The following is a 45816-nucleotide window of genomic DNA, read 5'->3' as shown; positions in this document are numbered from 1 at the left end:
CTCATCCATCGTTGTGGCTTGCGAGATCGCTATTTGCGCAATTTCGATCGTCTCATCATCCCCGGTAACTGGACGTGCCATGACTTTCTCCATCAAGTATGATGGAGGATATTATTGCACTAATGTTGTGGAAATGGAATTACAACGCGAATGCGCAGCTTTACCGCTTCGCTGCGGCCGAACTTGCGCTACCCGCATTTCGCGAAAAGGCGATTTCATTGGTGATGGCCGGCGGCCTGCTGGGCGCAGTGGCCGGGCCGAACCTCGCCGCCGGCACCCGCAGCCTGACCGAGGTGCCGTTTGCCGGCGCTTACCTGGCCCTGACCGGCGTCGCGCTGCTGGCGATGGCGCTGCTGGCCTTCATTCAGTTTCCGCCGGCGCTGACCCAGCAGTCGGGCTCCGGCGGCCGGCCCTTGCGGGAAATCATGCGCCAGCCGGTCTTCATTGTGGCCGCCGCCGCTGGCGCCCTCGGTTACGGCGTGATGAACCTGCTGATGGCCGCCACGCCGATTGCGATGCAGGTCTGCGGACTGCCTTTTTCCGACGCCGCGACCGTGCTGGAGTGGCATGTCATCGGCATGTTTGCGCCCGGCTTTTTCACCGGCCACCTGATCAAGCGGTTTGGCACCCTGCCCATCATGGCAACCGGGCTGGCACTGAACGTGGTGTGTGTGCTGATTGCGCTGTCAGGGGTTGAATTTCAGCAGTTTCTGATTGCACTGTTTCTGCTCGGCATAGGCTGGAATTTCCTTTTCACCGCCAGCACCACCCTGGCCTTGAGCGCTTACCGGCCGGAAGAAAAAGACAAGGCGCAGGGCGCACTCAATTTCTGCGTGTTTGCGGTGCTGGCGTTGTCGTCGCTGGCGTCGGGCGTGCTGGTCACGACTCAGGGCTGGACCCTGCTGAACCTCGGTTCGCTGCTGCCGCTGGGCCTGACGGGCGCGGCGCTGGCCTGGCTGGCGCTGCAGGGACGGCGCCGCCCGGCAATCTGATTTGCTATTAATTTTATAGCTGTTTGCGCTTGCCAGATATGGGGTACAGGCCTTATTTGCTTAAAATCGGGCGTCCAGCCAGGCTTTGAGCGTGGCAAACACTGGCGCCGCATCCAGCTCGTTAAAAAGCTCGTGGTACAGATCGTCAAAGCACCGGGCGGTGACAACGCCTGCGGTACCGTTGCTCGCAGCCGCGTCGGCAAAGGCGAGGCTGCCAGCCGGGTTAACCAGCTTGTCCGCGCCAGCGTACATCAGCAGGGTCGGCGTGCTCCAGGTGCTGGCGGCCGCCACGGTCGCAGGGCCTGCCGTTGCAATAAATTTAGCCAGCCGCGCGGAAATCTTGGCATGCACCAGCGGATCGGCCAGGTATTTCTTCACGACCCGCGTGTCGTGAGAGATGTATTCAGGCTTCAAGCCGTTGTTGATGCGCAGATTGGGCGCAATCACCGGCAGCGTGGCCAGCAAAAATTTTTGGACAACATTGAGCCCCGGGTCGAGCGCAGGCGAGGACAGCACCACGCCATCGACCGGCCGCACCTTGAGCGATACAAAACGGCCCACCACCAATCCGCCCAGGCTGTGGCCCAGCAAGATCAGCGGCAGCGGTTTTGCGGCCCCGGTTCCGCCTGTCGCGCGCTGCAGGCCCAGTGAGCGCAGCCGGGTGTCGTCCACCACCTCGGCCAGGTCTTCCAGCAGCAGGGCTTCGCTGGACAGGCCGCCACGCGCGCCGCCCGATTCACCGTGGCCACGCTGGTCGTAGGCACGCACCGCAAAACCCCAGTCCAACAGTTGCCGCGCCACATGGCCGTAGCGGCTGGCGTGTTCGCCAAGCCCGTGAACAATCAGCACCACAGCCCGTGGGGGCAAGTCGCGGTCATGTTGCCATGCCTGTAGCGGCCACTCGTACAAAGCCAGGTTTTCACCGTCTCTGGCGGTGAAAGGGGCCAACAGGGGGCTGTCCATCGCAGCGCGCCGCTCAGGGCATCTGTGCCATCACATGGGCCACCGCCGCCGTGATTTTTTTGGCGTAAGGCACATGCAAAAATTCATTCGGCCCGTGCGCATTGCTCTTGGGGCCCAGCACACCGCAGACCATCATCTGGGCCTTCGGGAAGCCCTGGCTCAGCATGTTCATCAGCGGGATGGTGCCGCCCTGGCCGATGGTGCCGCAGGGTGCGCCGTAATACGCCTGCGAAGCGTCGTTGAGTGCTTTGTCAAACCAGGGTGCGGTGCCGGGCGCGTTCCAGCCGGTCGCGCCGCCGGCGCTTTCAAACGTGACCTTGGCCTGATACGGCGCGTTGTCTTCGAGCAAGGCTTTGAGCTCCTGTACAGCGCTGGCAGCATTCACCAGCGGCGGCAGGCGCAGCGACAGTTTGAAGGCGGTGTAAGGCCGCAGCACATTGCCGGCGTTGCCCAATTCCGGAAAGCCGTCGGCGCCGGTCACGCTCAGGGTCGGCTTCCAGGTGCGATTCAGCAAGGCCTCGACCGGGTCGGTGGTGGTGGGCAGCGCAAAGGTGGTGGCGCCGCCGCAGTCGTAATGGGCCCAGGGGAAACGCTTGTAAATCTGGTCACCCAGAATCTGCGCAGTGGCTTTGGCCTGCGCCAACCGCTCGGCGGGAATCTCGCAGTGAAAGCTTTGCGGCAGCAGGGTGCCGGTCCTGCTGTCTTCCAGCCGGTCCAGCACCTGGCGCAAGATGCGAAAACTCGACGGCACCAGGCCGCTGGCGTCGCCCGAATGCACGCCTTCGGTCAATATCTGTACTTTCAGCACACCACTGGCCATACCGCGCAGCGAGGTCGTCAACCAGAGCTGGTCGTAGTTGCCAGCGCCCGAGTCCAGGCAGATCACCAGCCCGACGTCGCCGAGCCGGGTGCGCAGCGCATCGACATACGGCAGCAGGTCGTAAGAGCCGCTTTCTTCGCAGGTTTCGACCAGGCCGACGATGCGCGGGTGCGGCACGTTTTGCGCCTTCAGGGCCTGAATGGCGGCGATGCTGGCGTACACCGCATAACCGTCGTCGGCACCGCCCCGGCCAAACAGCTTGCCGTCTTCATATTTGGGCGTCCAGGGACCGAGGTCGTTGCGCCAGCCGGTGAACTCGGGCTGCTTGTCGAGGTGGCCGTACATCAACACCGTCTGGGTGGAATCCGCTTTGGTGGCCGGCAGCTCAAAAACCAGCACGGGGGTACGGCCTTGCATGCGGACAATCTCAAGCTTGAGGCCGTCGACCTTTTGCGCCTCTACCCAGGCTGCCGCATTGCGCATCACGGTGTCGATGTGGCCGTGGCCGGCCCAGTCGGCATCGAAGGACGGCGACTTGGCAGGAATGGTGATGTAGTCGGTGATCTGTTTGACGATGTCGCCGTCCCATTGGGCGCTGACATCAGACAGGGCCTGCGCATCGTCGAGCAGACCGGCAGGGATTTCGCAGTGCAGGGGGGCGTTCATGGCAACTCCGGAAAGTGGTGCGTAAGACCTACTGTACCCGCGCCTGCCCGGACGTGCCAGCCCGGTTTTGCGGGGATGCTTGGCGCGCTGGGGCATTTTCTGCAACCATGCGGCAAGTCATGTCATCAATGAAGGGCCGCCATGAAAAAATCGTCGTCTCCCACCGGCATCCGCGTCGGCATCGGCGGCTGGACTTACGCACCCTGGCGCGACAACTTCTATCCCGCCGGCTTGCCGCAGAGCCAGGAGCTGGGCTACGCCAGCCGCCAGCTCAGCGCGATTGAAGTCAACGGCACCTACTACAGCAGCTTCAAGCCCGCCACCTTTGCAAAATGGCGCGACGAGACGCCCGATGACTTTGTGTTGTCGCTCAAGGCCAGCCGTTTCACCACGAATCGCCGCGTGCTCGCCGAGGCCGGCGAGTCGATCAAGCGCTTTGTGGACAGTGGTATCAGCGAACTTGGCAACAAGCTCGGTCCCATCGTCTGGCAATTCATGCCGACCAAGGTGTTTGATACGGAAGATTTCGAGGCTTTCCTGGCGCTGCTGCCCAGGGCCGTGGACGGCCGCAAGCTGCGCCATGTGCTCGATGTGCGCCACCCCAGCTTCATGTCGCCGGACTACCTGAAGCTGGCGCGGAAGTACACCTGCGCAACGGTTTTCACAGACTCGCCGGACTTTCCTTGCTTTGCCGATCTCACCTCAGATTTTGTCTACGCACGGCTGATGCGCAGCGATGCAAAGCTCAAGAACGGCTATGCGCCCAAGGCCCTGGACGCCTGGGCGATGGCGGCCCAAAGCTGGGCCCAGGGCGGCGAGCTGGAAGCCCTGCCGCGGCTGGAGCCTGCAAAAGCCAAGGCCCCACCCCGAGACGTGTTTGTGTTTTTCATCAACGGCGCCAAGGAGAAGGCGCCGACGACCGCCATGGGCCTGCTGCAGCGGCTGGGCTTCAAGGCGCCGATGTAGAGACCGCTGCGGCGTCCACGACATCAGGCCCCGGAACGCTGCGGCATTCCTCGAAAATGCGCGCCGTGCATTGCCTGCATATCTGCGGGTCCAGCCGCGTGAAAATCGTCGCGATCGCGCTGCGTTTGTCGGGGAACTGGTGCTCGGATCCGAGCAGGCGGGTGAAGCCGGTGGTCTGCCACATCTGGATCACTTCCGGGCGCGGCCGGTGAAAGTACAGGTTGCCGCCCATAGCGCGGCGCGCATTGAGCTCGGCCTCCCAGAGCTGCGCGCCTGACAGGTCGATGAAATTCATGCTTTTGCCCATCACCAGCAGATGTTTTTGCGGCTGCGGTGCGTGGCGCAAGGCGTGCAGGGTATCGGCCACATGCGGGGTGGCGCCGAAATAGACCTCGCCCTCCATGCGCAGCAGCTTGAGTTGTGGGCACTCCGGTAACGGGCTTGCAGCGTCCGCCAGCACCACAAACTGCCGGTCCCGCGCGCGGCTGTCGAAACCCATGGTGCGCATCGCTGGCTTCGACGTGCGGTACAGAAAGGTCATCAGCGACAGCAACGTGCCCAGCAAAATCGCAATCTCCAGCCGGATGCTGACCGTCGCCACCAACGTGGCCAGCGCAACGCCAAATTCGGTGCGGCTCAACACATACAACTGCTTCCAGCGTTTGATGTCGAGCAGCGACACCGCCACCAGCAGCAGCAGCGCGGCCAGCGCGGCCATCGGAATCTGCGCCAGCAAGCTGGCGCTGAGCGCCACCAGCAGCAGCAGCAGTACCGCCGAAAACACCGCCGCCAGCGGCGTGCGCGCGCCGGCCTCCAGGTTCGGCATGGAACGGTTCAGCGACCCGCAGGACACATAAGACGAAAAGAAACCCCCGACGATGTTGGACAGGCCCTGGCCGCAGAATTCACGGTTGGCGTCGATGCGCTGACCCGAGCGCGCAGCGACCGCCTTGGCAATCGAGATCGACTGACCCAGTGCCACGATGGTCAGCGCAAACGCCAGCCCCAGCAACTCGGACAAGGCCGACCAGCTAACTGTGGGCACCGCAAACTTGGGCCACGGCGTTTGAATCTGGCCGACGGTACGCAGCGGCAGCGGCGATGCGCTGACATAGCTAGACCAGGCCCAGCTCAGCAGTGTCGCCGTCACCAGCCCGGCCAGCATGGACGGCCAACTCGGACGCCAGCGCCGCACCAGCAACGCCACGGCCAGCGTCACACCGGCCACCGCCAGCGCCGCTGGCTGCACGGCACGCAGTTGAGCGACCACATGCAGCAACACTGCCGCCGCGCCGTGTTCTGCGGCCGCCGCCAGACCCAGCAGGTCCGGCAGCGCGTACACGCCGATCAGCAGCGCCGCACCGGAGGTGAAGCCGAACAACGCGGCCGGCGAGATGAAGTTGGCCAGGGTGCCCAGCCGCAGCGTACCGATCAGCCACTGCATGACGCCGACCAGCACCGTAACGGCCAGCACCATCTGGATGTAGGCCGGGCTGAAGGCCATGGCCAGGGGCGACAACATCGCAAACAGCGCGAGCGAATTGGCATTGGTCGGCCCCGACATCACATGCCAGCTAGAGCCAAACAACGCGGCGATGATGCAGGGCACGATGGCGGTGTACAGGCCGTACTCGGGCGGCAGGCCGGCCAGTGTGGCAAAGGCAATGCCCTGCGGCAACACCAGCACCGCGCCCAGCAGGGCAGCCATCAGGTCGTGGCGCAGCGTAGCCGGTGTGACCGCGTGGACCCAACTGCCGAACAGGCGTTCAAGCAGCGTGTGCGCTGGCGCAGAGGCCATGTTTTTCGGAGAGCCGTGCATGGTCATGAGCATAACGCGGCCTGCCGTGCCCCTGGCGGCGGCTGGCGCTGGTGGTCATGCCAGGCCGGACAGGCGCAACAGAAAGCCGAGCAGTGCGCAGGTGGCGATGACAGGAATCACGCCGACCTTGAAGCGCAGCAGCGCCAGGCCGGCCGCCCCCATGATGGCCACGGCGGGCCATTCCACGCTCGAAGAAAGACCGGCTGTCACGCCCGCCGGAAAAGCAACATGCGCTATAAAAAACAGAGCAAGGCTGGCTATCACCCCGACCACTGCCGCCGTGATGGCGGCCAGCGGCGCGGTGAAATGGAGCTTGCCATGGGTGGACTCCACCAGCGGGCCGCCTGCCAGGATAAACATGAAAGAGGGTAAAAAAGTAAACCAGGTCACCAGCAGCGCCGCCAGCGCCGCCCCCTGAAACAGGGCATCCGGTCCCAGCACCTCTTTGGTCCAGCCGCCGACAAAGGCCACAAAAGCCACCACCATGATCAGCGGCCCCGGCGTGGTTTCACCCAGTGCCAGGCCGTCAATCATCTGCGGGCCGGTGAGCCAGCCAAACTGCTCGACCGCCCCCTGGTACACATAGGGCAACACGGCATACGCACCACCGAAAGTCAGCAGCGCTGCCTTGGTAAAAAACCAGCTCATCTGGGTCAGGGCGCCATGCCAGCCCTGCCAGGCCAGCAGCGCGCCCATGGGCAGCAGCCAGAGCAAGGCGCCGACGGCCAGCACGGTCGCCAGCCGCGATTTTTTGAAGCGCGCATGCGGCGGCGTAGGTGTGTCGTCGTCGATCAGCGCGGGGCCATACGCCGCTTGCGCCGACCCGTGCCCCCCGCCCAGCACAAACTGGCCGGGCGCAAACCGCGCGCACAACCAGCCGGTCAGCGCAGCGCCCAGCACCACCCACGGAAAAGGCACTTGCAACACCGCAATTGCTATGAAACTGATAGCTGCAATCGCCCACGGGACGGGGGCCAGCAGCGGGTTTCTCAATGATTTGCTGCCGATGCGGTAAACCGCCTGCAGCACAATCGCGGCCACCGCTGGCTTGATGCCGTAAAAAATCCCGGCCACCAGCGGCATATCGCCAAATGCAACATAGACCCAGCTCAGCCCGATCAGGATAAACAGCGAAGGCAGTACAAACAATGCGCCGGCCGCCACCCCGCCCCAAGTGCGGTGCATCAACCAGCCGATGTAGGTCGCGAGCTGCTGCGCCTCCGGTCCGGGCAGCAGCATGCAGTAGTTGAGCGCGTGCAAAAAGCGTTTTTCCGAGATCCAGCGTTTTTGCTCGACCAGCTCGCGGTGCATGATCGCGATCTGCCCGGCCGGCCCGCCGAAGCCGATGAAGCCAAGTTTGATCCAGAATTTCAGCGCGTCAGCAAAGCTGACCGGTGTCATTGCGCCGCTCCGGTCAGGGTGTGCACTTTCCCGTTGGGGGTATCGTCGCGCGCGCTGCGGCACCATTCATACAAGGCGTCATACACCGGCAGGGCCGCAGCCAGCAGGGCCTGGTCGTCAGCATGCAGCCGCCACAGGCCCAGCGACACGGCAAGCAGCCCTGCCGATTGCGGCGCCAGCTCGGGGCGCGACGTATCGGCGCCGCGCACGATGGTTGCCAGCACATCCAGTGCCGGCGCATGCAGGTCGAAAGCGCGTAACAGTGCGTCGAAGCTGCAGCGCTCCCACTCGTGCGTGATGGGCGCATCGGGTGTGTCGTAGGCAATCGCCCCCAGCCTGTCCGCCTCCTCGAAAACCTGCAGGGTCGGCACATAGAAAAATTCAGCGCGCGCGTCGATGAAGCGGCGTATCAGCCAGGGGCAGGCAATCCGGTCGATCTTGGGCCGCTCACGGGTGACCCAGCGCGAGGGCTTCTCACCGGTGACGCCCCAGTCGGGACGCTTGAGCACAGTGAGCGGCTGGTGGGCGCGCCATTGCGCAATGTCCTGGGGGGCCTCCACACCAGCTTCACCCCCTTCGAAGCCGCCGGCCAGCCGCCGGGCGTCCCAGCCAGCAGCACGCAGCGCAGCAACGGCATCGGCGCTGACCTGGTGACCGTACACGCAATAAGCCACCACTTCGCGTGCCGTCTCGGACGCCGCCAGCGCAGCGACATCGTCCGGTGCGCAGCGCCGGGCGCCCGCGAGCATGCGCGGGCTCTCCAGGAATTTGGCTTCAGGACGTACGTCCAGCAACAGGGGCGCATCTGCGCGGCCCATGCGGACGGCGAGTTCTTGGGGAAAAACAAAAGGAACGGAAAGGGCAGAGGTGTCCACGGAATACTCCAATGAGTTGCCAGCGCTTGGACGGGACACCGTCTATTCTCGTGAAAAGATCGGAAGGCTGAAATCCCGATGTGTAAATAATAGCATTGGCGCCGCTCAAGCGCCAACGCGCCACTACCCGTGCTGGAACTTGAACACCGCGCGGCTGGCGCGCGCGTTTGGCCAGAAGCGGATTTCCTGCCCCTCCTGCAAGCCAAACGAATCAAGGATCTTCAAGTGGTTCTTCTGCGCCAGCGCGGCAAAATCCTGCAGCGTGCCGACGCGAATGTTCGGCGTGTCGTACCACTGGTAAGGCAGCACCCTGGTCACCGGCATGCGACCGCGCAGCACGGCCAGGCGGTTCGGCCAGTGGCCGAAATTGGGGAAGGCAACGATGCCGGTACGGCCCACGCGCGCGGTCTCGCGCAGCATGACCTCGGCGTTGCGCAGGTGCTGCAGCGTATCGATCTGCAGCACCACGTCGAAGCTGGCGTCGCCGAACATCGCCAGGCCTTCGTCGAGATTGAGCTGGATCACGTTGACGCCGCGCGCCACGCAGGCCTGGATGTTGCTGTCAGCTATTTCCACGCCGTAGCCGGTGCAGCCACGTTCGCGCACCAAGTGGTCCAGCATGGCGCCGTCGCCGCAGCCCAGGTCTAACACGCGCGCGCCCTGCGGCACGAGACGGGCGATCAGCAGCTGGTCGGCGGAAAGTTTGGCGTCGGTACTCAGCATGGCGCCACCTTGCTCTCGAAATAGGAGCGGACCACGCCCAAATAGCGTGGGTCATCGAGCAAAAAGGCATCATGCCCATGGGGTGCGTCGATCTCGGCGTAACTCACGTCGCGCTGGTTGTCGAGCAGGGCCTTGGCGATCTCGCGGCTGCGTGCCGGTGAAAAGCGCCAGTCGGTCGTGAAGCTCACCAGCAGAAATTTGGCGCTGGCCTGCGCCAGCGCCTGCGTCAGGTTGCCGCCATGGGCGGCGGCGGGGTCAAAATAATCCAGTGCCCGCGTGATCAGCAAATAGGTGTTGGCATCAAAGTACTCGCTGAACTTGTCGCCCTGGTAACGCAGATAACTTTCGATCTGGAACTCGACCTCTTGTGTGGAATATTTGAAAGGCGAAGCGGTAAACGAAGCGTCAAGCGCGGGGGCCTGTAATTGACGCCCGAATTTTTCATTCATGACATCGTCGCTGAGGTAGGTGATGTGCCCGATCATGCGGGCGATGCGCAGGCCGCGCTGCGGCAGGACGCCATGGCGGCCATAGTGCCCGCCATGAAAGTCCGGGTCGGTCACGATGGCGCGGCGCGCCACCTCGTTGAAGGCGATGTTTTCTGCCGTCAGGTTGGGCGCGCTGGCGACCACCACCGCGTGGCGCACGCGATCCGGGTATTGCAAGGTCCAGCTCAGGGCCTGCATGCCGCCCAGGCTGCCGCCCATCACCGCCGCGAGTGTCTGGATACCGAATGCGTCGAGCAGCCGGGCCTGCGCATCGACCCAGTCCTGCACCGTCACGACCGGAAAGTCGGCACCGTAGATCTCGCCGCTGTCGGGGTGGCGCTGCATCGGACCGGTCGAGCCGAAACACGATCCCAGGTTGTTCACACCGATCACGAAAAACGTATTGGTATCCACCGGCTTGCCGGGGCCGATCATGGTGTCCCACCAGCCCTCTGATTTCGGCACCTCGGCGCCCTGCGCGTCGAGGTAAACACCGGCCACATGGTGCGATGCATTGAGCGCGTGGCAGATCAGCACGGCGTTGGATTTATCGGCGTTGAGCGTGCCGTAGGTCTCGTAGCTCAGGTCGTAGGCACGGAGGGACGCGCCGCTTTGCAGCGGCAAGGCGTCGGCGAAATGCATGGACTGCGGCGTGGCAACAAGCGTCAAGGAAAGCCCCACAAAACAAAAACCCGGCATCGCTAAAAGCGAGTCCGGGTCGTGGATATCGTCTTTAGCTGAACTTTTTAAGCGCCCGCAAGCTGGCAAATCGGCGCTAAACCAAGTATACCCCGGTGGATATGGCCCCCACGGTCGCTCGCTTCGCGTAGCTCCCTGCCCCCCGAGGGGGCCGCTGCGCCTGCGGGCCGGCAAAGCCGGTCCCGCGGCCCCTGCTGAAAAAGAGGTGCTCTTCGCGGGCTTCGGGCCGGAGGAATGCGCTGTCTCACGCCCCGATCAACAAAGCGGCCAGCCCCAGTCCGGCAAAAATCAGGGCTGACACGATGTGCACCGCGCGCAGCGGCACCAAGCGCGTGACACGTTCGCCAAACCAGACCACGGGCGCGTTGGCCAGCATCATGCCCAAGGTGGTCCCGGCCACCACGGCGGCCATGGCCTCGTAACGCGCGGCCAGCATCACCGTGGCGATTTGCGTCTTGTCGCCCATCTCGGCCAGGAAGAACACCAGCACGGTGGTCGCAAATACACCGAAGCGCGGCGCCTTTGCGTCCTCGTTGCTTTCAAGCTTGTCGGGAATCAGCATCCACAGCGCCATGGCCAGAAAGGACGCGCCGAGAATGTAGCGCAGCATCTGCGGGCCGACCAGGGTCGTGAGCCAGGCACCCAGCGCGCCGGCCAGCGCATGGTTGGCTAGGGTGGCCACAAAAATGCCGGCGACGATGGGCCAGGGCTTGCGAAAACGGGCGGCGAGGACGAGGGCAAGAAGTTGCGTCTTGTCGCCCATTTCGGCGAGGGCGACGATGCCCGTGGAGACGAGGAAAGCTTCCATGAAAACAGACTCCGGCCGAAAACCATTTGACTGCACGGCATCCCCGGCCTTGAGCAGGAGCTGTGCAGTCAAAGGTCTCGCCGGGTGCTAAGACTGCTGGCGCCATGTCCGTGACCGGACAAGTCTGTTGACGCAAGCCCCCTTCAGGATTGAAAGGGTGGCTACTCCCCAATGACAGGCCCCGATTGTAGACCTGCGCTTTCCTCCCTCTATTCCCTGCTTGCGCCCAACTTGGTGCGCACTCATCTGGCGCAGTTATTGCTTGATTTTGGTGCTTTTCGTTTTTCCAACTCTTTTTTGCACTGAAAACGCACAAACCATTCACGAAGGCCTTATGGACGCACTAAAACAGGGCTCAGATGCCTTGTTCATTTTGTTGGGGGGCATCATGGTTTTGGCCATGCATGCTGGTTTCGCATTTCTTGAGCTGGGCACGGTTCGCAAAAAGAACCAGGTCAATGCGCTGGTCAAGATTCTGGTGGACTTTTCGATGTCCACCGTCGTGTATTTTGTCGTCGGTTATGGGGTGGCTTATGGCACCAGTTTTTTTGTAGGCGCTGAGGAGCTGGCTGCAAAAAACGGCTACGAACTCGTCAAATTTTTCTTTCTGCTGACTTTTGCCGCGGCCATTCCGGCCATCATCTCGGGCGGCATTGCCGAGCGGGCGCGTTTTTACCCGCAGTTGCTGGCCACAGCGGTGATTGTGGGTCTGGTTTACCCCTTGTTTGAGGGCGTGGTCTGGAACCAGCGTTTTGGCGTGCAGGCCTGGATCAAGGACTTCACGGGTGCCGAGTTTCACGACTTTGCCGGCTCCATCGTGGTCCACGCGGTCGGCGGCTGGCTGGCGCTACCGGCGGTGATTTTGCTGGGTGCGCGCAGCAACCGCTACCGCAAGGACGGCGGTATCTCGGCGCACCCGCCATCGAGCATACCGTTCCTGGCGCTGGGCGCCTGGATTTTGGCGGTAGGCTGGTTTGGCTTCAATGTCATGAGTGCGCAGACCATCGACAAAATCTCCGGCCTGGTGGCCGTCAACTCCTTGATGGCCATGGTGGGCGGCACGCTGGTGGCCCTGGTGCTGGGCAAAAACGACCCTGGTTTTGTGCACAACGGCCCGCTGGCCGGGCTGGTGGCGGTGTGCGCGGGCTCTGACCTGATGCACCCGCTGGGCGCGCTGGTGACCGGTGGGGTGGCTGGCGGGGTGTTTGTGCTGATGTTCACCTTGACACAAAACCGCTGGAAAATCGACGACGTGTTGGGTGTCTGGCCGCTGCATGGCCTGTGCGGGGCTTGGGGCGGCATCGCCTGCGGCATCTTCGGCAGCAAGGCGCTGGGCGGACTGGGCGGGGTCAGCCTGGGTGCGCAGTTGATTGGCACGGCGATGGGGGTGGCGTGGGCGTTGCTGGCGGGTTTTGCAGTTTACGGCCTGATCAAGGCGACCATGGGCCTGCGCATGAGCCAGGAAGAAGAATACGAAGGCGCCGACCTGTCGATTCACCGCATCGGCTCCACGCCGGACCGTGAGGTCAACTGGTAAGCCGCTCCTGAATTAATAGCTTCCGGCCCTTGTCCGGCAAGGGCTGGTGGCCGATTGGCTTGAATGCGGATCAGCCGCGCATGATGCGCGGCGCCAGCCAGCGGTCCAGTGACCAGGCACCCGGCCCGTAGATCGCCAGGCCGGCCAGCAGGGCGCCCCAGAAGATGTGCTGCTGCAGCGCCGCCGGCGCGATCTCGCTGAGCGAGATCACCGCCACCGCGTTCACCACAAACAGCCCCAACGCCGAAAAGCGCCCGGCCAGTCCCAGCACCAGCAGCACCGGCAGCACCAGTTCACCGGCCGTTCCCATGAAGGCGGCCAGCGCCGGCGACAGCAGCGGCACTCGGTATTCCTCGGTGAACAGGGCCACCGTGATGTCCCAGTCGCGCAGCTTGGTCAGGCCCGACAGGAAAAACACCTGGCCGACATGGATACGTGCGGCCAGTGCGGCGGCCGGTTGCAGCAGGTCGAGCGCTTCACTGAAGCGGCGCCAGCGGCCCAGCACTTTTTGCAGGGGCGAGGGGGAGGTCGTCATGGCATGTCCTTCTCTTGAAAAATTACAGGGCGCGTGCCCCCAGCAGCAGACCGGTGTGCACCGCTGGCGCCAACCAAGGGGTGAGGTCGAATCCGGGCGCGGCGGACAGGGCGCCGGCCAGCGAGCGGCCCTGCAGCAGCGCGTCGATGAACGCAGCTTCGCCGGACTGCGCCTGCCGCAGCGCGGGCTTCAGGCCCTGGCGCCAGACCAAGGCAGTTTCTGCGACCCGCTCGCGCAGGCGTTCACCCGCGTGCTGCAGCGACAGCGTTTCACCCGCATGCGCCAGCACAATGCTGACCACCGGAAATACGCTGGGCACGGCCCTGGCGCCGGGGCACAGCGCCAGCGTCAACGCGGCCGGATCAGCGCTTTGAAGCAGCCCGAGGGAGCCGCGATCGCCCCTGCCATCAGCCTCGGTGGCGGCCACATGCAGCGCCCATTCGACACGCGCCACGTCGCCAAGGTAAGGCTCCTCGCACGCCAGATCGACCAGCGATTCGATGAAGCCCGCAAACGCTTCGCCCCACTGCGCCATGTCGCCGCGGGCCGGCGGCACGCTTTGCCAGAAGTGGCGCGACAGGCCATCGAAACTCTCCGCGCCGATCAGCGCCGCCACCACCGGGTAGGCGGCGGCCAGCACCCGCTGCGCCAGCGCATGGCCGTTGCTGCGGTAGGCCTGCAGTCCGCGGTCAATACGTTTTTGGCTGTCAGCCCCTGTCAGATGGACGTGAGCAGCTATTGTTTTCATAGCGTCTGCGTGACGAGGCCGGACCAGCGCCTGCAGCAAGGCCTGCTGCTGCGCCGCCAGGCCGGTCGCGGCGCTCATGCCGACATCTCCGCTGGCTGGTTCAGTCTGCGCGCCCGTTCGGCCTCGCCCAGCAGCACCGCCAGCGGCGGGAGGGCAGTGTCCCATTCGATCAGCGTCGGCACTGCACCGAAACGCGTTATGGCATGGGCGTATAGCTGCCACACCTCGTCTGCCACGCGGCTGCCGTGATCATCAATCACGATGTCCTCCATCACGCAGTAACCGCCCAGGTGGATTTCGCCCACCGCGCCGGCAGGCAGCTGCGCCAGCCATTGCTCGCAGGCGCGCAGCGGATCGGGGGCGTCCGGTCCCCCGGCGAGACGGGCATTGAGTGCATTGACGTAGATATTGTTCACGTCGACCAGCAAGCCACAGCCGGTGCGTTGCACCAGTTCGCCGAGGAAGTCGGTTTCGCTGCGGTCACTGCCCGCCAGCGTGAGATAGGCCGACAGGTTCTCGACCAGCAAGGGCCGCTTGAGCCGCTCCTGCACTTGGTGCACATTGCGGCAGAACACGGTAAGCGACTCCTGGTTGAAGGGGATGGGCAGGAGGTCGCCGGCATGCACATCCTGGCCGTTGATGACGCCCCGCGCAAAACTCGCATGGTCGCTGATGCGAGCCGGCGCGATGCGTTCTGCCAGGCGCGCGAGCTGGTCAAGGTGCCAGGGGTCCACGCCGGCGGCCGATCCCAGCGCCAGGCCGACGCCATGCAGGCTCACCGGATAACTCGCGCGGGCCTGCAGCAGCACCTCAAGCGCAGCGCCGCCCTCAGCGAAAAAATTTTCGGAATGCACCTCGAGAAAGCCCAGCGCCGGGCGCGTTTCCAGCAGCTCCCCGTAATGCGGATGCCGCCAGCCGATGCCAACGCCGGGCTCAGGCTCCTGGGCATGGGCGAAGCGGTTCATGGTGGGCATCAGCCGCTTCGCCTCATGGGATCAAAAAGATGCTCAGCTCTTTTTGTCCATCATCGGCTTGGCCTTCATTTTGGCCTGGTCGGCGGTCATGCCTTTCATGCCGGCGCAGGTGCCCTTGGCCACATATTTCCATTCACCGGCATCGTCGCTGACCTTGGACTGTCCGGCGCAGGAATGTGTGCCTGCCAGGTTGGCGCAATCGTTCTGGCCGGCCTTGGCGATGCCGTAGCATTTTTCCTTTTCCTGGGCGACGGCGGGCGTGGCGACCAACAAGGTGGACAGCAGGGAGGCTGCCGCAGCAGCGATCAGGGCGCGTTGGTTCATTTGAAAATCTCCGGTGGGTTTGCAGAAGTTGAAAACGTAACCAGCAGAGGAAATTTCTGACTGGTTAAAGCTTAGTCCGGCCTGCGCAGGCTTTCTTACAAAAGATTTTCAATGCATCCACACCGGCTGGCGACTTCAAAGCAAGTCGGCAATCCGGTCCCAGGCTTCCGGCGGAATGCGGCCTACGTAGCGCTCCACAATCTTGCCGGATTTGTCAATCAGATAGCCGGCCGGCAACTGCGCATGCGCGCCCAGGTTGTCGCGGTAGCTGCTGTCGCCCACCCAGAGCTGCACAAACTGCTGTTTGGTCGGCACCGTGCGGGAGATGATGCGCTCATAGTCCACCACATCCTGCATGCGCTTGTCGGTAGCGACCGCCACCAGCTCAAACGGTTTGCCGGCCCAGCCCTCGTAGTTGGTGCGCAGTTCGGGCATTTTGTCGCGGCATACCGCGCAGCCGGTGGACCAGTACAGCACCAGCACCACCTTGCCCTTGAGCGAGGCCAGCCTGAAGGGTTTGCCCTCCACCGTCCTGCCTTCGATGTGCGGTGCTGCGAGCACCGGCCCGGCCACAGCCCCTCCCCCCTTCGGGACAGACGGCGGGGCTTGAGCCAGCAAAGGAGCGGCCATCCCGAGAGCGACGAGGGCGAGTGCCCCAACGCCCGCGAAGGTCCGGACCGAACGGGAACCGCTTTGGCGGGCGGTGGTTGATGAAGCATGACCGGCAAAGCCCATGGTGGTGTCCCTGATAGGTGGTGGCAGCAGACTTGGACTGCAAAAGCTTGGTCGTCGGCTGTCTGGAATCCTTACGGGTATTTCTGCAATTTTTTTGACGCGCCCGCGTTGTCGTGAGGCTAGACTCACCATCCATGGTCACCTTTGAAGAGCAACTGGTTGAACACCGCATCTACCTCATGCGCTTTGCGCGGCTGCAGCTGCGCAATGACGCATGGGCTGAAGACGTTGTCTCTGAAACCCTGCTGGCGGCACTGGCAAAACCTCACGCCTTTGGCAACCGGTCACAGCTCAAGACCTGGCTGGTCGGTATTCTCAAGCACAAGGTCATCGACCAGATCCGCAGCAACGCGCGTGAAGTGGCGGCGCCGGACCATGGCACTGATGACGAGGGCGATGAGCTGGACCGGCTGGTCTTCAAGGCCGACGGCCACTTTGCCAGCCCGCCGGGCGATTGGGGTGATCCGCAGCAAACCTTGCAGCAAAGCCAGTTTTTTAAAGTGCTGGACGCCTGTGTGGAGCGGCTTCCGCCCGCACTGGGACGTTTGTTTCTGATGCGGGAGTGGCTGGAGCTTTCCTGCGAAGAAGTCTGTAAGGAACTGTCGCTCACGCCGACCCATCTGTATGTTCAACTTCACCGTGCCCGCCTGCGACTGCGGGAATGCCTCAACATCCACTGGTTCGGCCAGCAGGCCAGCTGAGCTTTGCACATGAAAGCCAGTGCCATACCCCTGCGGCGGACCTGTCGGCAAGCTGCCGCCCTGCTGATCGCGCGTGAAGACCGCACGCTGGGCCTGTCCGATGCACTTGCCCTGCGCCTGCACATGCTGGCCTGCAAAACATGCCCGCAGTTCGAGAACCAGATCCTGACCATGCGCCTGGCCATGAACCGCTGGCGCCACTATGGGGGGGACGCCGGAACGCCGCCTCCGGCGCAGAGCGACACGCCGTGAATAAGCTGCGGCTTCCTGGTTGAAGCCGACGAGGCGCCCGCGCCGGCTGTAAAACACCCCTTGGCTGGCTCCATAAAACGTAAAAATCTGTTAGCCCCGGACGGCAGCCCGCTACAGCAACTTGGCCGACCGTCCAGGAAAAAGCGAGCGCAAGCTTACTTTGCGAAGCCCATGAACACGGTATTTGATAAAAGCTTTTCCTGCCCGTTGTTCATCGGTGTGGCAGGTCAGAAGCCCGTTTGGCAAGGCGCGCAAGGGCAAAACAGCCCGCCAGGCCAGTGCTGGCGCGGGTTTGACCGCGCCAAGTGTAACCGATGCTTGCTTGTCTTATCCGTATCTGACGCATAATATGCAGGTGTGCATTTACATCCACACAGGTTAGGTGATCGGTCGGTTTCGCGCGCTACAGCGGTACGTTCTAAGATTTGTTGTGCTTTCGGGACTCCATCGCTTTTGTCATTGTGTTTTAGAGGAGTCCCTTCATGGGCAATAAACTTTACGTCGGCAATCTGCCGTACTCGGTTCGCGACGAAGACCTGCAACAATCTTTTGGCCAGTTTGGCGCCGTCACCAGCGCCAAAGTCATGATGGAACGTGACACGGGTCGCTCCAAAGGCTTTGGCTTTGTCGAAATGGGCAGCGATGCCGAAGCTCAGGCAGCCATTGCTGGCATGAACGGCCAGCCTCTGGGCGGTCGCAGTGTTGTTGTCAACGAAGCCCGTCCGATGGAAGCGCGTCCTCCGCGCAGCGGTGGCGGGTTTGGCGGTGGTGGCGGTGGTGGCGGTTACGGTGGCGGTGGCGGAGGAGGAGGTGGATACGGCGGTGGTGGTGGTGGCGGTCGTTCTGGCGGCGGCGGCAGTGATGGCGGTTTCCGCAGTCCTTACGGTGGCGGCGGTAGCGGCGGTGGCCGTTCCGGCGGCTCCGGCGGTGGACGCGGCGGCTACTAAGCCCTGTCTACAGCCCCTTCAGTTACGGCTGAAGACGGCTTTAAAAGGCTTCCAAACTTCGGGTTTGAAGCCTTTTTGCTTTCTGGTTCCATTCAAACCGATGCCAGTGGATACAACCCTGCCTGTCTGCCCTTGGTTCAGTGGCACGAAGCAGTTTTCCCACAAGAACTGCTCGCGCTTGTTTTTCTCAATGCGCAGTGCACCGCTGGCTCAAGACGTGAAGACTTTATCCGCTGCCCGCTCCAAGGTCTGGCGCAGCCAGATGTGCGCGCTGCGCTGTTGCGAGCGCCGGTGCCAGACCGCATCCACATGCACTGGTGACACGTCAAAAGGCAGCGGCCGCAGCACTAGCTGGTCGGCAATGCCGGTCACGCCAACAAAGTGGCGCGGCAACACGGTCAGCAGGTTGGAGTTGGCTACCACCCGGCCCGCCGTGAAAAACTGGTTGACCGTCAGCACCACCTGCCGCTCGCGGCCCAGCGAAGCCAGCGACTCGTCAATGAAGCCGTAAGGCCGGCCCGAAAAACTCACCAGCATGTGGCGCGCCGCGCAAAATCGGTTCAGCGTGAAGGGCCCGCTGGCCAGCGGGTGTTCCCTGCGCATCACACACACATACTCCCCGTCGTACAGGCGCTTGTGCATGAAGGGCGTCGGCTCGCCGCTTTGTGCCCGTGCCGTCAGGTCGGCCAGCACCGAGGGGAAGTGACCCACCGCCAGGTCGCAACTTTCCTCGTCCAGCAGGCGCCGCGGGTCGCGCGTGGTCAGGGGCACCACCCGCACCGACACCCCCGGGGCTTCCTGTTCGAGCGTATCGACCAGCCCCGGGATCAGTTCAGCGGCAGTGGCGTCGGCCATGGTCACCACAAAGGTGGTGTTCGCCGTGGCGGGGACAAACTCATTCGGCGCCAGAGATTCCTGTAGCTGTTGCAAGGAGTCGCGCACCGCCGGCCAGATCGCGAGCGCGCGCGGCGTGGGCGCCATGCCGTGGCCGCTGCGCTGCATCAGCTCGTCGCCCAATGCCTCGCGCAGGCGGCGCAAGGCATTGCTGACGGCCGGCTGGGTCAGCGACAGGTTGCGCGCGGCGCGCGTCAGGCTGCGCTCTGCCATGACCTCGTCAAACACGCGCAACAGGTTCAGGTCCAGTGTACGGAAGTTGGGCTGAGACATAGTTGATTGATCGGCCGATTTAGCTATCACTGTCGTGAATGGTAATCATCATAAAGATAAAGTTGAATAACGTCAGTGATAACCCTAATATGCCTCTGTACCCAAACCAATATCGGTGGGGGCACTCATCAAGGGAAACCATCATGACCAGCTTCGTCAACACCAAGTACGCCACAGAGCACACCGGCGCCGCCCGGGTTGAGTCGGCACTGCACGCTGCCAACCAGCTACGTCAGGGATTCTCCGGTACGCGCGGCCTGGCTACGCTGCTGCTCTCCGCCATCGTGGCTTCCATCATGGTCGTCGCCTACCAGGTGACGGACAGCGTCGCTGAAGGCCATCTGCTGGTGATCTGGATGGCACTGTGGGCGGTGGCTTTTGCCGGTCTCGCGTTGTTTGCCGGCACGGCGCGCAATCTGGCGGCCCGCACGGTCGCCGCGCTGGATGCGTGGTCGCAGGCCGTGGCCCAGGCCCGCGCCGACATCCGGATGTGGGAAGCCGCCAAAACCGATCCTCGCGTGATGTCCGATCTGCGCGTTGCGATGGCCCGCCAGGAAATAGCCGACGATGTAGCTGTTGCTGCGCCGCTTGCCGCCGATGTTGCCTCTGCCCCCGCCGGCCTGACACGCCGCGCCATGCGCCTCGGCGCTAGCGAACTGCGCGCTTACCAGCGCAATTACATCTAATTTGCTTGCTACCGGCTGCCATCGGACAGCCCTAAAAAAAGCCACCGGATCGGTGGCTTTTTTGCGTCCCGGCGATGGGCCGGGGACACCAGGAAAAACAGGCAGGTCTTGCTGGTTTTCTCCTTGCAACGGAGCGCCGGTGCCCGTCAGGCCGCCAGGCGCTGCTCAATCGCAGCTTTGGTCTCCTCCAGCTCTTTTGGCAGGTGATGTTCGAGTTGCTTAAACAGTTCCGCGTGCAATTCCAGCTCCTTGAGCCAGGCTGACTTGTCCATGCTGGTGACGGACTTGAACTGCTCGGCGCTGAAGTCCAGGCCTTTCCAGTTCATGTCTTCATAACGCGGGCTAACGCCGATAAAATGGTCCACGCCCTGGCCCTCGCCCTCAATGCGGTCAATCATCCACTTGAGCACGCGCATGTTCTCGCCGTAGCCGGGCCAAACGAACTTGCCGTCCTCGCCCTTGCGGAACCAGTTGGCGGTGAAAATTTTCGGCGGTGTGGCGCCCGAGGCTTCGAGCGTCTTTCCGACATTGAGCCAGTGCTGGAAGTAGTCCGCCATGTTGTAGCCGGCAAAGGCCAGCATGGCGAACGGGTCGCGTCGCACCACGCCGACCTGGCCGGTGATGGCGGCGGTGGTTTCCGAACCCATGGTCGCCGCTGCGTAAACCCCCTCGACCCAGTTGCGACCTTCGGTCACCAGCGGCACGGTGTTGGAACGGCGCCCGCCGAAGATGAAAGCGTCGATCGGAACGCCGGCCGGATCATCCCAGGCCGGATCGAGTGCCGGGTTGTTGGTGGCGGCGACTGTGAAGCGCGAGTTCGGGTGCGCGGCCTTGGCGCCGGTTTCCTTGGCGATCTGCGGTGTCCAGTCCTTGCCCTGCCAGTCGATCAAATGAGCCGGCAAGGCCTTGCCCGGTGCATCCTGCTCCATGCCTTCCCACCAGACGTCGCCGTCGTCGGTCAGGCCGACATTGGTGAAGATCACGTCGTGGTCCAGGCTGCGCAGGCAGTTCGGGTTGGTCAGCATATTGGTGCCCGGCGCGACGCCGAAGTAGCCGGCTTCCGGATTGATGGCGTAAAGGCGGCCGTCCTTGCCGGGCTTGATCCAGGCAATGTCGTCGCCAATGGTGGTGACTTTCCAGCCCTCAAAACCCGCCGGCGGCACCAGCATCGAGAAGTTGGTCTTGCCGCAAGCCGACGGGAAGGCCGCCGCCACGTGGTACTTCTTGCCTTCGGGCGAGGTGACGCCCAGGATCAGCATATGCTCGGCGAGCCAGCCTTCGTCCCTGCCCATGTTCGACGCAATGCGCAGCGCGAAACACTTCTTGCCCAGCAATGCATTGCCGCCGTAGCCGGAACCGTAGGACCAGATTTCGCGCGTCTCGGGATAGTGCACGATGTACTTGGTCTTGTTGCAGGGCCAGCTCACGTCCTTCTGGCCTTCGGCCAGTGGCGCGCCGACGGTGTGCACACAGGGGACAAACTCGCCGTCGCCACCCAGCACGTCGAACACGGCCCTGCCCATGCGCGTCATGATTTTCATGTTGACACCGACATAGGGGCTGTCGGACAGCTCGATGCCGATGTGTGCAATCGGCGAGCCCAGCGGGCCCATGGAAAACGGCACCACATACATGGTGCGACCCTTCATACAGCCATCAAACAAAGGCTGCAGCGTGGCGCGCATCTCGGCCGGGGCCATCCAGTTGTTGGTCGGGCCGGCGTCTTCCTTGTTCGCAGAGCAGATGAAGGTGCGGTCTTCCACGCGGGCCACGTCGCTCGGGTCGGAGTTGGCCAGGAAGCTGTTCGGGCGCTTCGCCTCGTTGAGCTTTTTGAAGGTGCCGGCGTCAACCAGTTGCTGGCACAGGCGCTGGTATTCGGCGTCGCTGCCGTCGCACCAGTAGATGTTGTCGGGTTTGCACAGGGCCGCCATGTCGGCAACCCAGGCAATCAGCCGGGCGTGTTTGACGTAGCTGGGCGTATTCAGGTTCAGCCCTTGCATCGCGGGGTGGTTCATCGGGAGCTCCAAAGTTAGTAAGCGTGATTTCGACAGGCGCCGGATGCCGGACAGCCGCAACGGCGGGTCGGAACGCCTGTCGGAATGGCGCTTGCTACTGCTTCGAAAACGGAGCTCCGCAGGATGGTCGAAAAATTCATTTTAAGAACATCGGCGGAAGTTACCTCGCGGGTACAAGCAAAACTTATGCAAAACCTGCATGAGGTTATGCATTGCGAATACGCCGGTTCCGGCAGTCCTGACCACAGTGGGCGCAATCTCCGGTGGCCTCGTTCCATGCGCCTGTAGGTGGATGCTGCAGTCACCTAGAATCCACGCATCTGCAGCCGTTCCGGGTTTCCTTCTTTTTCCAAGCACCCATGCCCCTCGCCCCTTCCTCCAACCCCGCGCCCCGTCAGGCCCTGCCTGCGGGGCTGGACGCGATTTTTGTGATTCACGCAACCCGTTTTATCGAGCGGCGGCGCTTCATCGAAGCGCAAATGGCGGGCCTGGGCCTGCCTTTCGAGTGGGTGCTCGATTTCGACATACCGGCCATTTCCGAAGGCTTGCGCCAGCAACTTTTTCGCGGCGACAAACTGTCGCCCGCGCAGCAGTCCTGCGCGCTCAAGCACTGGCAAGCGCACAGGCTGATCGCGCAGAGGCAATTGTCCCGTGCCCTGATCCTGGAAGATGACGTGATTTTTTCTACGCAGTTCTGGCCGGCCCTGAACGGCTTGATGAAGGAAGAGCTGGCCCTGGGCGACCCGCATGTCACCTTTTTGGGCTGCGGCGGCCACTACTACGTACCGCATGAGCAGATCCGCGCCGGGCAATGGCTGTACCCGCGCAACCAGGGCAAATTTGCGGACTCCTACATCGTCTCGCTGGCCACCGCGCAGCGGCGGCTGGACTGGATAGAGGCCAACGGCATCACGCTGCCGATCGACCACACCTTCGAGCACATTGACCGGACGCTGGCCACCCCCATGTTCTGGCTGGAGCCGCCGGTCGTCGAGCAGGGCAGCCACAACGGGAAGTTTTCATCCGCGCTGGACAAGTCGCATCCGCTGTGGTTTCAGACCCTGCAGTTTCGCTGGAAAAAGCTGTGGCGCCGCCGACGGCACGAATAAGCGACTTGACATTTAACCTGGAACCATTCACCGATGACTGCCTTGTCCCATCTGCATCACCCATCGCCGCACCCCCTGATTACCTGGACCCAAAACACGGCGATATTTGCCGTTTGCGTCAACCTGTTTTCCACCGCCCTGGCAAATTTGGGGTTTGCACTTTTCCTGCTTTTGTTTCTTGCGGTCTGCCTGAGCGGACAGCGCCGACACCTGGACGTGCAGAACTTCCCCGCAGGCTTTGCTGTGGCACTGGCTGTGTACTTTGGCTGGCAGGTGATAGGACTAAGCTATACGGCGGCACCCTTGTCGTATGGGATGGAAACCATTTATTCCGACAGGAAAATTCTCTATATTCTTCCGCTGGTCCTGCTCTTTTCAGGCGCGGAACCAAAGCGGCGATTTTTGGTGGCGTTTTTTGGTTTGGCGGCTGTCGGCATGTTGCTGTCCTTCGCATTGGCTGCACCATTTGTGCAGCAACTCATGACCCACTCGCCGCTCAAGTTCACAAGGTCGTCCATGCCCTTGGGCCCCGAGAATCTGTTTCGGTCTTATGCCACCCAGAGCATGGTGTTCGCACTGTGCGCCTTTTTGTCGCAATGGTTTGCATCCCAACAAAAAAAACCCGCAAGAAAATGGCTGTTTCATGCGTTGTCGCTGGGATTCCTGGTCAATATCGCGACGGTTACCGACGGGCGCAGCGGGTATGTGGTTTTTCTGGTGCTGGTGGTCTGGTGTTTCGTCCTGTGGCGCGGGCTGAAGGGGGTGGTCCTGGGGACATTTGCGGCATTGTTGGTCGGTGCTGTGGCATTTACCTTTTCCTCTTCGGTGCATGACCGAATCATGAAGGGCGTCACAGAGATTCAAGGCTTTACGACCACACCCACGGAGACCTCGCTTGGACGCAGGATGGTGATGTATCAGACAACGCTGGGCATCATCCGCGACAACCCCTTGTTCGGTCTCGGAACGGGTGGATTCAAGCAGGAGTTCAGTGCGATTGCAGCAGAGAAATACAGTGGCTGGCGCGCCAATCCTGCTGGCGATCCTCATAACCAGTACCTGTTTATTCTGGCTGAAAACGGCCTTGTCGGACTCGCAGCTTTTCTGTCCGTTCTCGCAATGATCTTGAAATATGCCCTGAAAAGCGGCACTATTTACGGAAAGATGGCGGCGGGGTGTCTGCTGGCCTGGGGCGCGACCAGTCTGTTCAGCGGCCACTTCCGGACCTTTCCCGAAGGCCACCTGATTGCCTTCATCGTCGGAATACTGATGATCAGCCGCGCGCCCGATGGGCGGCAGACCAACGGCGCGGCTTAAGCAGGCGTGCGGCCTAAAGCGGCGCTGCCGACGGGTTTCAGGCCATGTAGATGGCGATAAAAGCCAGCAAGAACATCAATACAGCGCCGGCGGCCGGCAGGACCAGAGGCATCAGCGGCACAATCGCTTCGACGGCATCCTGTTCCTGGGCGTGGGTCGGGCTGCTGTGGGCTGCGTTAGTGGTTTGTTCTGGACTGGACATGATGAGGGGTTCCTGAAAACGGGACAACGCCTCTATTTTACCTTTTCATACGCGGACCGGACCGGCTGGCCGCAACCATGCTGATTTGTCCGTACCCTGCCGGCGAGCCACAGCCATCCTTTGATCAGGAGTTTGATATGCATTCCTTCGCCAAACCAGGCTTTGCCTGTGTTGCCGCCTTGCTGCTGAGCGGCCTGGCCGGTTGTGCCAGCACCGGCGCCCACAGCCCCTCGGCCCGGCCTGTTCTCTACCCCAACGCCACCCTGAACCGTGTCGGTGACGCCCAAGGCCGCGCGGAGGTCGACACCTGCATGGCCCGGGCGGTGTCAGCCGGCCTGACACCCGACGAAAAAAACAATGCGGTCGCCCGCGGTGCGGGCGTCGGTGCGGCCACCGGTGCGGTGGCTTCGGCGGTCGGCGCGCTGATCACCGGCCGCGGCGGCGAGGGTGTGGTTCGCGCCGGCGCAGCGGGTGCAGCCGTGGGCGGGTCGGCGGGTGCGGTGCAGGGTGCTTTTCGCAACGACCGTCCCAGCAGCACCTACCGCAATTTCGTGCAGCGCTGCCTGGCGGAACGGGGCTTTGAAGTGATTGGATGGAATTAGCGGGTCCTGGACTGGTGGGCGGGCAGGCAAGCGTGGCGCGCAGCCTGGTGTCGGTGCAGGTCGGCTTGGCTCGGCGTATGCCCATGGGCGGGCGAAATGTCTTGACCGGCATGGTCAAGCGGGCGGTCAGTGATGCGGTGCCGGTGCTGCCGCTGGGACTGCTCGGTGACGAGCAAGCCGACCTGTCCCTCCACGGTGGGCTGGAAAAAGCCGTGTATGCCTATCCCGCCGAACACTACCCGTTCTGGCAGGCCGCGCGGCGCGAACACGGTCCGGGCCTAATCGACGACAACCTGCCGCACGGCAGCCTCGGTGAAAACCTGACCTTGCAGGGCCTGCTGGAAAGCGAGGTGTGGGCTGGCGACGTCCTGAGGTTTCCGCGCTGTGAGTTGCAGGTGAGGATTCCGCGCGAACCCTGCTACAAGTTCAATGCTGCCATGGGTTTTGCACGGGCCTCACGCCTAATGGCGCACAGCGGCTTTTGCGGTTTTTACCTGTCGGTGCTGACGCCGGGCAGTATCCGCGCCCGCGACGGGTTTGAGCTGCTGCCGGGGCGCCGCAGCGTCAGCATCCCGCAACTGTTTGTCGCCAAAATGAGCAAACACCTCCGGTAGCGGTCAAAGCAGCGCGTAAGTGGTGGTGGTACGGCTCACGCTTTTGCCGTCGTCGGCGCCGCGGATGTCGATCTCGCCGAAGGCCAGCGATTTGCCGGCGCGTAGCACGCGCGCTTCGATCAGGGCGTCCTGTTTCGACAGCGGCTTGAGGAAACTGCTGTTCATCTGCACCGTGGTGCACGGCCGGAATTCGCCGAAATGGTTGATCAGCGCCAGCACCATGGCCGTGTCAGCGGCGGCCATCATGGCCTGGCCGCAGAGCATGCCGCCGACGCGTGACAGCGCCGGATTTTGCGGCAGTCGCAATGTCACGCCCAGGCTGTCGAAAGCCTCAACCTTCAGGCCCAGGGCCTGCACCCAGGGTGCAAAATAGTTCGGCAGGACGGCCTGCAAGGTATCCGTGTTCATGACTGTTCTGCGGCTTCGAAACCGGCTGTTTTTAATACGGCCAGCACCTGTGCAATGTGCTCGCGGCCGCGTGTCTGGATCACCAGTTCGATGTCGACGTTCTGCGCCGACAGCATGGTGAAAGCGCGCTGGTGGTGCACCTCGTCGATGTTGGCGCCCGCGCCAGCCACCGTAGCGGTGATTTTGGCCAGAGAGCCAGGCACGTCGCGCGCGCTGACCCGGATGCGGGCCAACCGTCCGGCACGGACCATGCCGCGCTCGATGATGGCTGCCAGCAGCAGTGGATCGATGTTGCCGCCGCACAGCACCAGGCCGACTTTCTTTCCCTGAAAGCGCTCGGGGTACTTGAGCAGTGCGGCCAGGCCGGTGGCGCCCGCGCCCTCGACCAGGGTTTTTTCAATCTCGAGCAGCATCACCATGGCCTGCTCGATGTCGCCCTCGTCCACCAGCACCAGATCGTCCACCAGCCGCGCGATGATGGCCTGCGCAATGACGCCCGGAGTACCGACAGCAATACCTTCGGCGATGGTGCTGCTGCCCTGCGGGTGTTGCGTGCCCTTGATGGCGTTGACCATGGCTGGAAAACGCGAGGTCTGCACGCCGATGATGCCGATGCTGGGCTTGATCGCTCTCGCCGCCGTTGCCATGCCGGCGATCAGGCCGCCGCCGCCCACTGCCACCACCAGGATATCGAGCTCCGGCACGGCGCGCAGCATTTCCAGGGCGACCGTTCCCTGGCCGGCCACGATGGCTTCATCGTCATAGGGATGGACAAACACCAGGCTTTCACGCTGCGCCAGTTCCAGCGCGTGGTTGCGGGACTCTTCCAGCGTGTCGCCGTGCAGCACCACCTCCGCGCCAAAGCTGCGGGTGCGGTCTATCTTGACACCGGGTGTGAAGCGCGGCATCACGATCACCGCACGCAGGCCCAGCCGCTGCGCATGGTAGGCCACACCCTGGGCATGGTTGCCGGCGCTCATGGCTACCACGCCGCGGCGCCGCTCCTCGGCCGTGAGCTGCACCAGTTTGTTGCAAGCGCCGCGCTCCTTGAAGGAGGCGGTGTATTGCAGGTTCTCGAACTTGAGGAAAACTTCTGCGCCGGTGATCTGCGACAGCGTTTTCGACGCAACGCAAGGGGTGTCGAGCAACTGGCCCTGCAGCCTGATGGCGGCGGCTTCTATATCGGCAAATCCAAGCATGGTGCTCCTGGCGGGTAGGGCTGTCACGGCATTTTTGCGGGAGCACCGATTGTGGCGGCTTTTGTGGCGCAATCCACACGCGAACATTCACGCAGTGTCTTCCATGATGCTTCAAGCTGCGTTATGGTTAGGCATATGTCGTCTGTGCCTGATGGCGCAGATGGTTTTTTCTTCCATGCCGGAGGTCCATCGATGAGCAAGCGTTTGGGTGCCGACAAGCACGGTCAGCTACTGCTGTCTCCCGGCCTGAAGGATGCGCCGGTGCTGGACCTGATGTGTTCGCATTTTGTGCTGACGCTGGCCGCGCGCCAGGGCGCCAAGTTCAATGTGCGGCGTGACCTCAACAGCCTGCTGTCGCTGTCCGGCCGGCACCTGGTGTGGCCGCTGCCCGCGCTGCAGCGCCTGCGCGAGTTCCTGGGCCGCCGCTGCCGCGACAACGAGTTCTGGCGCGGGCACGAAACCCTCAGCGACACCGCCTTCCTGAACCGCCACGGCGCCTGGCGTGGCCCCTATGAAGAGGGCACGCTGTTTTTCTACCTCGACGAACACGCCAAGGACCAGCCCAAGGACCTGCTGTCGGTGCTGAGCGCCACCGGCGACTGGTTGACACACGCGCTCAAAAAGCAGTCCACGCTGGTCGAAAAAAATATCGACGCGCTGGCCAACCTGCTGCAGCTCAACCAGGCCGAACGCGCGCTGCTGCTGTACGGCACGCTGGCGCGCTACCAGCGCGACTTGCGCTCTCTGCTGGTCGAGTTCAAGGTCAACAACGCGCCCGAAGCCTATGCCGCGATTGCCGAGGTGGCCGGCGTCAAGGCCAACGAGGTTGCCGAGGCGCTGCGCGCTGGCTCGCGGCTGGAACGCATCGGCATGGTCGAGAATCTGATCTCCGAGCACAATATCACCGACCTCGCCGACCTCATGAAGGTCAGCGAAAAACTGCCACCGGTGCTGATGCGTGAATACCGCGACCAGACCGAACTGATGGCCGTGTTCACGCGCCCGGTGGACCGCAGCAGCCTGGGACTGGCGGACTTTTCGTTTGCACAGGAAGACGCGCAGGTGATGGTGTCGCTGCTGCGCAATGCGGTGGCCGGCAAGGAGCTCGGCGTCAACGTGCTGCTGTACGGCCCGCCCGGTACCGGCAAGACCGAACTGGCCAAAGTGGTGGCGCAGGCTGCGGGGCTGGACCTGTTTGAGGTGGAATATGCGGATCGCGACGGCAACTCGCTGAGCGGACGTGACCGCTACCGCTCGCTGCAGATCGCCCAGGTCTTCCTCAAGGGCAGCGCCCACGCCGCGCTGTTGTTTGACGAGGTCGAGGACGTGTTTCCCGCGATCTCCAGCGAGGCGGCCCAACTGATGGCACGCTCGGACCAATTGGTGGCGCCGGCCACCGGCTCGGTCAGCGGCAAGGCCTGGGTCAACCAGATCCTCGAATCGAACACGGTGCCGACATTGTGGGTGACCAACCGGATCGAGCAGATCGACCCGGCTTTCCGGCGCCGTTTTGCCTACCACCTGGAACTCAAGTCGCCACCACCTGGCGCGCGCGAAGGCCTGGTGCGCAAGACGCTCGCGGGTGTGCCGGTCAGCGACGGTTTTGTGGCCAGGCTCACGGCCCGCAAGGGTCTGACACCGGCGCAGATCCGCACGGCGGTGCGTTTTGCCAGGCTGGCCAGCGAACCCTGCAAAGAGAACTGCGGCGAAGGCATGCAGGCCATCCTCAGCGGCGGCCACACGGCGCTGATGGAGTCGCTGATTGAGCGCCAGCTCAAAAATGCCGACCTCGCGCTCGGCAACAAAGCCGACGCTGCGGGGCGACGCAGCGTCACCACTTACGATTTGTCCATGCTGAACGTCCAGTCGCGCTTTGACGTGCCGCGAATTGTGCAAGCGCTGAAAAGCCGCAGCCACGGCAGCCTGTGTTTTTACGGCGCGCCGGGCACCGGCAAGACCGCGCTGGCCGAGCACTTGGCCAAAGAACTCGAAAGGCCGCTGATGATCAAGCAGGCCAGCGACCTGATGAGCAAATACGTCGGCGAGACCGAGCAAAACATGGCAGCGATGTTTGCCGAGGCCGAGGCCGAAAAAGCGGTGCTGCTGCTCGACGAGGCCGACAGCTTTTTGCAGGACAGGCGCGGCGCGCACCGCACTTATGAGGTGACCGAGGTCAACGAGATGCTGCAGGGCATGGAGCGTTTCACCGGCATTTTTGTCTGCACCACCAACCTGCTGGAAAGCCTGGACCAGGCGGCGCTGCGGCGCTTCACCTTCAAGATCAAATTCATGCCCTTGACGGCGGCTCAGCGCGAAAAAATGTTTGTTACCGAAGCCCTCGCTGGTGATGCCGCCAGCTTGACCGACGTGGTGTGCGAGCGGCTGGCTCGTTTGGAGCAACTGTGCCCCGGCGACTTTGCGGCGGTCAAGCGGCAGACTGACATTCTTGCGGCGGAGTTCACGGTTGATGAATTCCTGAGCCAGCTTGAAGCCGAGCACCGGATCAAACCCGAAGTCCGTGAATCACGGGGCATGGGTTTTATTCACTAAAAAGCGCGCCGGGCCCAAGCCCCTAGGATCAGTTGCAGTCCGCAGCGGCCGAGCCTAAAGGCCGCGTTGATGTTGTGCCTGGTACAGGCGATTCCCCCACCATCTGGCTGCGGTCGTCGATGCTGGCCGGCGGCTGCACTGGTCTTGTCGTCGAGTCCCGTGGATCGCACGGGCCGGTTGCAGGCGGCAAGGTGACGCGTGGGCTGACTGGCGGTTGCGGTGCGGCAGGCAGTCCCTCCCGAAAAGCCGGGTTACGGTTGATGCGCGGCTCCGGCACCAGCGCGCCGCCCTGGGCTGCTGCAAAGCTGCTGATCAAGCAAAGCAGCAAAGGCAGGGATAGGGCGGTCACGCGCATGCGCTGCCGAGCGCCAGCGCAATCCTCAGTTGACACGTTTTGTCGGCGCATCTGTGTGCAGCGGTTTTTGGCTGTTGGGCTGCAGGCTGGGGCTCATTTCAGGCCGCTGCTCCGAACGCAGTTCCGGCTTGAGCTCATCGGACTTCATGCGGGGTTTCAGCTCGGGCCGGATGCGAGGTTTGAGGTCGGCGGGCAGCGGTGCACTGGCGCCCAGCAACGCAGGCTTGACGCCCATTTCGGGTGGGACCTGTGTCGCGTTGTCCGGCATGGTGCTGGGTTGCGCAAAAGCAATCCCTGCGGTGGCGAGCACGGCAATGGACAACACCGCAGAAAAACACCCTCTGTTTGTTTTCATCAAGTCTCCTTTCAACGCCATGAGCGGCGTTGTAACAGGCCAAGCACTGCGCTCTAACCCATGAAATCAATATAGGCCCCGACCGGCGTGGCCCTTTATCGGTAGCCGGCCCGCATCCCTGTAGGACGGGTCCGTGGCGCCTGCACTGGTCCCCCATTGACAGCAGCCATCAGGTTCACCCGCTTGGTGCAAAGCAAAACCAGCGACAGTTTTTGCTATTAAATTCATAGCTGTTGACGCTTATCCAGCATGGGCTAGAGGCTAATTTGTTCTGAAACTGCAAGCTCTCCCGGCCTTTAAGCCATCAGCACCATGAAACCGGCGGCTGTATTCGGCAACCGTTGCTGGCGTTTCATTCCCTCACAACTGCGACATATCGCACTGTTAAGATTCGAGCCTTTTCGGGCTACGCTTTCGGGCAACCGATACTTTCTTTTTCCGCGACGACGCGACGCCCCTTTGCCCATGATCGTTGCCCTCCCGGCCAGCTCCCCCGCCACTTTCGAAATCAAAAGCGCCAACCTGCCTCTGGTCGCGCTGCTGCTCAAGTCCCCCGACCTCGACGCGCTGTCACGCGACCTGGCGCTGCGTTTCGACGACATTCCCGACTTTTTTGACAACGACCCGCTCGTGGTCGAGTTATCGGCGCTGGCGCTGGACGAGCATGCCATCGACTTTGCGGCGCTGGTCGCGCTGTTGCGCAGCTACCGTGTGGCGCCTGTCGCCGTGCGCGGTGGCAACCTTGGGCAGATGAACGCCGCAGCCGCAGCCGGTCTGCTCGCCGCACCCGATGCGCGCATCACCGCCGCCAGGTCGCGGGCGCCCGAGGTCGCGCACGCACAGCCTGTTGCAACTGAAGCACCGATGGCCGCGCCCGCCGTGAGCGCCCTGGTTATTGATAAACCGTTGCGCTCGGGCCAGCAGGTCTACGCGCGCGGACGCGATCTGGTCGTGCTGGCCATGGTCAACGCCGGCGCTGAAGTGATTGCCGACGGCCACATTCATGTGTATGCACCCCTGCGCGGCAAGGCCATGGCCGGCGCGCGCGGCAATGCCGATGCACGCATCTTCTCGCTGTGTCTGGAGCCTGAACTGCTGTCGATTGCCGGCATTTACCGCACCAGCGACGTGCCCCTGCCCCAAGGTGTGTGGGGCAAGCCCACACAAGTGCGGCTGTTGCCCGGACCCGACGGCGACAAGCTCGTCATGACCCCTCTTTCTGTGTAAGGCCCCAGGCCTGCTCCCATTCAATTCAAAAGGACTTTTTACCCATGGCAAAAATCATCGTGGTCACCTCCGGCAAGGGCGGCGTGGGCAAAACCACCACCAGCGCCAGCTTTGCAACCGGTCTGGCAATGCGCGGCCACAAAACCGCCGTCATTGACTTCGACGTGGGCCTGCGCAACCTCGACCTGATCATGGGCTGCGAGCGCCGCGTGGTGTACGACCTGATCAACGTGATCCAGGGCGAAGCCAACCTGAACCAGGCGCTGATCAAGGACAAGCAGTGCGACAAGCTGTACGTGCTGGCCGCTTCGCAGACGCGCGACAAGGAAGCGCTGAGCAAGGAGGGCGTGGAGAAGGTGCTCAAAGACCTGTCCGACATGGACTTTGAATACATCGTCTGCGACTCGCCGGCCGGTATCGAAACCGGCGCGCTGATGGCCATGCATTTTGCCGACGAGGCGCTGGTCGTGACCAACCCTGAAGTCTCCTCAGTGCGCGACTCTGATCGCATTCTCGGCATGTTGTCGAGCAAGACCAAGCGCGGCATGGCAGGCGGCGAGCCGATCAAGGAACATCTGCTGATCACGCGCTACAACCCCAGCCGCGTGGACCAGGGCCAGATGCTCTCGCTGGAAGACATCAAGGACATCTTGCGTATCAAGCTGATCGGCGTGATCCCCGAGTCCGAGTCGGTGCTGCAGGCATCGAACCAGGGCGTGCCGGCCGTGCACATGGAGGGCAGCGATGTCTCCGAAGCCTACAAAGACGTGATCGCGCGTTTCCTTGGAGAGGAGAAGCCGCTGCGTTTTATCGATGCACCCAAGGTTGGTTTCTTCAAACGTGTGTTTGGAGGCAAATAAACACCATGGCTTCTTTCCTGTCCTTCCTGCTCGGCGAAAAGAAAAAAACCGCCAGCGTCGCCAAAGAGCGGCTGCAAATCATCCTGGCGCACGAGCGCTCAGGCCGCCACAGCCACGAGCCCGACTACCTGCCGGCACTACAGCGCGATTTGATTGCGGTGATATCGAAATACATCAAGATCAATCCCGACGACATCAAGGTCAACCTTGAGCGCCAGGACAACCTCGATGTGCTCGAAGTCAAGATCGAGCTGCCTGACGGCAAGTAAGCGCCCTATTCAAGCAGCGCCATGCCCGAAGCACGCACCGCTGCCTTGTCAAAAGTCAGCGTGTGTGTACAGCCTTCGCTGCTGGCCAGGTGTGCGATCAGTACATCGGCAAACCCGGCCTTGCTGCTTTTGCTGTCACTGAGCTGGCGCAACACCGCCTGAACCACCTCGCGCCGCTCAACGCGAAATGCAGCGGCGCCCAGGAGGTCGCCCACCGCCTGAACCAGCTCGGCCTGCGTGGCGCCATACAGCTTCTTCAGCACCCAGCAAAGCTCCACCAGCACCACCAAACTGATGAAGCCGGGCTTGGCCGCGCTGAGCTGCTTCTCAATCAGGCGTGTGGCCAGAGCGGCCTGCTTTGCATCGTCTTGTGCCAGATAACGCACCAGCACATTGGTATCAAGCCCGATCATCTGGATGGCCGGTTGCGCGCAACCGCCTGCGCCGCAATCGCCTCGTCCATGGCTGCAAGGCTGACCGGTTTTTTAGCACGCCCCGCAAAACGCCCCTTGAGCGACGTCACGTCCGCGTGCAGGGCCACCACCTTGAAGCCGTCTTTCACCGGCAAAAAATCCACTTTGCTCCCCGCGTGCAAGCCCAGTGCCGTGCGCACGGCAGCAGGCAATGTGATTTGTCCTTTGGACGTCAGTGTGGCAGCAGGCATGAAAAGCTCCTTACGATTGGTAAGGAATTATAGAAGAGCTGTACGCGCTTTGCCACACCCCCACCCGCAAGCCACAATCCGCCAACACCCTCAGGAGATGGCATTGACACACAAGCTCAATACATGGTTTCGCACCAGCCTTGCGGCTTGGCTGCTGGGCCTGTGGCTGGCCAGCCCCGCCGCACTGGCGCAAACCACGCAAAAGGTGGTGGACATCCCCACCCGGCCCGGTGTCACCCAACGTTTTGTTTTCATCACGCCGCCCAACCCCAAAGCGGCGGTCATTCTGCTGGCGGGCGGACACGGCGGCCTGCGGATTTTCAACAACGGCAGCTTGCAGTGGGGTGAGGGCAACTTTCTGGTGCGCACGCGCCAGCTATTTGCCGACGCGGGCCTGGCGGTTGCAATGATTGATGCGCCGTCCGACCGCCAGTCAGCGCCTTTTCTGAGCGGCTTTCGGCAAACGCCGGAACATACCGCCGACGTGCTGGCGGTGATCGCCTGGCTCAAGCAGCAGGCACCCGTGCCGGTGTGGCTGGTGGGCACCAGCCGCGGCACGCAATCGGCCGGCTACATCGCCACCGAGGCCAGCCCCGCGCAAGGTGGCCCCGACGGCGTGGTGCTGACCGCCTCCATACTGACCGACAGCGCCAGCCGCGCCGTGCCCCAAATGCCGCTTGAAAAGATCAGCGTGCCGGCGCTGGTGGTGCACCACACGCAAGACGCTTGCCGGGTCTGCCTGTTTGCCGACATGCCGCCGCTGATGGCCAGCCTGGAAAAAGCATCCAAAGCACCCAAAGCCGAACTGATGGCCTTCAGTGGCGGCCAGACGCAAGGCCCGCCCTGTGAAGCCATGGCCTATCACGGCTTCAATGGCCTGGAGGCCGAAGTCGTCGGCAAAATCAGCAGCTGGGTGCTGGCGCGGTAAACACGCTCAACCAATAGGCCTGACCCCAATCAGCGCCCCATGCGCCCAGAAAGCAAACACCGCCCAGCCCGCAACACCCACCAGCAGCGCGGTCACGGTGCCGGCCGTGGTGCCCGGCGCATACACCGTGCCAGCCACCCGGTCCCGCGCCCGCGCTGCGCGAAAGCTCAGCGCCGCCCAGACCAGAAAAGAGCCAAATAGCACCATGTGCGCCAGGTTGCCATTGGCCAGCAGGTGCGCCAGCGCCCACACCTTGACGGCCAGCACCATGGGGTGGTGCAAGCGCGCCTTGATGGCGTTACGCGGCACGTAGGTGGCAGCCAGCAACACAAAGGCAATCAGGGTCAAGAGCGAGGCCAGGTGCCGCATGCCGCGCGGCGGCATCCACAACTGCACCGGCTGCTGGCGCGCCAGGCCAAAGCCCCAGACGATCAGCACAAAGCCGGCGATGGACAGCAAGGCATAAACCGCCTTCCACGGCATCTCGCCGAAGCGGCCCACCATGGCGCTGCGCCAGCCGTCTGCAGCTATGCGTGTGGAATGCACGCCCAGAAAAAGCACCAGCCCCAGCAACAGCATGACCATGGCTTACCCCTTGTAAATAAGCGCAATTATGGCGTGACATGTTGCCGCGCGGCAGAGCTTCGCTCGCTATCTAATTGATAGCTGCTTGCGCAATACCGGTGTGGGCCAGACCCGTATTTGCCGGTGTTTTCCGGGCCGGTGGCAGCGCCCTGGCGCCAGACACCAACGGCGCGGCATTCCGGCTCCTGCGGCGCGCAGCAATGCGCCGGACAGGTTTATCGCGCCTCCTTTGTGTAGACTCAAGACCATCATCCCCGACCCCCGATCCCGATGCGCCTGAGAATTTACCTGGTCGAAGACAGCCCCGTCATTCGCGCCGCACTGTCCGAATCACTTGAAGAGCTGGTCGGCGCCCGTGTGGTGGACTGCGCCAGCACCGAAGACGAAGCCTGCCGCTGGCTGGCCGAGCACCCGGAAGACTGGGACCTGGCCGTGATTGACCTGTTCCTGCTGCAGGGCAGCGGCCTGAACGTCGTGAAAAGCTGCAGCAACCGCGCCCTGCGGCAAAAAGTGGTGGTCCTCACCGGTTACGCCACCCCCGCCATGCGCCAGCGCTGCCTGGCCGGCGGCGCCGACGCCGTTTTTGACAAAGCCACCGAAATCGACGAGTTCACCACCTACGCGCTGAACGAAGTCGAACGCGTCATGGGCGAAACCCGCTATTGATTCAGGAGCTGCTTGCGCACGTCCAGCAAGGGCTGGCGGCCTATTTGTCTTGTGGACTCGGGCAAAACGCTCCAACGCCGCCCAAAGCGCGCCTTCTCAGGCCGCAGCCCCCTGGACAAAACACATGGCTTCTATCTTGTGGCCGTCCAGGTCCCGCACAAAAGCGGCGTAATAGGTCGGCGTGTACTGCGGCCGCAAGCCCGGCGGGCCATCACACTGCGCACCCAGCGCCAGCGCCTTGGCATGAAAGGCATCGACCTCGGCCGGCGAGTTGGCCAGAAAGCTCAAGTGCGAGCCATTGCCCGCCGCCGCCCGGCCACCGTCATGCGGCCGCCCGACCCAGAACTCCGGAAAGGCCCGGCCATAAGCGGCTGACTCGCCATGCTCCATCACCCGCGGGATCTGTAGCGTGGCCAGCACCGCATCGTAAAAGGCCCGGGCGCGCGGAAAATCATTGGTGCCTATCGACACATGCGACATCACGCTGGGGGGCAAGGGGGATGTATCCGTCATGAAAACCTCCGGTGTGCGCACAGTTTGAAAAACCGCAGCCTAACAAGCCGCGCCCGGATTGACAAGCGCCATATGCACATCCAGACGCTGGCCCGCAGGGCGGGCAAAATCTGCTGCATCAACCGCCCAGCCAGACCACAATGGATGCCATGCACCTCCAAGACCTCAACACCCCCGCCGCGCTGGTGGACACCGCCCGCATGCAGCGCAACATCGCGCGCATGCAGCAACGCATGGGCAGCCTGGGCGTGGCTTTTCGCCCGCATGTCAAAACCACCAAATGTGTCGCCATCGCCCAGGCGCAGATTACGGCCGGCGCGCGCGGCATCACGGTATCCACCCTGAAAGAGGCCGAGCAGTTTTTTGCCGCCGGCATCAAAGACATCCTGTACGCCGTCGGCATGTCCCCGCCCAAGCTCAAACAGGCCGCCGCACTGATCGCCCAGGGTTGCGCGCTGAAAATCATTGCCGACAGCGCTGCCTCTGCCGCCGCCATCGTGGCTTACGCGCGCCAGCACGGCGTGCCGTTTGAAGTGTGGATAGAAATCGACACCGACGGCCACCGATCCGGCGTGCAGCCCCAGGGCGACGAGCTGATCACCATAGGTCAGTTGCTGCACCAGGGCGGCCCCGCCACCCTGGGCGGCGTCATGACGCACGCCGGCTCCAGCTACGACCTGAACACGCCCGAGGCCCTGCAGGCTATGGCCGAGCAAGAGCGCAGCCTGTGTGTGCTGGCGGCAGAACGCCTGCGCGCCGCCGGCCTGCGATGCCCCGTCGTCAGCGTCGGCTCCACACCCACAGCGCTGTCGGCCCAACAGCTGCAGGGCGTGACCGAGGTGCGCGCCGGCGTGTATGTGTTTTTTGATTTGGTCATGGCCAATGTGGGCGTGTGTTCGCTAGAGGACGTAGCCCTGAGCGTGCTGACCACCGTGATTGGCCACCAAAGCGACAAAGGCTGGGCGATTGTGGACGCCGGCTGGATGGCCATGAGCCGCGACCGCGGCACGCAAAAGCAGACGCGCGACTACGGCTACGGCCAGCTCTGCGACGCCAATGGCCAGCGCATCGAAGGCTACACCCTGACCGGCGCCAACCAGGAGCACGGCATCGTCAGCCGCAGCGGCGAAGCCGATCAAAACATCGCCCAGCACTTCCCCGTCGGCACCCAGCTACGCGTGTTGCCCAACCACGCCTGCGCCACCGGCGCCCAGTTCCCTGAGTACCACGCCGTCAACGGCCAAGAGGTCGGCGCCACCTGGCCGCGCTTTTATGGCTGGTAACGGCTGGTAGCGGCTGTAATTTGTCATGACGATCAAGCGCATCAACCCCGATACCATGGCCCCACCCGGCGGCCACTACAGCCACGCCGTCGTCTTCATCTCAGGCCAGTTTTGAAGACCAGGCCAAACAAGTACTTGCCAACGTGCAAGCCGCGCTGGAGGCGGTCGGCAGCAGCGTGGCCTAGCTGGTGCAGGTGCGGGTGTACGTGACAGACATTGCGCAGTGGCCAGCGTTTAACCACATCTACCAACAATGGGCAGGCGCCGCGCCGCCAGCGCGGGCGGTGGTGCCTGTGCCGCTGTTGCACTACGGATTTTTGATTGAGGTGGAGGCGGTGGGGGTGGTTGAGTTGCTACCAAAATAGTAGCTGCTTGCGCATGTGCGGAAAGGGCTGACGGCCGATTCCGTTGCTTAATCTACGGAAACAAGCTGCTCTCGCTGTGTGGTTGGCAAAACACCAAAGGACGGAGATGAGTACACCGGTTACATGGACTAGGCAACACACGCTTGCTGCATTTCATCTCTACACGTTGTTGCCCTTCGGAAGACTGCACAGGCGCGCTCCCGAAATTCAGCAGCTTGCCCAATGGGAGGGTCGCACACCTGACTCCCTCGCCATGAAGCTGGGTAATTTTGCAAGCCTTGATCCTCAAATCGTCGCGAGCGGGCGTGCGGGACTCAGCGGTGCGACCAATCAGGACAGAGAGCTATGGGCTACGCTGCAACAAGATTGGGACGCTGTAGCTACCGAAGCCGCCGAAGCGTATGCCGCGCTCGCACTCAGCAACGGCGTGCAGGCAGACCAAGAGCTTCTGCAAGACGAGCCGGAAGAGTTTGCCGAAGGTCGAACTCGGAACGCTGTGGTGCAAGTGCGGGTAAATCAGGCTCGTTTTAGAAAATCAGTCTTGACAAGCTACAACGCAACCTGTTGTATCAGTGGTCTACAACACGAGAAGTTGGTTATCGCCAGTCATATCGTCCCGTGGAGCGAAGACGCCAAGAACCGTCTGAACCCCCAAAACGGCCTTTGCCTTTCGGCCCTACACGACCGAGCCTACGACCAAGGCTTGATTACCGTGATGCCTGACTACACGGTGCGTATCTCCCCCGCACTCAAGACGGGGCCAATCGATGCGTTCCTTCAATCTAGCTTGATAGATTGCGACTCCAAGCGCATCCGTTTGCCCGAGCGCTTCTTGCCAGACCCCGCTTTCCTGGCAGCGCATGCTCGCCATTTCAGGTTTATGCCCTGATCAACGTGCGCCGCGTAAGTACCAGAGGCGTAAAGGGGTTTCGGATGGCAGAATCGACCGCAACTGACTCCTGATATGCCGAATAGGGGTTCTGACAACAAATCAGGGGGAGCCCCCGGCCGCATGGACAAAAAATCGCTTTCCGAAAGCGACATCAGCGATAAGTACATTCGACCGGCCATCGTCAACGCCGGATGGCACACGCTCGATCAGATCTATGCGCAATATCCTCTGCGTGCCGGGCGCGTCGTGGTGCGCGGGAAAACCGCCAAGCGCGACCAGTCCACGGTGTTGTTTGCAGACTTTGTCGTTTTTCTCAAGCCGAACATTCCGCTGGCTGTCATCGAAGCCAAAAAATCTCGCCTCTCGGTACAGGCGGGCATGCAGCAGGCCATCAAGTACGCAGAGCTTCTCGACGTGCCCTTCAGCTTTGCCAGCAATGGCGACGGTTTTGTGTTCCGCGACGCCACACTGGCCTCGGGCGTGTTGGAGCAAAACCTGACGCTGGATCAGTTTCCGTCGCCCCAGGAGCTGTGGTCACGCTACTGCGCCTGGAAGGGCTGGACGCCGGAAGTGCAACGCGTGACAGGGTTTGACTATGCGCCTGCCAAGTCCCCTCGCTATTACCAGCTCAATGCCATCAACCGCACGGTAGAGGCCATCGCTACTGGGCAAAACCGCGTGCTGCTGGTCATGGCGACGGGTACCGGCAAAACGTACACCGCGTTCCAGATCATTCACAGGCTCTGGAAGTCGCCTTGGCGCTCTGACAAACCCAGCGGCCAAAAGCGCATCCTGTTTCTGGCCGACCGCAACATCCTGATTGACCAAACCATGGTCAATGACTTTCGCCCCTTCAAGGGCGCCATGGCCAAACTCAGCCCCAATGCCAAAGGTATTGAGCGGGTGGACGAGCAAGGCAAGGGGACGGTCGAAGACGTCGAGCTGGCCGTCAACAAAACCACCAAACTGGTGGACAAGAGCTACGAGATATACCTCTCGCTCTACCAGGCCGTAAGCGGCACCGAGGAAGAGCAGAACATCTACAAGCAGTTCAGCCCGGACTTTTTCGATTTGATCGTGGTGGACGAGTGCCACCGCGGCAGCGCCGACGAAGACTCGGCGTGGCGTGAAATCCTCACCTACTTTGCCAGTGCCACCCAGGTCGGTCTGACCGCCACACCCAAGGAAACCAAAGACATTTCCAACAGTGATTACTTTGGCGCACCCCTCTACACGTACAGCCTCAAGCAAGGCATTGAAGACGGCTACTTGGCGCCCTACAAAGTCATTCGCGTCGATTTGGACAAAGACGCCTTTGGCTGGCGCCCCACGGCAGGCATGACGGACAAACACGGCACCCTGATTGAGGACCGTATCTACACCGGCGCCGACATGAACCGCAAGCTGGTGCTGGAGAAACGCGACGAGGCCGTGGCGGCCAAAATTACTGAATACCTCAAAGCCACCGACCGCTACGCGAAAACCATCGTGTTTTGCGAAGACATAGACCACGCCGCCCGCATGCGCCAGGCGCTGTCCAACGCCAATGCCGACATCTGCGCCAGCAACCCCAAATACGTGGTGCAGATCACTGGTGACAACCCCGAAGGCAAGCGTGAGCTGGACAACTTCATCGACCCCGAAAAGCCCTACCCAGTCATCGCCACCACCTCCAAGCTGATGAGCACCGGCGTGGACGCGCAAACCTGCAAGCTCATCGTGCTGGACCAGAACATCAAGTCCATGACGCTGTTCAAGCAGATCATTGGCCGTGGCACCCGCTTGCGCGAGGATTTGGGCAAAACCTGGTTCACCATCCTCGACTTCAAGCGCGCCACCGAACTGTTTGCCGACAAGGACTTTGACGGCGAACCGGTACAGATTTACGAGCCCAAGGCCGGCCAACCTATCGCGCCGCCAGACGCGCCTCCTGGTACGCCGGGCGAAACGAGGCCCGCCGACCTGCCGCCATTGGGGCCCTTCGCCCCCGGCGGCGACGAACCCAAAAAGTACGTCGTCGGCGCCATGGTCACCGTCGCCGTGGCCCGGGAGCGTGTGCAATATCTCAACGCGCAGGGTCAGCTGATCACCGAAAGCCTGCGCGACTACACCCGCATCAACCTCACCAAACATTACGACTCGCTCGACAAGTTTCTGCAAGCCTGGAACGACGCCGACCGCAAGGCCGCTTTGCTGCAAGAGCTGGAGGGCCAGGGTGTGCTGATCGAAGCGTTGGCCGAAGAACTGGCCCACAGTGGCCTGACAAACCTCGACCCCTTTGACTTGCTGCTGTACGTCGCCTACAACATGCCCCCGCTGACGCGGCGCGAGCGCGCCAGCCGCGTCAAGAAGCGCAACGTCTTCACCCAATACGGCCCCGTGGCCCGCAAAGTCATCGACGCGCTGCTGGACAAATACGCCGACGAAGGCATTGCCACAATCGAAGCCGACACGGTGTTCAACGTGCAGCCCTTCACCGACATTGGCCGCCCCTTTGAGATCATCAAAAGCTTTGGCGGTCGCCCCCAGTACCTGAATGCTCTGCAAACCCTGGAACGCGAGTTGTACTCGACAAGCGCTACGTAATTGATAGCTGCTTGCGCATATTCCACATGGGCTAGCGCCCCATTCTGTTCATAAAACTCTAGCAAACTGCATGTCCAACCTTTCCAGCGTCATCAAATCCATTCAGGACGTGATGCGCCAAGACAGCGGCGTCGATGGCGACGCCCAACGCATCTCCCAACTCACCTGGCTCTTGTTCCTCAAAGTGTTTGACGCACTGGAAGAAGAAATGGAGCTCACCCGCGACAGCTACACCAGCCCCATCCCCGAGGCCCTGCGCTGGCGCAACTGGGCGGCCAACGCGGAAGGCATCACAGGCGACACCTTGCTGGCCTTTGTCAACAACGAGCTGTTCACCGCGCTGAAGAACCTGCGCGGCGATGCCCAGCGCAACCCGCGCGGCTTTGTGGTGCGCGGCGTGTTTGAAGACGCCTACAACTACATGAAAAGCGGCCACCTGCTGCGCCAGGTCATCAACAAGCTCAACGCCATCGACTTCAACCGCCAAGCCGAGCGCCACCAGTTCAACGACCTGTACGAGAAAATTCTCAAAGACCTGCAAAGCGCCGGCAACGCGGGCGAGTTTTACACCCCGCGCGCCGTCACCCAGTTCATGGTGGACATGGTCAATCCCCGCTTGGGCGAAAAGGTGCTAGACCCGGCCACCGGCACTGGCGGCTTTCTGGTCTGCGCCATTGAGCACATGCGCAAGCAAGTCAACAACACCGAGCAAGAGGCAGTACTGCAAGCCTGCATTGGCGGTGTGGAAAAAAAGCAATTGCCCCACATGCTGTGCGTCACCAACCTCATGCTCCACGGCATCGAGGTGCCCAGCCAGGTGGTGCACGGCAACACCCTGGCCCGCCCGCTGCGTGACTACACCCCTTCCGAGCGGGTGGACGTGGTGCTCACCAACCCGCCCTTTGGCGGCGTGGAAGAACCGGGCATTGAGCAGGGCTACCCCAGCGACGTGCGCACCAAGGAAACGGCAGACCTGTTTCTGGTCCTCATCAAACACATCCTCAAAGCCCACGGCCGCGCCGCGCTGGTCTTGCCCGACGGCACCCTGTTTGGCGAAGGCGTCAAAACCCGCATCAAAGAGCAACTGCTGAATGAGTGCAACCTGCACACCATAGTCCGCCTACCCAACGGCGTGTTTGCGCCCTACACCGGCATCAAGACCAACCTGCTGTTCTTCACCAAGGGCACGCCGACCAAAGACGTTTGGTACTACGAACATCCCTACCCGCCGGGCGTAAAAAACTACAACAAGACCAAGCCCATCCGCATCGAAGAATTCGACGCCGAGAAAGCCTGGTGGGGCACCGAGGCCGACGGCTTTGCAGGGCGCGTGGAAAACGAACGTGCTTGGAAAGTCAGCATCGACCAGATCAAGGCTGCGGGCTACAACCTCGATCAGAAGAATCCCCACGCGGTGGACGCGGTGAGCCACGACCCCGAGCAACTGCTGGCCGACTACGCGCGGCTGCAAGGCGAGGCCCAGGTCCTGCGCGATGAGCTGAAGGGAATATTGGCGAAGTCCTTGGGTGATTTGAAAAAATAACCAAGTAGGTTAATAATCATGAAAAAATCAAGACCGCATTGCAAGGTGCTGCGGTGTATTTGAAATTGACCGTTGTTGACGATGTGCTGATCGTTTCCTTCAAGGAGCTATGACATGAAATGCCCCGTATGCGGCGCCGCCGAACTCATCCACGACACCCGTGACCTGCCCTACACCTACAAAGGCGAAACCACGACCATTCCCGCAGTCACCGGCGACCATTGCCCCGCGTGCAGCGAGGTCATTCTCGACCGAGAGCACGGCGACCGCTACAGCGAATGGATCGGTGTGTTTCAACGCCAGGTCAACGCCGCCTTTGTCGCCCCAGGTTTCATCACCGACATCCGAAAAAAGCTAGACCTGGACCAGCGCGAAGCTGCCGAAATCTTTGGCGGCGGCGTCAACGCCTTCTCGCGTTACGAGACCGGTAAAACCAAGCCCCCGCTGGCGCTGGTGAAACTGCTCAAAGTGCTGGACCGCCACCCGGAACTGCTCGCCGAGGTGCGGGCGTAACAAGCGACCTTCCAGCGCGGACACCAGGCAGGGGTCCTGCCCCAGGCCAAGTTCAATTTGCCACACAGCGTGGCAAATTGAGTTTTTGCGCTACTTTTATATGCCAAATTGGCCTCTGGCCCACGTAGAACCTGCGCATGTTGCTATCAAATTTGAACTTATTGGCCACCGCCCCCGGCGGCGTGGCCCGCCTGCGTGAGCTGATTTTGACGCTGGCGGTACAAGGCAAGCTGGTGCCGCAAGACCCGAAGGATGAGTCCGCGAGTGAGCTGCTGAAGAAGATTCGGGCGGAGAAAGACCGGCTGATTGCCCACGGGAAGATCAAGCGCGACAAGCCGTTGGCGGAGATTGCGGCGGAGGAGAAGCCGTTTGGGTTGCCGCGCGGGTGGGAGTGGGTGCGTTTGCCGGAAGTTACCCACAACCTCGGACAAGGCGCACCAGCCGAGAGATTTACCTACATTGATGTTGCCGCGATTGACAACGAAGGAGGCTTTGTTAAAGACGCAGCCGAGATAGTCGAGGCCGTCGATGCACCATCACGAGCTAGAAAGAATGTAGCCGTCGGCACCGTTTTGTATTCAACCGTCCGCCCGTACCTTAAGAATATTGCGGTCGTCGAAAAGGACTACGAACCCAAGGCCATCGCAAGCACTGCCTTTGCGATCATGCATCCTCATGGCGGGCTGCATTCAAAGTATCTGCTGCACTACTTGAGGAGCGCCATATTCACTGACTTTGTGTCGAGCAAGGCTGTAGGCGTTGCGTACCCAGCCATCAATGATGCAAATTTTTTTGAAGGCGTTGTTGCCCTCCCTCCAACGAAAGAACAAACCCGCATCGTCACCCGCGTCGAAGAACTCATGCGCCTGTGCGACGCCCTCGAAGCCAAAGGCCAGCTCGAAGCCACGCAGCACGACCAGCTCGTCAGCACCTTGCTGGGCGCCCTCACGGAGAGCGAAACGCCAGGGCAACTGACCGACAACTGGCACCGCATCGCCACCCACTTCGACCTGCTGCTAGACCGCCCCGAAGCCGTAGACGCCTTGGAGCAAACCATCCTCCAACTCGCAGTGCGCGGCCTGCTCGTCCCCCAAGACCCGCAAGACCAACCCGCCAGCGAACTCCTCAAGAAAATCCGCCTTGAGAAAGACAAGTTGATCGCCGAGGGCAAGATCAAACGCGACAAACCCCTGCCGCCGATTGCGGAGGATGAGCAGCCGTTTGCGTTGCCGCGGGGTTGGAGTTGGGCGCGATTCCCCGAGCTTGGTGACTTTGGTCGAGGCAAGTCCAAGCACAGACCACGCAACGATCCCTCCCTGTTCAATCCACCGAAATACCCGCTCATTCAAACGGGAGAGGTTTCGCGCGCCAAGGGCATTGTTCAGGAGGTGCACTCGTACTACAGCGACATTGGTCTCGCGCAGAGTCTAATGTGGCCGAAGGGCACGCTATGCATCACGATCGCAGCCAATATTGCGGAGTCTGCTGTCCTCGGATTCGACAGTTGCTTCCCGGACAGCGTCGTAGGATTTGTGCCTGCGACTGCTATGGGCAATGTCGAGTATTTTTTGCTGTTCGTGGAAACCGCGAGAGCTGACTTGCTTGCATTCGCTCCTGCTACTGCTCAGAAAAACATCAACCTCGAAATTCTTAGTTCGTTACTCATCCCGGTGCCGCCACTGAACGAATTAACCCGCATCGTGACCCGCGTAGCCTCCCTGCGCCGCCTATGCGCCGACCTGCGCCAGCGCCTGACCGCCAGCCAATCCACCCAAGCCAATCTGGCCGAGGCACTGGTAGAGTCCATTGCTAGCTAAGGTGTTATGCCAGTTCCCAACCCCGTCCGCTTGTTCCACATCACGGCCATTGCCAACTTGGCTGCCATTTGTCAGGCCCGGGCGTTGCTGTCCAAAAACCGCAGTGCGGCGGTCGGTGTGGGGTATCAGAATATCGCCCACGGTGGGGCGCAGAACGTGCGGGCGACAAAACCCCTGCCCAACCCACCGGGCGGCGCCGTGCATGACTTTGTGCCGTTCTACTTTGCTCCGCGCTCCCCCATGCTTTCGGCCATTCACGCTGGCAAAGTGGCGGGCTGCACTTTGGCGCAGGAGGATGTCGTTCACTTGGAAACCACCGTGGAGCGTGTAACGGCGCACGGCGAGCCCTTTGTGTTCTATGACCGCAATGCCACGCTGGCATATAGCAAGGCCTACACAGATTTGGCGCAGCTGGAAGTAGTGGCCTGAGACTTGTTAACAGAGACTCCCCGCCTGGACGGGTTTTGCAAGTACTTTCAAAATCGCCATCAGGAAGAACGTTACGTGGATCGCATGGAGCGGCGCATGGCGGAGTTTCTAGTGCATGACCGCG

45 protein-coding genes, 3 pseudogenes and 1 riboswitch (1 of these 49 running past the window's edge) are annotated in these 45816 nt (G+C 62.1%); of the genes and pseudogenes, 25 read left to right on the top strand and 23 right to left on the bottom strand.

Annotated features, from left to right (window positions below; translation table 11 throughout):
• Positions 1-140 precede the first annotated feature (140 nt).
• A pseudogene (locus Q8O29_RS04270) lies at positions 141-992 on the top strand (MFS transporter); the annotation flags it as partial.
• Between the two features lie 60 nt (positions 993-1052).
• Here the strand turns inward: Q8O29_RS04270 and Q8O29_RS04265 are convergent.
• Both Q8O29_RS04265 and Q8O29_RS04260 read right to left on the bottom strand, forming a co-directional pair.
• Positions 1053-1955, bottom strand: coding sequence for an alpha/beta hydrolase (locus Q8O29_RS04265; RefSeq protein WP_305560821.1), 903 nt, complete (start codon positions 1953-1955; stop codon positions 1053-1055).
• A 13-nt stretch (positions 1956-1968) separates the two neighbouring features.
• Entirely contained in the window at positions 1969-3441 is a 1473-nt protein-coding gene (locus Q8O29_RS04260; protein ID WP_305560820.1) for a M20 family metallopeptidase, read from the bottom strand.
• A gap of 141 nt (positions 3442-3582) precedes the next feature.
• On the opposite strand from Q8O29_RS04260, the gene Q8O29_RS04255 reads away from it, so the two are divergent.
• Positions 3583-4407: a DUF72 domain-containing protein gene (locus Q8O29_RS04255; RefSeq protein WP_305560819.1), complete on the top strand. Its 825-nt coding sequence runs from the start codon at positions 3583-3585 to the stop codon at positions 4405-4407.
• Here Q8O29_RS04255 and Q8O29_RS04250 read toward each other — a convergent pair.
• From Q8O29_RS04250 to Q8O29_RS04225, 6 genes are all read right to left on the bottom strand, one after another.
• Positions 4391-6238 (bottom strand): SulP family inorganic anion transporter, encoded by a 1848-nt coding sequence (locus tag Q8O29_RS04250; RefSeq protein WP_305560818.1) that lies wholly within the window; start codon positions 6236-6238, stop codon positions 4391-4393. The genes Q8O29_RS04255 and Q8O29_RS04250 overlap by 17 nt on opposite strands.
• Before the next feature lie 42 nt (positions 6239-6280).
• Entirely contained in the window at positions 6281-7627 is a 1347-nt protein-coding gene (gene chrA, locus Q8O29_RS04245) for a chromate efflux transporter (RefSeq protein ID WP_305560817.1), read from the bottom strand.
• Positions 7624-8502: a chromate resistance protein ChrB domain-containing protein gene (locus Q8O29_RS04240; protein ID WP_305560816.1), complete on the bottom strand. Its 879-nt coding sequence runs from the start codon at positions 8500-8502 to the stop codon at positions 7624-7626. Before Q8O29_RS04240 ends, chrA begins: the two co-directional genes overlap by 4 nt.
• A gap of 123 nt (positions 8503-8625) precedes the next feature.
• Positions 8626-9225, bottom strand: a complete 600-nt coding sequence (metW, locus tag Q8O29_RS04235) for a methionine biosynthesis protein MetW (protein ID WP_305560815.1) — start codon at positions 9223-9225, stop codon at positions 8626-8628.
• Positions 9219-10382, bottom strand: a complete 1164-nt coding sequence (locus Q8O29_RS04230; RefSeq protein ID WP_305560814.1) for a homoserine O-acetyltransferase — start codon at positions 10380-10382, stop codon at positions 9219-9221. The genes metW and Q8O29_RS04230 overlap by 7 nt, the downstream gene beginning before the upstream one ends.
• A 274-nt stretch (positions 10383-10656) precedes the next feature.
• Positions 10657-11220: a TMEM165/GDT1 family protein gene (locus Q8O29_RS04225; protein WP_305560813.1), complete on the bottom strand. Its 564-nt coding sequence runs from the start codon at positions 11218-11220 to the stop codon at positions 10657-10659.
• A gap of 8 nt (positions 11221-11228) precedes the next feature.
• A riboswitch (yybP-ykoY riboswitch) is annotated at positions 11229-11408 on the bottom strand.
• A gap of 146 nt (positions 11409-11554) precedes the next feature.
• Between Q8O29_RS04225 and Q8O29_RS04220 the strand changes: the two genes are divergently transcribed.
• Entirely contained in the window at positions 11555-12757 is a 1203-nt protein-coding gene (locus tag Q8O29_RS04220; RefSeq protein WP_305560812.1) for an ammonium transporter, read from the top strand.
• Positions 12758-12827: 70 nt separating this feature from the next.
• On the opposite strand, the gene Q8O29_RS04215 is transcribed toward Q8O29_RS04220, so the two are convergent.
• The 5 genes from Q8O29_RS04215 to Q8O29_RS04195 all read right to left on the bottom strand — a co-directional run bounded on the left by Q8O29_RS04215 (position 12828) and on the right by Q8O29_RS04195 (position 15911).
• Positions 12828-13292, bottom strand: a complete 465-nt coding sequence (locus tag Q8O29_RS04215; protein ID WP_305560811.1) for a DoxX family protein — start codon at positions 13290-13292, stop codon at positions 12828-12830.
• 22 nt (positions 13293-13314) lie between these two features.
• Positions 13315-14118, bottom strand: a complete 804-nt coding sequence (locus Q8O29_RS04210) for a DNA-binding domain-containing protein (RefSeq protein ID WP_305560810.1) — start codon at positions 14116-14118, stop codon at positions 13315-13317.
• On the bottom strand, positions 14115-15005 hold the full coding sequence (locus tag Q8O29_RS04205) for a DUF692 domain-containing protein (protein WP_305560809.1): 891 nt from the start codon (positions 15003-15005) through the stop codon (positions 14115-14117). Before Q8O29_RS04205 ends, Q8O29_RS04210 begins: the two co-directional genes overlap by 4 nt.
• A 42-nt stretch (positions 15006-15047) precedes the next feature.
• Complete coding sequence (locus Q8O29_RS04200) at positions 15048-15338, bottom strand: DUF2282 domain-containing protein (protein ID WP_305560808.1); 291 nt, start codon at positions 15336-15338, stop codon at positions 15048-15050.
• Positions 15339-15473: 135 nt separating this feature from the next.
• A complete protein-coding gene (locus Q8O29_RS04195) occupies positions 15474-15911 on the bottom strand; it encodes a TlpA disulfide reductase family protein (RefSeq protein WP_305560807.1) in 438 nt (145 codons plus the stop codon).
• Positions 15912-16207: 296 nt separating this feature from the next.
• Between Q8O29_RS04195 and Q8O29_RS04190 the strand changes: the two genes are divergently transcribed.
• From Q8O29_RS04190 to Q8O29_RS04180, 3 genes are all read left to right on the top strand, one after another.
• Complete coding sequence (locus Q8O29_RS04190) at positions 16208-16774, top strand: sigma-70 family RNA polymerase sigma factor (protein ID WP_305560806.1); 567 nt, start codon at positions 16208-16210, stop codon at positions 16772-16774.
• Between the two features lie 9 nt (positions 16775-16783).
• Positions 16784-17026, top strand: coding sequence for a zf-HC2 domain-containing protein (locus tag Q8O29_RS04185; RefSeq protein ID WP_305560805.1), 243 nt, complete (start codon positions 16784-16786; stop codon positions 17024-17026).
• Positions 17027-17508: 482 nt separating this feature from the next.
• On the top strand, positions 17509-17973 hold the full coding sequence (locus Q8O29_RS04180) for an RNA-binding protein (protein WP_305560804.1): 465 nt from the start codon (positions 17509-17511) through the stop codon (positions 17971-17973).
• Between the two features lie 210 nt (positions 17974-18183).
• Here Q8O29_RS04180 and Q8O29_RS04175 read toward each other — a convergent pair whose 3' ends face one another.
• On the bottom strand, positions 18184-19140 hold the full coding sequence (locus tag Q8O29_RS04175; protein ID WP_305560803.1) for a LysR family transcriptional regulator: 957 nt from the start codon (positions 19138-19140) through the stop codon (positions 18184-18186).
• Between the two features lie 143 nt (positions 19141-19283).
• Here Q8O29_RS04175 and Q8O29_RS04170 point away from each other — a divergent pair, with 143 nt between their 5' ends.
• Complete coding sequence (locus tag Q8O29_RS04170; RefSeq protein WP_305560802.1) at positions 19284-19826, top strand: hypothetical protein; 543 nt, start codon at positions 19284-19286, stop codon at positions 19824-19826.
• Between the two features lie 146 nt (positions 19827-19972).
• On the opposite strand, the gene Q8O29_RS04165 is transcribed toward Q8O29_RS04170, so the two are convergent.
• On the bottom strand, positions 19973-21841 hold the full coding sequence (locus tag Q8O29_RS04165; protein ID WP_305560801.1) for a phosphoenolpyruvate carboxykinase (GTP): 1869 nt from the start codon (positions 21839-21841) through the stop codon (positions 19973-19975).
• 359 nt (positions 21842-22200) lie between these two features.
• Between Q8O29_RS04165 and Q8O29_RS04160 the strand changes: the two genes are divergently transcribed.
• Entirely contained in the window at positions 22201-22950 is a 750-nt protein-coding gene (locus tag Q8O29_RS04160) for a glycosyltransferase family 25 protein (RefSeq protein WP_305560800.1), read from the top strand.
• Between the two features lie 33 nt (positions 22951-22983).
• Positions 22984-24267, top strand: a complete 1284-nt coding sequence (locus tag Q8O29_RS04155) for an O-antigen ligase (RefSeq protein ID WP_305560799.1) — start codon at positions 22984-22986, stop codon at positions 24265-24267.
• Between the two features lie 37 nt (positions 24268-24304).
• Here the strand turns inward: Q8O29_RS04155 and Q8O29_RS04150 are convergent, their stop codons facing one another.
• Positions 24305-24469 (bottom strand): hypothetical protein, encoded by a 165-nt coding sequence (locus Q8O29_RS04150; RefSeq protein ID WP_305560798.1) that lies wholly within the window; start codon positions 24467-24469, stop codon positions 24305-24307.
• 137 nt (positions 24470-24606) lie between these two features.
• On the opposite strand from Q8O29_RS04150, the gene Q8O29_RS04145 reads away from it, so the two are divergent.
• Both Q8O29_RS04145 and Q8O29_RS04140 read left to right on the top strand, forming a co-directional pair.
• The gene (locus Q8O29_RS04145; protein ID WP_305560797.1) at positions 24607-25071 is read left to right on the top strand and encodes a glycine zipper family protein; all 465 of its coding nucleotides are present in this window, start codon (positions 24607-24609) and stop codon (positions 25069-25071) included.
• Positions 25062-25685: an MOSC domain-containing protein gene (locus tag Q8O29_RS04140; RefSeq protein ID WP_305560796.1), complete on the top strand. Its 624-nt coding sequence runs from the start codon at positions 25062-25064 to the stop codon at positions 25683-25685. Before Q8O29_RS04145 ends, Q8O29_RS04140 begins: the two co-directional genes overlap by 10 nt.
• 3 nt (positions 25686-25688) lie before the next feature.
• On the opposite strand, the gene Q8O29_RS04135 is transcribed toward Q8O29_RS04140, so the two are convergent.
• Complete coding sequence (locus Q8O29_RS04135) at positions 25689-26093, bottom strand: PaaI family thioesterase (protein ID WP_305560795.1); 405 nt, start codon at positions 26091-26093, stop codon at positions 25689-25691.
• Positions 26090-27292, bottom strand: a complete 1203-nt coding sequence (locus Q8O29_RS04130) for a threonine ammonia-lyase (RefSeq protein WP_305560794.1) — start codon at positions 27290-27292, stop codon at positions 26090-26092. Before Q8O29_RS04130 ends, Q8O29_RS04135 begins: the two co-directional genes overlap by 4 nt.
• 192 nt (positions 27293-27484) lie before the next feature.
• On the opposite strand from Q8O29_RS04130, the gene Q8O29_RS04125 reads away from it, so the two are divergent.
• Positions 27485-29842, top strand: a complete 2358-nt coding sequence (locus Q8O29_RS04125) for an ATP-binding protein (protein WP_305560793.1) — start codon at positions 27485-27487, stop codon at positions 29840-29842.
• Between the two features lie 380 nt (positions 29843-30222).
• Here the strand turns inward: Q8O29_RS04125 and Q8O29_RS04120 are convergent, their stop codons facing one another.
• A complete protein-coding gene (locus Q8O29_RS04120) occupies positions 30223-30552 on the bottom strand; it encodes a hypothetical protein (protein ID WP_305560792.1) in 330 nt (109 codons plus the stop codon).
• Positions 30553-31017: 465 nt separating this feature from the next.
• On the opposite strand from Q8O29_RS04120, the gene minC reads away from it, so the two are divergent.
• Genes minC through minE form a run of 3 tightly spaced genes read left to right on the top strand, consistent with a single transcriptional unit; the run spans position 31018 to position 32908 of the window.
• A complete protein-coding gene (gene minC / locus Q8O29_RS04115) occupies positions 31018-31779 on the top strand; it encodes a septum site-determining protein MinC (RefSeq protein WP_305560791.1) in 762 nt (253 codons plus the stop codon).
• Positions 31780-31823: 44 nt separating this feature from the next.
• Positions 31824-32639 (top strand): septum site-determining protein MinD, encoded by an 816-nt coding sequence (gene minD / locus Q8O29_RS04110; RefSeq protein ID WP_305560790.1) that lies wholly within the window; start codon positions 31824-31826, stop codon positions 32637-32639.
• Between the two features lie 5 nt (positions 32640-32644).
• Entirely contained in the window at positions 32645-32908 is a 264-nt protein-coding gene (gene minE, locus Q8O29_RS04105) for a cell division topological specificity factor MinE (RefSeq protein WP_305560789.1), read from the top strand.
• Between the two features lie 5 nt (positions 32909-32913).
• Here minE and Q8O29_RS04100 read toward each other — a convergent pair whose 3' ends face one another.
• Positions 32914-33321: a PIN domain-containing protein gene (locus tag Q8O29_RS04100; protein ID WP_305560788.1), complete on the bottom strand. Its 408-nt coding sequence runs from the start codon at positions 33319-33321 to the stop codon at positions 32914-32916.
• Complete coding sequence (locus Q8O29_RS04095) at positions 33318-33572, bottom strand: AbrB/MazE/SpoVT family DNA-binding domain-containing protein (RefSeq protein ID WP_305560787.1); 255 nt, start codon at positions 33570-33572, stop codon at positions 33318-33320. The genes Q8O29_RS04100 and Q8O29_RS04095 overlap by 4 nt, the downstream gene beginning before the upstream one ends.
• A gap of 97 nt (positions 33573-33669) precedes the next feature.
• On the opposite strand from Q8O29_RS04095, the gene Q8O29_RS04090 reads away from it, so the two are divergent.
• The gene (locus Q8O29_RS04090; RefSeq protein ID WP_305560786.1) at positions 33670-34500 is read left to right on the top strand and encodes an alpha/beta hydrolase; all 831 of its coding nucleotides are present in this window, start codon (positions 33670-33672) and stop codon (positions 34498-34500) included.
• A 6-nt stretch (positions 34501-34506) separates the two neighbouring features.
• Here Q8O29_RS04090 and Q8O29_RS04085 read toward each other — a convergent pair whose 3' ends face one another.
• Positions 34507-35085 (bottom strand): NnrU family protein, encoded by a 579-nt coding sequence (locus Q8O29_RS04085; RefSeq protein ID WP_305560785.1) that lies wholly within the window; start codon positions 35083-35085, stop codon positions 34507-34509.
• Positions 35086-35355: 270 nt separating this feature from the next.
• On the opposite strand from Q8O29_RS04085, the gene Q8O29_RS04080 reads away from it, so the two are divergent.
• Positions 35356-35751 (top strand): response regulator, encoded by a 396-nt coding sequence (locus Q8O29_RS04080; protein WP_305560784.1) that lies wholly within the window; start codon positions 35356-35358, stop codon positions 35749-35751.
• A 96-nt stretch (positions 35752-35847) separates the two neighbouring features.
• On the opposite strand, the gene Q8O29_RS04075 is transcribed toward Q8O29_RS04080, so the two are convergent.
• Positions 35848-36264 carry a VOC family protein gene (locus Q8O29_RS04075; protein WP_305560783.1) on the bottom strand — a complete coding sequence of 139 codons (417 nt, stop codon included), beginning with the start codon at positions 36262-36264 and terminating at the stop codon, positions 35848-35850.
• Positions 36265-36413: 149 nt separating this feature from the next.
• Between Q8O29_RS04075 and Q8O29_RS04070 the strand changes: the two genes are divergently transcribed.
• The 8 genes and pseudogenes from Q8O29_RS04070 to Q8O29_RS04035 form a co-directional block, all read left to right on the top strand.
• A complete protein-coding gene (locus Q8O29_RS04070) occupies positions 36414-37547 on the top strand; it encodes a DSD1 family PLP-dependent enzyme (protein ID WP_305560782.1) in 1134 nt (377 codons plus the stop codon).
• 25 nt (positions 37548-37572) lie between these two features.
• Positions 37573-37912: pseudogene (locus Q8O29_RS04065) on the top strand (RidA family protein).
• A 253-nt stretch (positions 37913-38165) separates the two neighbouring features.
• Positions 38166-38801 carry an HNH endonuclease gene (locus Q8O29_RS04060; RefSeq protein WP_305560781.1) on the top strand — a complete coding sequence of 212 codons (636 nt, stop codon included), beginning with the start codon at positions 38166-38168 and terminating at the stop codon, positions 38799-38801.
• A 123-nt stretch (positions 38802-38924) separates the two neighbouring features.
• Entirely contained in the window at positions 38925-41390 is a 2466-nt protein-coding gene (hsdR, locus tag Q8O29_RS04055; protein ID WP_305560780.1) for an EcoAI/FtnUII family type I restriction enzme subunit R, read from the top strand.
• 70 nt (positions 41391-41460) lie between these two features.
• Positions 41461-42933 carry a class I SAM-dependent DNA methyltransferase gene (locus tag Q8O29_RS04050; RefSeq protein WP_305560779.1) on the top strand — a complete coding sequence of 491 codons (1473 nt, stop codon included), beginning with the start codon at positions 41461-41463 and terminating at the stop codon, positions 42931-42933.
• Positions 42934-43047: 114 nt separating this feature from the next.
• Positions 43048-43446 carry a type II toxin-antitoxin system MqsA family antitoxin gene (locus tag Q8O29_RS04045; protein WP_305560778.1) on the top strand — a complete coding sequence of 133 codons (399 nt, stop codon included), beginning with the start codon at positions 43048-43050 and terminating at the stop codon, positions 43444-43446.
• A 137-nt stretch (positions 43447-43583) separates the two neighbouring features.
• The gene (locus Q8O29_RS04040; protein ID WP_305560777.1) at positions 43584-45263 is read left to right on the top strand and encodes a restriction endonuclease subunit S; all 1680 of its coding nucleotides are present in this window, start codon (positions 43584-43586) and stop codon (positions 45261-45263) included.
• Positions 45264-45269: 6 nt separating this feature from the next.
• Positions 45270-45816, top strand: a pseudogene (locus Q8O29_RS04035) (DUF4433 domain-containing protein) (it continues 134 nt past the right edge of the window).

It is taken from the genome of Polaromonas sp. (assembly GCF_030689685.1).
Classification (GTDB): Bacteria; Pseudomonadota; Gammaproteobacteria; order Burkholderiales; family Burkholderiaceae_C; genus Polaromonas.
Note: the sequence above shows the minus strand (reverse complement) of the source record. Positions and strands in the feature narration are given on the sequence as shown.

What these genes read in the sequence shown, in the direction of transcription:
- Q8O29_RS04265 (WP_305560821.1), bottom strand. Translation starts at nt 1,955, where the DNA reads ATGGACAGCCCCCTGTTGGCCCCTTTCACCGCCAGAGACGGTGAAAAC.
- Q8O29_RS04260 (WP_305560820.1), bottom strand. Translation starts at nt 3,441, where the DNA reads ATGAACGCCCCCCTGCACTGCGAAATCCCTGCCGGTCTGCTCGACGAT.
- Q8O29_RS04255 (WP_305560819.1), top strand. Translation starts at nt 3,583, where the DNA reads ATGAAAAAATCGTCGTCTCCCACCGGCATCCGCGTCGGCATCGGCGGC.
- Q8O29_RS04250 (WP_305560818.1), bottom strand. Translation starts at nt 6,238, where the DNA reads ATGCTCATGACCATGCACGGCTCTCCGAAAAACATGGCCTCTGCGCCA.
- chrA (WP_305560817.1), bottom strand. Translation starts at nt 7,627, where the DNA reads ATGACACCGGTCAGCTTTGCTGACGCGCTGAAATTCTGGATCAAACTT.
- metW (WP_305560815.1), bottom strand. Translation starts at nt 9,225, where the DNA reads ATGCTGAGTACCGACGCCAAACTTTCCGCCGACCAGCTGCTGATCGCC.
- Q8O29_RS04225 (WP_305560813.1), bottom strand. Translation starts at nt 11,220, where the DNA reads ATGGAAGCTTTCCTCGTCTCCACGGGCATCGTCGCCCTCGCCGAAATG.
- Q8O29_RS04220 (WP_305560812.1), top strand. Translation starts at nt 11,555, where the DNA reads ATGGACGCACTAAAACAGGGCTCAGATGCCTTGTTCATTTTGTTGGGG.
- Q8O29_RS04215 (WP_305560811.1), bottom strand. Translation starts at nt 13,292, where the DNA reads ATGACGACCTCCCCCTCGCCCCTGCAAAAAGTGCTGGGCCGCTGGCGC.
- Q8O29_RS04210 (WP_305560810.1), bottom strand. Translation starts at nt 14,118, where the DNA reads ATGAGCGCCGCGACCGGCCTGGCGGCGCAGCAGCAGGCCTTGCTGCAG.
- Q8O29_RS04205 (WP_305560809.1), bottom strand. Translation starts at nt 15,005, where the DNA reads ATGAACCGCTTCGCCCATGCCCAGGAGCCTGAGCCCGGCGTTGGCATC.
- Q8O29_RS04200 (WP_305560808.1), bottom strand. Translation starts at nt 15,338, where the DNA reads ATGAACCAACGCGCCCTGATCGCTGCTGCGGCAGCCTCCCTGCTGTCC.
- Q8O29_RS04190 (WP_305560806.1), top strand. Translation starts at nt 16,208, where the DNA reads ATGGTCACCTTTGAAGAGCAACTGGTTGAACACCGCATCTACCTCATG.
- Q8O29_RS04185 (WP_305560805.1), top strand. Translation starts at nt 16,784, where the DNA reads ATGAAAGCCAGTGCCATACCCCTGCGGCGGACCTGTCGGCAAGCTGCC.
- Q8O29_RS04180 (WP_305560804.1), top strand. Translation starts at nt 17,509, where the DNA reads ATGGGCAATAAACTTTACGTCGGCAATCTGCCGTACTCGGTTCGCGAC.
- Q8O29_RS04175 (WP_305560803.1), bottom strand. Translation starts at nt 19,140, where the DNA reads ATGTCTCAGCCCAACTTCCGTACACTGGACCTGAACCTGTTGCGCGTG.
- Q8O29_RS04170 (WP_305560802.1), top strand. Translation starts at nt 19,284, where the DNA reads ATGACCAGCTTCGTCAACACCAAGTACGCCACAGAGCACACCGGCGCC.
- Q8O29_RS04165 (WP_305560801.1), bottom strand. Translation starts at nt 21,841, where the DNA reads ATGAACCACCCCGCGATGCAAGGGCTGAACCTGAATACGCCCAGCTAC.
- Q8O29_RS04160 (WP_305560800.1), top strand. Translation starts at nt 22,201, where the DNA reads ATGCCCCTCGCCCCTTCCTCCAACCCCGCGCCCCGTCAGGCCCTGCCT.
- Q8O29_RS04155 (WP_305560799.1), top strand. Translation starts at nt 22,984, where the DNA reads ATGACTGCCTTGTCCCATCTGCATCACCCATCGCCGCACCCCCTGATT.
- Q8O29_RS04150 (WP_305560798.1), bottom strand. Translation starts at nt 24,469, where the DNA reads ATGTCCAGTCCAGAACAAACCACTAACGCAGCCCACAGCAGCCCGACC.
- Q8O29_RS04145 (WP_305560797.1), top strand. Translation starts at nt 24,607, where the DNA reads ATGCATTCCTTCGCCAAACCAGGCTTTGCCTGTGTTGCCGCCTTGCTG.
- Q8O29_RS04140 (WP_305560796.1), top strand. Translation starts at nt 25,062, where the DNA reads ATGGAATTAGCGGGTCCTGGACTGGTGGGCGGGCAGGCAAGCGTGGCG.
- Q8O29_RS04135 (WP_305560795.1), bottom strand. Translation starts at nt 26,093, where the DNA reads ATGAACACGGATACCTTGCAGGCCGTCCTGCCGAACTATTTTGCACCC.
- Q8O29_RS04130 (WP_305560794.1), bottom strand. Translation starts at nt 27,292, where the DNA reads ATGCTTGGATTTGCCGATATAGAAGCCGCCGCCATCAGGCTGCAGGGC.
- Q8O29_RS04125 (WP_305560793.1), top strand. Translation starts at nt 27,485, where the DNA reads ATGAGCAAGCGTTTGGGTGCCGACAAGCACGGTCAGCTACTGCTGTCT.
- Q8O29_RS04120 (WP_305560792.1), bottom strand. Translation starts at nt 30,552, where the DNA reads ATGAAAACAAACAGAGGGTGTTTTTCTGCGGTGTTGTCCATTGCCGTG.
- minC (WP_305560791.1), top strand. Translation starts at nt 31,018, where the DNA reads ATGATCGTTGCCCTCCCGGCCAGCTCCCCCGCCACTTTCGAAATCAAA.
- minD (WP_305560790.1), top strand. Translation starts at nt 31,824, where the DNA reads ATGGCAAAAATCATCGTGGTCACCTCCGGCAAGGGCGGCGTGGGCAAA.
- minE (WP_305560789.1), top strand. Translation starts at nt 32,645, where the DNA reads ATGGCTTCTTTCCTGTCCTTCCTGCTCGGCGAAAAGAAAAAAACCGCC.
- Q8O29_RS04100 (WP_305560788.1), bottom strand. Translation starts at nt 33,321, where the DNA reads ATGATCGGGCTTGATACCAATGTGCTGGTGCGTTATCTGGCACAAGAC.
- Q8O29_RS04095 (WP_305560787.1), bottom strand. Translation starts at nt 33,572, where the DNA reads ATGCCTGCTGCCACACTGACGTCCAAAGGACAAATCACATTGCCTGCT.
- Q8O29_RS04090 (WP_305560786.1), top strand. Translation starts at nt 33,670, where the DNA reads ATGGCATTGACACACAAGCTCAATACATGGTTTCGCACCAGCCTTGCG.
- Q8O29_RS04085 (WP_305560785.1), bottom strand. Translation starts at nt 35,085, where the DNA reads ATGGTCATGCTGTTGCTGGGGCTGGTGCTTTTTCTGGGCGTGCATTCC.
- Q8O29_RS04080 (WP_305560784.1), top strand. Translation starts at nt 35,356, where the DNA reads ATGCGCCTGAGAATTTACCTGGTCGAAGACAGCCCCGTCATTCGCGCC.
- Q8O29_RS04075 (WP_305560783.1), bottom strand. Translation starts at nt 36,264, where the DNA reads ATGACGGATACATCCCCCTTGCCCCCCAGCGTGATGTCGCATGTGTCG.
- Q8O29_RS04070 (WP_305560782.1), top strand. Translation starts at nt 36,414, where the DNA reads ATGCACCTCCAAGACCTCAACACCCCCGCCGCGCTGGTGGACACCGCC.
- Q8O29_RS04060 (WP_305560781.1), top strand. Translation starts at nt 38,166, where the DNA reads ATGAAGCTGGGTAATTTTGCAAGCCTTGATCCTCAAATCGTCGCGAGC.
- hsdR (WP_305560780.1), top strand. Translation starts at nt 38,925, where the DNA reads ATGGACAAAAAATCGCTTTCCGAAAGCGACATCAGCGATAAGTACATT.
- Q8O29_RS04050 (WP_305560779.1), top strand. Translation starts at nt 41,461, where the DNA reads ATGTCCAACCTTTCCAGCGTCATCAAATCCATTCAGGACGTGATGCGC.
- Q8O29_RS04045 (WP_305560778.1), top strand. Translation starts at nt 43,048, where the DNA reads ATGAAATGCCCCGTATGCGGCGCCGCCGAACTCATCCACGACACCCGT.
- Q8O29_RS04040 (WP_305560777.1), top strand. Translation starts at nt 43,584, where the DNA reads ATGTTGCTATCAAATTTGAACTTATTGGCCACCGCCCCCGGCGGCGTG.